A 56,692-nucleotide genomic window follows, 5' to 3' on the forward strand; every position below is an offset into this window, starting at 1 on the left:
CGCCCCGGACCCGCCCTCCGGCACCACGGCGCCCGCCGGCCGCTCGCCCTTCACGGGCCTCCCCGCCGCACCCGCCCCCGTCCTCGCCGTCAAGATCGACAACGTGGCGGCGGCCCGTCCCCACACCGGGCTCGGCGCGGCCGACCTCGTCTACGTCGAACAGGTCGAGGGTGGCGCCACCCGGCTCCTGGCCGTCTACTCCTCCCGCCTCCCCGAGCGCGTCGGACCCGTCCGCAGCGCCCGCGAGTCCGACATCGCCCTGCTCGCCGCCTTCGGCCGGCCCGCCCTCGCCTACTCCGGGGCGCAGTCCGCCCTGAACCCGCTGCTGCGGGCCGCGCCGCTGTACCCCGTCACCGAGAGCACCGCGCCCGCCGCCTTCCTGCGCTCCCCGGACCGGGCCGCCCCGCACAACCTCTACCTGCGCCCCGCCCGCGCCCTCGCCGCCGCCCCGGACGCCGGGGACGCCCGCGCCATCGGCTTCCGCTTCGGGGCCGCCCCGCCGGACGGCACCCCGACCACCACCTCGACCGTCCGCTACCCGGCGGCCCGCTACGCCTTCACCTGGTCCGCCGCCGACCGCGCCTGGCGGGTCGCCATGGACGGCCGCGAGGCCCGCGCCACCGACACCGGGCCGCTCACCCCGGAGACGGTCGTCGTCCAGCGCGTCACCGTCCGCCCCTCCGACTTCCACGACCGGACCGGCACGGTCTCCCCGTACACCGAGACCGTCGGCGAGGGCACCGCGCTCGTCCTGCGCGACGGACGCGCCCACGAGGCCCGCTGGTCCCGGCCCTCCACCGCGTCCGGCACGTCCTTCACCACCCCGGACGGCGCGCCCCTGGCCTTCGCCCCGGGGCAGGTCTGGATCGTCCTCGCGCCGCGCTGAGGGGGCGTACGAAAAGGGTCAGAGGCCCGTGGGACCCATCGGGCCCATGGGGCCGGGGCGCTCCGGCGGGCGCCGGCGCGGACCGGCGGCGGACGCCCCGCTCTCCGAGGCGGCGACCCCGATCGTCACCACGATCAGCACCATCAGACCGAACCAGAGCCAGCCGCTGCTGCCGAGCGCCACCGTGTACGCCGTCGTGAGCAGCAGCGCGGCGCAGGTGAGCACCGTCATCGTCTTCGTGGGACCGGACATCGGTCCGCCTCCTCCCGACCGGGGCGACCGGGGCCGCGGAAGCCGTCCCGACCATGGTGACCCGCCGGAGGGGGCGCGCGCCACTCCCCGGACGCTCCGGCGTGCGCCGGAAAACGCCTCGGGTCAATTCCCCCGCGCCCGGAGCGAGGCCAGGTACGCGTTGTACGCCTCCAGCTCCTTGTCCCCGTCCCGGTCGGCGGCCCGGTCCTTGCGGACCGCCTGCCGCTGCTCGGAGTGGTACCACTGGTAGACGAGCGCGATGAGGACCAGCACGGACGGGATCTCGCTGAACGCCCAGGCGATGCCGCCCGCCGCGTTCTGGTCGGTGAGCGCGTCGATCCCCAGCGAGGCCGGCGGGTTCTCGTACGCCTTGACCATCGGCTCCGAGGCCATCATCAGCGCGATGCCGAAGAAGGCGTGGAACGGCATGCCCGCGAACAGCTCCAGCATCCGCATCACGTACCCCGGCCGGTGCGGACCCGGGTCCACGCCCATGATCGGCCAGAAGAAGACCACGCCGACCATCAGGAAGTGGACCATCATCCCGATGTGCCCGGGCTTCGACCCCATCAGAAAGTCGAACAGGGGAGTGAAGTACAGCGCGTACAGGCTCGCGATGAACATCGGGATCGTGAAGCCGGGGTGCGTGATCACCTTCATGTACCGGCTGTGCAGCAGCTTCAGGAGCAGCTCGCGCGGCCCGGTCGAGCCCCGGCCCGCCACCGGCAGCGCCCGCAGCGCGAGCGTCACCGGCGCGCCGAGCAGCAGCAGGATCGGCGACAGCATGGAGATCACCATGTGCTGCACCATGTGCACGCTGAACATGACCATGCCGTAGTCGTTGAGCTTGGTGCACATCACGAGCGCGACCGTGAGGACGCCGACCGTGAAGAACACCGTCCGGCTCACCGGCCAGGCGTCCCCGCGCCGACGCAGCCGCGCCACGCCCCACCCGTACAGGCCGAGCGCCGCGAGGCAGCCGATCAGGAAGAACAGGTCGGGAGAGAACTCCAGGCCCCGCCCCAGCGTGAACGGCGGCAGATCCGTGGTCATGCCGTGCCCGCTGTGATCCATCCGTACACTCCTGGAGCCCGATTCGCGCTTGTTGTCCGCACCAGACTAGAACCGCCCCCGGCCGCGATCGCGACCGGGGGCGGGTGTCACGTACGCAAGGGCGTACGGTCACGCACGGGAGCCGTCAGAGCACGCACTCCGCCTCGGCGTAGCGGTCGGCCGGGACGGTCTTGAGGGTCTCCACGGCCCGCCCCAGCGGGACCATCGTGATGTCCGTGCCGCGCAGCGCGGTCAGCATGCCGAACTCGCCGCGGTGCGCCGCCTCCACCGCGTGCCAGCCGAAGCGGGTCGCGAGGACGCGGTCGTACGCGGTCGGGGTCCCGCCGCGCTGGACGTGGCCGAGGATGACCGGACGGGCCTCCTTGCCGAGCCGCCGCTCCAGCTCCACGGAGAGCTGGTTGGCGACGCCCGTGAAGCGCTCGTGCCCGTAGATGTCGGTGCCGGCGGTCTTGAACTCCATCGAGCCCTCGCGCGGCTTCGCGCCCTCCGCGACCACCACGATCGCGAAGCGCTTGCCGTCCGCGAAGCGGGCGCCGACCCGGGAGGTCAGCTCGTCCATGTCGAACGGGCGCTCGGGGACGACGATCGCGTGCGCGCCGGCCGCCATGCCGGAGTGCAGCGCTATCCAGCCGGTGTGGCGGCCCATGACCTCGACGACCAGGACCCGCTGGTGGGACTCGGCGGTGGTCTTCAGCCGGTCGAGGGCCTCGGTCGCCACGGTGACGGCCGTGTCGAAGCCGAAGGTGACGTCGGTGGAGGCGATGTCGTTGTCGATGGTCTTCGGGACGCCGACGATCGGGAGGCCCGCCTCGGAGAGCAGGTTCGCCGCCTTCAGGGTGCCCTCGCCGCCGATCGGGATGATGGCGTCGAGACCGAGGTCGGCGACGTGGCCCCGGGCGCGCTCGACGCCGTCGACCAGATGGGCGGGCTGGACCCGGGAGGAGCCGAGGATGGTGCCGCCGCGGGCGAGGATGCCGCCCACCGCGTCGAGGTCCAGCTTGCGGTAGTCGCACTCCAGGAGGCCCTTCCACCCGTCGTGGAAGCCGATGACCTCGTCGCCGTGGTCCACCACGGCGCGGTGCACGACGGACCGGATGACAGCGTTCAGACCGGGGCAGTCTCCGCCGGAGGTGAGCACGCCAATGCGCATAGCCCGAAAACCTTTGCAACGTGGGCCGACTCCCGGACCACGTCGTCCGGCTGGATCCCCGCCACCCTATCGCCGCGGGGTGGCGGGGCCGAACCGGATGTCCGCACCGTGGACAGCGCACGTGCGTACGAGAGGTGCGGACGGACCGTGCGGGACGGTCAGGCGGGCTGCGTGGCCGCCGCGATGCGCTCGGCGCGCAGCGCCTCGTACCAGCGGTCGTCCGTCGGCGGCAGCGCGTTCACGTCGAGGGCCAGCTTCAGGAGCAGGTCCGCGATCTGCGGGTTGCGGGCCATGACGGGGCCGTGCATGTACGTGCCGAAGACGGTGTCGTTGTACGCGCCCTCGGTGCCGTCGCCGGTGCCGTTGCCCTTGCCGAGGACGGTCCGGGCGAACGGCCGGGCCGTCGGGCCGAGGTGGGTGATGCCCTGGTGGTTCTCGAACCCGGTCAGCTGGGGCAGGCCCAGGCGCGGGTCGATGTCCGCGAGGACGTCGCCGACGCACCGCTCGCCCTCGCCGCGGGTCGAGATCACGTCGATGAGCCCGAGGCCGGCCTCGCGCTCGCCGAGGTCGTTGATGAACTCGTGGCCCAGGATCTGGTAGCCGGCGCAGACCGAGAAGATGATCGCGCCGTTGGAGGCGGCCCGGCTCAGGCCGCCGTCCCGCCGCAGCCGCTCGGCCGCGAGCCGCTGCGGGCGGTCCTCGCCGCCGCCGATCAGGTAGATGTCGCCCGAGGTCGGCACCGGCTGGTCGCTGCGGACGTCGACGCGCTCGACGCTGAGACCGCGCTGCAGGGCGCGGCGCTCGACGACGAGGGCGTTGCCCTGGTCGCCGTAGGTGCTGAGCAGGTCCGGGTAGACCCAGACCAGGCGCAGGCTGCTGTCACTCATGCTGCATGTCCTCTACGGGTCAGTTGCCGACGCGGCGGCGGACGTCCTGGAAGGCGGTGTAGTTGGCGATCAGCTCGATCTGCCCGGGCGGGGCCATCGCGACGGCCTCGTCGAGGGTGTCGCAGACGCGGAAGTCCACGCCCGCGACCTCCAGGCGGACCGCCAGGTCGAGCCGGCGGTCGCCGATCACCATGATCGGGTGGCCGGCGAGCCGGCCGTAGTCGACGTCCCACAGCCAGGAGGTGTCCGTGCCGTCGGCGCCGCGCGCGTTGACGGAGAGGATCACCGGGGCGGGCGGGCCGTCGATGAGCGAGAACGTCTCCAGCCAGCCGGCCGGGTTCTTCGCGAGGAGCAGACGCAGGTCGCGGTTCTGGAAGGAGACCACGTCGTAGCGGCCGGCGACGGCCTGCACCTGGTACATGCGCTCCAGGGCCACCTGCGGCGGCACCCCGAAGACGGCGGCGACGGCGGCCGAGGTGGTGGCGTTCGCCTTGTTGGCGCGGCCGGGGAGCTGGAGGCGGATCGGCCAGGCCGAGCCGTGCGGGTCGAGCACGTGGTCGCCGCTGAGCGCCCAGCTCGGCGCGGGACGCCGGAAGCCGCACTCGCCGCAGAACCAGTCGTCGCCGGGGCGCTGCATGACGCCGCCGCAGGCGGGGCACGACCAGGCGTCGTCCTTCCACTCCTGGCCCGCGGCGACCCACACCACGTTGGGGGAGGAGGAGGCGGCCCACACGATCAGCGGGTCGTCGGCGTTGGCGATGACCACGGCCTTGGTGCCGTTGAGGCCCTCGCGCCACTTCTCGGCGAGCATCCGGGTCTCGGCGGCGCGGTCGAGCTGGTCGCGGGAGAGGTTGAGCAGCGCGATCGCCTTGGGCGTGGTGTCCCGGGCGACGCCCGCGAGGTACTTCTCGTCGACCTCGATCACGCCGTACCTGGACTCCGAGCCGCCGGCGAGCGCCGAGGTGATGCCCGCGGGCATGTTCGCGCCCAGGGCGTTCGAGACGACGGGGCCCGCGGCGCGCAGCGCCTCCGCGATCAGCCGGGTCGTGGTCGTCTTGCCGTTGGTCGCCGACACCAGGACGACGTCCAGGTGCTGGGCGAGGCGCCCGAGGAGGTCGGGGTCGAGCTTCAGCGCCACCCGGCCGCCGATCACCGATCCGCTGCCGCGCCCTGCCGCCCGCGACACCGCGGCCGCGGCCCTGCCCGCCGTCACGGCCAGCTTGGCGCGCGGCGACAGCGGCTCTGGATTACCGGGGTGTCCTGACATCGTTCCTGTTCCTCCTCGCGTCGGTCCGGGCTCAGCCTATCGAGATCCGGCCAGGAGCCCGAACAGCGGCACCGCCGAGCGATCGTACGAAACAGGCAGGTCACGGCGGACCGTACCCTTACCGGCATGCGAAACCGCCCCATCCCCGGCAGTTCCGGCCTGGTCCGAGCGATGACCCTGCTCGGCGATCCCGTGCTGCACGCGCCCTGTGAGCCCGTCACCGACTTCGGCCCCCAACTGGCCCGGCTCGTCGAGGACATGTTCGCCACGATGTACGCGGCGAACGGGGTGGGGCTGGCGGCGAACCAGGTGGGCGTGGGCCTGCGGGTCTTCGTGTACGACTGCCCCGACGACGAGGAGGTCCGCCATCTGGGGCACGTGGTGAACCCGCGCCTGGTGGAGGCGGACGGAGACGTGGTCAGGGGGCCGGAAGGGTGTCTCTCCCTGCCGGGCCTGGAGGCCCCGACGCCCCGGTTCGACCGCGCGGTGGTGGAGGGCGTGGATCTGGACGGGGCGCCGGTGCGGGTCGAGGGCACGGGGTTCTTCGCCCGCTGCCTCCAGCACGAGGCCGACCACCTGACGGGCGGGGTCTACGCGGACCACGTCACGGGGTGGCGCAGATCACGTCTGCTGCGGGCGGTCCGCAAGCAGCCGTGGGGCGGTGGGGTCTCGGCGCTCCGGGGCTGAGACACCCCCTAGAAGCCCGGTCCGTCCGCGCGGTCGTCGGCCTCGGCCAGGCGGCCCCAGAGGAGGTCGGCCAGGCTGCGGACGAGCTCGGCGCGGGAGCAGGGGCGTTCGCCGAGCCACCAGTCGCCGGCCGCGTGCATCATGCCGACGATGCCGTGGCCCCAGATCCGGGCCTGTGCCTCGGCGGCGGGGCCCAGGTCGACGCGTTCGGCGATGACCTGGCCGAGCTCCTCGCCCATGCGGCGGAGGAGCGGGGCCGAGTGGCGGCCGACGTCGAAGCCCTGCTCGTTCTGGTGGGGCTCCTCGGCCGGGTGCATGAGGAAGCGGTAGACCTGCGGCATCGCCTCGATCGAGGCGAGGTAGGTGTCGAGGGTGGCCTCGACCCGGCGGCGGCGGTCGGCGGGGGCGTCGAGCGCGGCCCGCAGCGCGTCGAGGAGCGCGTCGGTGTGCCGGGTGGCGAGGGCGCGGTAGAGACCGCCCTTGTCGCCGAAGTGGCGGTAGAGGATCGGCTTGGTGATGCCGGCCTCGGCCGCGATCGCGTTCATGGAGGCCTTGGGGCCGTCCCGGAGCACCACCCGGTCCGCCGCCTCCAGCAGTTCGCGCCGCCGCTGCTCGGCGGGCGTCTGCTGGTCGGTGGTCCGGTGCGCGATGTCCATGTGCCTGTCTCCCCGGCCGTACGGTCTCGATCCCGCCGTTCCGCGCCCGGCGGTCCGGCGGTGCTGTGTGCTGTGCTTGTCGGGCCGTCGCAACGTAACACCCGGTCCGGTCCCGGTGCCGGTCGGGCCGGGCCGCCTCCGCGCAGGTTGACAGTCCTTACCCGGCGGTAACAGACTGCTGTTACCGCAAGTAACATAATGCTGGGAGGGAAAATGGGCGAGTTCACGTTCGAACTCAACGAGGACCAGAAGCAGGTGCGCGACTGGCTCCACGGCTTCGCGGCCGACGTCATGCGTCCCGCCGCCGCCGAGTGGGACGAGCGTGAGGAGACCCCCTGGCCGATCATCCAGGAGGCGGCCAAGCTCGGAATCTACTCCCTCGACTTCTACGCCCAGCAGTTCTTCGACCCGACCGGCCTCGGCATCCCCATGACGATGGAGGAGCTCTTCTGGGGCGACGCGGGCATCGCCCTCTCCATCGTCGGCACCGGCCTCGCCGCCGTCGGCGTCCTCGCCAACGGCACCGAGGAGCAGATCGGCACCTGGGTCCCGCAGATGTACGGCGACGCGAACGACGTCAAGGTCGCCGCCTTCTGCTCCTCCGAGCCCGACGCCGGCTCGGACGTCGCCTCCATGCGCACCCGGGCCGTCTACGACGGGGCCAAGGACGAGTGGGTCCTCAACGGCACCAAGACCTGGGCGACCAACGGCGGCATCGCCAACGTCCACGTCGTCGTCGCCGTCGTCGACCCGGAGCTCGGCTCCAAGGGCCACGCCTCCTTCATCGTGCCGCCGAACACCCCCGGCCTCTCCCAGGGCCAGAAGTTCCAGAAGCACGGCATCCGGGCCTCCCACACCGCCGAGGTCGTCCTGGAGGACGTCCGGATCCCCGGCCACTGCCTCCTGGGCGGCAAGGACAAGCTCGACGAGCGCCTCGCCCGCGCCCGGGAGAAGGCGAAGGCGGGCGGCGAGCGAGTGAAGAACGCCGCGATGGCCACCTTCGAGGCCTCCCGCCCCGCCGTCGGCGCCATGGCCGTGGGCACCGCCCGCGCCGCGTACGAGGTGGCCCTCGACTACGCGAAGACCCGCGTCCAGTTCGGCCGCCCGATCATCGAGAACCAGGGCGTCGCCTTCCAGCTCGCCGACATGGCCACCCGGATCGACGCGGCCCGCCTCCTGGTCTGGCGCGCCTCCTGGATGGCGACGGCCGGCAAGCCCTTCACCTCGGCCGAGGGCTCCATGTCCAAGCTGTACGCCAGCGAGGTCGCCAAGGAGGTCACCGCCCAGGCCATCCAGATCCTCGGCGGCAACGGCTACACCCGCGAGTACCCGGTGGAGCGCATGCACCGCGACGCCGCCATCTACACCATCTTCGAGGGCACCAGCGAGATCCAGCGCCTGGTCATCAGCCGGACGATCGCCAAGTAAGTCAGGTCGCCGGAGCGCGTGTCCGCCCCGCACCCCTCTCCGGGGCGCGGGGTGGGCGCGTCAGACCGGCCGGAGCACGTCCGCGACCGCGTCGAGGGCGGTCCGCCACGGGTAGGCCACCGGGTCCTCCGGGCCGGGCCCGTACGGCACGAACCCTCCCTCGCCGTACAGGACCCGCACCCCGGCGCCGCGCAGGATGTCCAGGGACAGGTCGAACCGGGGGTGCGCGGCGTACGCGGAGTTCACGCACGGCATCACCGCCGTGGGGATCCGCTTCCCCGTGCCCTCGGTCGCCACCGCGACGAGCCACGTGTCCGTGAGCCCGAGCGCCCACCGGTTGACCGTGTTGAAGGTGGCCGGCGCCACCACGATCGCGTCCGGCTCCGGCCATGCGTCCGGCTGGCCGGGGAACGGGTGGTCCCAGCGCACGGGGTGCCCGGTGAGGGCGGCGAGGCCGTCGAGGGAGCCGGCGAGCCAGCGGGCGGCCGTCGGCGTGAGGCCGAGGCACACGTCCCAGCCGTCGGCCTGCGCCTCCTCGACGACCCGGGCGACGTCGAAGACGGGTGGTGCGGCACTGCTGAACAGGTACAGGGTCCGATCGTTCATGACCTCCATCCGATCACATGGAGGTCGTACGAGAACGATCTCGGTCCGGACTCAGTCCTTCCGCTTTCCGTCGCGGAGGTGCAGCGAGCGCAGGACCGCTTCGAGGGCGAAGCGGTGGTCGGGATCGAGGAGCCGGTCGCCGAAGTGGTTGTCCAGGTTCCGCAGGCGGTAGCGGACCGTCTGGGCGTGCACGCCCAGCATCTCGCCGACCTGCTCGGCCGGGGCCCGGGTGGAGACGTGGACGCGCAGGGTCTCGATCAGCCGGTCGCGCCGGCTGCCGGACAGGCCGTCGAGCGGGGCCAGTTCGCGCGCGGCGAGGTGGTGGACGAGCGCCGGGTCGGAGAGCAGCCACAACGTTGTCAGGTGGTCCTCGCAGCGCACCAGGGGCGCGTCCGGCACGACGCCGTCGTCGATGAGCTGGAGGACGCGCCGCGCCCAGCGGATGGAGTGGGCGGCCTGCGGCGGCGGCACGGTCAGACCGACGACGGCGGGGGTGCCGGCCAGGGCGGCTTCGAGCATCGCGAGGCGCTCGGCGGTGAGCGGGCCGGGGATGAGCAGATGCGGCTGGGGGAGGCTGAGGTCGGCGAGGACGTCCCGGTCGAGGCCGGCCTGGACGAGTTCGGCGACCGGGGCCCGTAACGCGACCATGGTGCACTCGGAGGGCAGTTCCCAGGAGGACTCCCGGCACAGCTCGGCGATGGTCGTCCGGGGCAGCGGCGGACCGGCGAGGACGAGGTGGAGGAGCTGTCTGCGCAGCGCCGCCGTGTCCGACATCGCGCGCCCCTGGACCATGACGTACCCCTCGCGGGAGAGCGCCTCCAGCTCCTCGACGTAGGCGAAGAGGGCGTCCGCGAAGGCCAGGATGAGGGTGGGGGAGAGGTTGTACGTGCGCCCGATGCTCTTGGCCCGGCGCAGCGCGATGCGGGCGCCGAGGCGGTAGGCGCCCTGCAGGGTGTCCAGGTCGCGGCCCTCGTAGGCCTCCACCCGGCCGAACTTGCGCAGCAGTTCGTCGCGGACGGCCGAGTTCGTCCCCGGGTCGGCGACCCGGTCCACGAAGGCCGCCAGGGCCTGCTCCACGCCCTGGCGGATCGCGTCCGAGTGGGGCCCGTTGAAGAGGTGGGCGTACACGGGGTAGGTCCGCTGGACCTCCACCCCGATCTCCTTGATGAGACCGGGGATCTCCGGCCTCATCAGATCGGCGAACTCCCGGGGCAGCGGGTCGAGGGGCTCACCGACGCTCGGCGACTGTGCGATAGCGGGCATGGACCGATCCCTTGCTCTTCTGCGCGACCGGTGGGGGAACGGCGGTGCGGCGCCCCGCCCGGAGTACGGGGCGCCGCCACGGCCGTCAGGTGCGTACCTGCGGGGACTGCTGAAGCTAGGACACCTGCTCGTTGCTGTACACAACTTGCGCAGGAGTTGGCGTCCCCGGGAGGGCGCGCACCGCCGACTAGGCCGGTAATCGCCCCTGGGTGGCCGTTACTTGACGGCGGAGTGCCAGCTCTGGGAGAAGACCTTCCCGGCGTCGGGGGCGACGACCCCGGGCGCGTACAGGCCGGTCAGGTAGGTCTGGGTGTTGTTGAGGACGAGGCTGTTCTTCCCGGCGGGGGAGGGCAGGCCCGTCTTGAGGTTGACCGCGCCGTCGATCAGGCCGAGCAGCCCGAGGCCGCAGCCGCTGGCGCCGGGGACGGCGAAGGTGTTGTCGCCCTGGGTGGAGCCGAGGAGGTTGATGCGGCTGATGTCGCCCTCCTCGTTCGGGGTGCCGTCGGCGCTGAAGCGGTCCAGGCCGAACTCGGGCGCGGTGAAGTTGCGCGGGCGCAGGAGGATCGGCTTCTCCTTCGTCCCGATGTAGCAGTTGCTGCCGAGGAACGGGTTCTCCAGGTGGATCCGGACCGGGAGGGTGACGATCGGCTGGTCGGTGAGGACGCCCGCGATCTGGTCGAAGTCCGAGGGGGTGCCGACCGACTCCAGGGTGGCGGTGATCTTGTTGAGCTTCCCGTCGGTCAGCTGCTTGCAGATGCTGGTGATGAACGGGATGTCGCTCGGACACATCAGGCCGAGCAGGCCGCCGGGGACGGTGGCGGAGTCGGCGATGATCGCGCCGGACGGCGGGGCGACGACCGTGCTGGTGCCGTCGGCGTTCTGGATGGCGCCGATCTGGAGGTTGGTCTTCCCGGTGTTCACCGTCGTCTTACCCAGCTTGATGGAGCCGCTGAGCGAGAAGGAGGCGACGCACTGCGGCGTCCTGTCGAGGCCGTCGGTGGCGAGCATCGCCGGGGCGTCGACGGGGCAGCGGGTGGACGGGGCCCAACCGCCGTTCAGTTCGGGGACGGCGGCGGTCGCCGTGCCCATGGAGGCGAAGGCGCCGAGGGCGGTGAGGGCGGAGACGGTGGCCAGCTTCGTGCGGGTGGGGACGAGGGGCATGGCGGAGGCCTTTCTGGCGGAAGGGGAACGGGACGGGGCGGGGGCGGGTCAGCGCTCGGGCTTGGGGATCACGAGGGGCTGGGAGTCCTCGGTGCACTCGAGCGGGTTCCAGGCGTTGGGGTCGACGGCACAGGTCTGGCCCTGGATCTGCTTCACGTAGTTGCCGGGACCGGAGATGGAGGCGGTGAGGAGCCGGTCGAGGTCCTCTCCGCCGGCACCGCAGCCCTCGAAGGCCGGAATGGTCGTCTCGCCGGTGAGCGGGCCGCCACTGGAGACCAGGTAGCCGACGGCGTCGGTGCCGTTGACGAGTCGTCCCTTCCCCAGGAGCACCAGATGCTTCCCCGGGTGCCGGGCGGGGTCGGGATCGGTGGAGGTGAGCGGCTGCGCCGTACGGCAGGAGGGGCCCACGTCCAGTTCGACGCCGTTGACCTTGACGTCGAGGACGCGCAGGACGAGCGGTGCCCGGACCACGGTCTCCGTGAAGTTCGAGAAGTCCGACAGGAAGATGCGCAGGAGCGCTTCGACCGTGATGGGACCGGTCTGTTCCAGGACCATGGTCGCCGTGACCGGCTGGAAGTCGAAGGTCAGGAAGGTGGAGGTGAAGGGCGGGGTCTGTTTGCGCCCCTGGTAGGACAGGTTGGCCGTCGACGGGACGAAGAAGTTGATCTCGCCCGGTGGGGCGGGGTAGGGCGGCTCCCCCGAGAGGCCCTGTTCGATCAGCATGCAGGACAGCGGGAGGAGCGAGGCGCCTTTCAGTTTCCGCACGTTGGTGTAGCCGGTGACGTAGGCGGACAGCGACATGGGCGTCGGATTCTCGGTCAGGCAGGGGGGCGCGGCCGGCCGGGCCGCCGGTGCGGAGGACGCGGTCCCGTCGGCCGCCGTCGCGCTCTCGTCCGCCCGCCGTCCGACCTGCGGACCCTTCGGGGCCCCGCTCGTCCCGTTCGCGGCCTCCGGCTTCGCCGGGGCCGTCCGGTCCGCCGGGAGCGGCGGCGTGGGCGGACCGGACGAGGGGGCGGACGGCGAGGGGACGGCCGATGACGTGGGAGGGGAGGTCGGTTCCGCGGTGGGGGCGTCCGCGCCGACCGGGAGGGTGACGAGCCGCGTGCGCTCCCCGGCGTCCGGGCCGGGGGCGCAGGTGACGGAGAGGGACGCGGGGGTGGTGGCCGCGCCGTCGGCCGTGCTCGGGGCGAGGTCGACGGCGAACGCCCCGGCGACGAGGGCCAGATCGCCGGGGACGTCCGTCGTCAGGAAGGGGACGTCCCCGGTCGTGGTGAGCACGAGGGGCCCTTCGGCGGGCACGGCGACGGGCTGCGACGTACCGCTCCACACGGCTTCCGCGCGCTGCTCCCGCTGGGCCACGCCGACCGTGAGCCGCGTCTCCGCCCGTACGGTGGCGGCCTTGAGCGCGGTGAGGTCGGCCACGGCCCCGGCGGGGAGTTCCACCGTCGTGGTGACGTCGGTGGGATGTATCTCCTCGCCCACGGCCGCCCGTTCGGGGAAGGCCGCCGTGATCCGTACCGTCGCGGGCTGCTGTCCCGAAGGCAGGGTGCAGACGTAGGGCAGCGCGGTGTCGACCTCCAGCGTCCCCACGGCGACGGCCGAGGCCGGGAGCAGGGGGGCGAGCGCCACGAACGCGGCGATCGTCGCGCCGCGCGCGCGGGCGCGGGGGGATCGGGTGGTGGGCCCGGTGCCTCTCATCTGGGTGCTCCGCTCGGGTCGTTGGGTGCCGACGGGAGGAGGGGCCGGCGCGGGGCGCGGCCGGCCCGCGCAGGCGGGAAGCCGCATCCTTACGGGTGGGAGCCGACGATCGTCGGAACGGTGGCGGTGCCCGTCTTCTTGAGCAGGTAGTCGGCCTTGACGATCAGACTGGCGCCGACCGGGGCGGCTTCACCGCAGTTGGTCTGCGAGACGACGGTCAGACCGCCGGTCGTGCCGGCGAGGGCCAGCCTGCCCGTCGCGTTGGTGTAGGTGACGGGTATCGTCCCGCGGACGCGGAAGACGCAGGCGCCCCAGGTGACCCGGGTGTCGACGTCGCCGAGGTGGCCCCTGGTGACGCCGGTGGAGGCGTTGTGGTCCCGGGCGACGAGGGTCCAGGGGGTGGTGGGAGCGAAGCTCATGGTGCCGAGCACGCTGCTGCAGGGCACGCCGGGGGCCCCGAACACGAAGGAGTCGACGGTGCCGACGGTCGCGGGGTTGCCGGTGGCGCTCCGCAGGCCGCCCGAGAAGGACGACCGCGAGCACGTCACGGCGATGCCGTTGTCCTTGACGAGTTCGACGAGCATGACGACGTTCGCGCCGTTCGTCGCGGAGACGCCGACCGGTGACGGACCGACGGTCCAGACGGTCGAGGGGGCCGCCGAGGCCGGGGCCGCCGCGAGGACGAACGCGGCCGCGGCCGCTCCGGCGGCGACGCCGCACTTCCTGATCGGCTTCTTCACGGTACGGGACTCTCCTCGGTGGTCGTCGCCCCCCGCCCGCGGGAGCGGAGGGGAAGGGCGGCGGGGTGCGCGGACAGCCCGCGCCCGCCCGGCCGGGGTCGCCGGCCGGGCGGACGCGGAGGGAACGCCTTACGGGTTGGAGCCGACGATCGTCGGGATGACGGTGGTGCCCGTCTTCTTGACGAGGTAGTCGCCCTTGAAGGTCGGCTTGGCGCCGACCGGGACGGCGCTGCCGCAACCGGTCGACGAGACGACGGTCAGTTCGCCGGCGAGGCTGTTGACGGAGAGCTTGCCCGTCGAGTTGGTGTACGTGCCGGACGCCTTGCCCGTGACGCGGAAGACGCAGGCGCCCACGGTCACCTTGGCGTCGACGTTCCCGACGTAGCCCTTGGTGACCCCGGTCCCGGCGGTGTAGTCCTGCGCCACGATGGTCCAGGGGGTGGTCGCGACGGTGGTCACGTTGCCCAGGACGCTGGTGCAGGGGGCGCCGGAGGCGCCGAAGGCGATGGCGCTGATGGAGGCGACGGTCGCCGGGTTGCCCGTGGCGCTCGACATCGAGGCCGTGGCGGTCGACTTCGTACACGTCATGGCGATGCCGTTGACGCTCAGCACGATGTTCCCGCTGTTCGTCGCGGAGGCGGCGACGGGCGACGGCGCCGGGCTGACGGTCCAGACCGTCGACGGCACGGCCGAGGCCGGGGACACCGCGAGGGCGAACGCGGCGGAGGCGCCACCGGCGACGACGGCGAGCTTTCTGATGGGCTTCTTCATGGCTCTGGGACTCTCCTTGGGGATTGACCAGCAGAGGGTGGCCGCGGTGGAGGGGGACGAGCGGCCGGCGGCACGGGATTCCCGGGCTGCGAAACCTGACGTTACTTGCGGGAAACTTAGCTGAACAATGGCGAAGTCCATGATTCTTTGAAGTTGTCCCATTGCCTGTCAAGTGGGTGAGCGGTAGCGGGAATCGCCTTGGTTCCGGAGTGCGCAATGTCGACAATAATGATCGATCGCCCGAGGGGTGGGATCAAGCCGCTTCGCAGCAGCCCCGGAAGCCCCGGAGGGGCCTGTATTCGCTCTTCCCGGTGACAAGTCGGAGAGCGGCTCTGTTTCCCCGATGACAAATATCAGGCCGTTCTTCCCCGTCTTCCGAAAACTCGGGACCCGGTATTGCCCCGGGAGGTTACTCAGCCGTAACGTTCCCCGGGCGGCGCTCAGTCGCAGGTCGGCGCGGGCTCATGGGCCGGTCCGAGCACCGCACCGGGGTGCGACTCCGCCGACGGAGACCCGCTCGCCGGGCCCTGAGGAGAAGCGACGCCCGTTGTGTCTCGGCGGAGACAAAAACCGATCCGGTCTTTGTCTCCGCGGTGACAAGAACAGCAATGGATCAAGGATCGCGGCGACGCGCCTATTGTCCCGGTGATCCGCACCGACTTAACGTGCGCCCGCGGCGCGCGCCCCGACTCACGCCTGCTGGAGGTGGTATGGGAATCGAAGTAGTCGTTGAGGGTCTGACCATGTCCTTCGGCAAGCAGAACATCTGGCAGGACGTGACGCTGACATTGCCGGCCGGAGAGGTGAGCGTGATGCTCGGCCCTTCCGGAACCGGCAAGACGGTCTTCCTGAAATCGCTCATCGGACTGCTGAAACCCCAGCGGGGCCGTGTCCTCATCAACGGGGTCGACATGGTCAGCAGCCCCGAACGCGACATCTACGAGACCCGCAAGCTCTTCGGCCTCATGTTCCAGGACGGGGCCCTCTTCGGCTCCATGACCCTCTTCGACAACATCGCCTTCCCGCTGCGCGAACACACCCGCAAGCGGGAGTCGGAGATCCGGCGCATCGTCATGGAGCGCATCGAACTCGTCGGCCTCCTCGGCGCCGAGGGGAAACTGCCGGGCGAGATCAGCGGCGGCATGCGCAAGCGCGCCGGCCTCGCCCGCGCCCTCGTCCTCGACCCGCAGATCGTCCTGTGCGACGAACCGGACTCCGGACTCGACCCCGTCCGCACCGCCTACCTGTCCCAGCTCCTCATCGACCTCAACGCGCGGATCGACGCGACGATGCTCATCGTCACCCACAACCTGGACATCGCCGCCACCGTCCCCGACAACATGGGGATGTTCTTCCGGCGCAACCTCGTCACCTTCGGCCCCCGCGAAGTCCTCCTCACCAGCGACGAACCGGTCGTCACCCAGTTCCTCGCCGGCCGCCGCGAAGGCCCCATCGGCATGTCCGAGGAGAAGGACGCCGCCACCCTCGCCGCCGAGGCGGACAGCGCCGGAGGCGCACGGACCCACGCGCCCCGCGTCATCGTCCCGCAGCTGGAGCCCTCGCCCGGCCTGCCGCCCCGCGCCGCCGTCACACGGCGCAGGGAACGCGTCCTCGGCATGCTCGACCGGCTGCCGCCCGCCGCCCGCGCCGCCATCCAGGACACCTACGCGCGAAACGCCGGGGCGCCCACCCTGCGCATGCCGGCCGCCGGGAGCGGCTCGTGATCACCGGCGCGCTGCGGCAGACCGGCCGCCTCTTCGCCCTCGCCGCCGAGGTGAGCAGGGCCGTCTTCCGACGCCCCTTCCAGTTCCGGGAGTTCATCGAGCAGTTCTGGTTCGTCGCGAGCGTCACCATCCTGCCGGCCGCGCTCGTCTCGATCCCGTTCGGCGCCGTGATCGCCCTCCAGGTCGGCTCGCTCACCCAGCAGCTCGGCGCCCAGTCCTTCACCGGCGGCGCCAGCGTCCTCGCCGTCATCCAGCAGGCCAGCCCCCTCATCGTCGCCCTCCTGATCGCCGGCGCCGGCGGCTCCGCCATCTGCGCCGACCTCGGCTCCCGCACGATCCGCGAGGAGCTCGACGCCATGGAGGTCATGGGCGTCTCGCCCGTCCAGCGCCTGGTCGTCCCGCGCGTCCTCGCCACCATGGCGGTCGCCGTGCTCCTCAACGGCATGGTCTCCGTCGTCGGCACCCTGGGCGGCTACTTCTTCAACATCGTCCTCCAGGACGGCACCCCCGGCGCCTACCTCGCCAGCTTCTCCGCCCTCGCCCAGCTGCCCGACCTCTACATCAGCGAACTCAAGGCCCTGATCTTCGGGTTCATCGCGGGCATCGTCGCCGCCTACCGGGGACTCAACCCCCGCGGCGGCCCCAAGGGCGTCGGCGACGCCGTCAACCAGTCCGTCGTCATCACCTTCCTGCTGCTGTTCTTCGTGAACATGGTGCTGACGGGCATCTACCTGCAGATCGTCCCGCCGAAGGGAGGCTGAGGCCGATGGCCTCCCCGTTCGTCTGGCTCGACCGCTCCGGCGACCAACTCCTGTTCTACGTCCGGGCCCTGCTCTGGATCCCGCGGACCCTGCGTCGCTACCTCAAGGAGGTGCAGCGGCTGCTCGCCGAGGTCGCCTTCGGCTCCGGCGGCCTCGGCGTCATCGGAGGCACCATCGGCGTGATGGTCGCGATGACCCTCTTCACCGGCACCGTCGTCGGCCTCCAGGGCCACGCGGCCCTCGAACAGATCGGCACCGCCGCCTTCACCGGCTTCGTCTCCGCCTACTTCAACACCCGGGAGATCGCCCCGCTCGTCGCCGGACTCGCCCTCTCCGCGACCGTCGGCGCCGGGTTCACCGCCCAGCTCGGCGCCATGCGCATCAACGAGGAAGTCGACGCCCTCGAAGGCATGGGCATCCGCTCCATGCCGTACCTGGTCACCACCCGCATCATCGCCGGCGTCGTCGCCATCGTCCCGCTCTACGCGATCGGCCTGCTCTCCTCCTACCTGGCCTCCCGCTACATCACGGTCCTCTTCAACGGGCAGTCGGCGGGGACCTACGACCACTACTTCAACCTCTTCCTGTCACCGACGGACGTCCTCCTGTCGGTGCTCAAGGTGCTGATCTTCAGTGTGATGGTGATCATCGCCCACTGCTACTACGGCTTCCGCGCCTCCGGCGGCCCCGCCGGCGTCGGCATCGCCGTCGGCCGCTCCGTGCGCAACGCCATCGTGCTGATCAGCGTCACCGACTTCTTCCTGTCGCTGGCCCTCTGGGGCGCGACCACGACCGTGAAGGTGGCGGGGTGAGATGAGCGATCCACGAGGCCAGACCCTGCGCCGCCGGTCCGCCGGCGTCGTCTTCCTGCTGGTGCCCGCCCTGCTCGCCTGGCTGGCGGTCGCCGTCTACGAGAAGCGCTTCACCGACTCCGACCCGGTCGTCGTCGAGACCGGCAGCGTCGGCAACGAGATGCACCTCGGCGCCGAGGTGAAGCTGCGCGGCGTCGTCGTCGGCGAGGTCCGCGCCATCGACTCCACCGGCGCCGGGGCCCGGCTCACCCTCGCCATGCGGCCCGGCGCCCTGGACCACGTCCCCTCCGACGTACGCGCCCAGATGCTGCCCACCACGCTCTTCGGCGAGCGGTTCGTGGCCCTCGTACCGCCCGGCAACCCCTCGACGAAGCCGCTGGGCCCCGGTGCCGTCATCCCCGAGGACCGTTCCGGCAACGCCGTCGAACTCCAGCAGGTCCTCGACAACGTCCTGCCGCTGCTGACCGCCGTCCAGCCGCAGAAGCTCTCGGCGACCCTCTCCGCCGTCTCCAGGGCCCTGGAGGGCCGCGGCGACCGGCTCGGCGACACCCTCACCCAACTCGACGCCCACCTGCGCGAGTTCAACCCCCACCTGCCCGCCCTCAACCGCGACCTGAAAGAACTCGTGAAGGTCAGCCACCTCTACGCGGACGCCGCCCCGGACATCGTCACCGCGCTCACCGACTTCACCACCACCAGCGGCACCCTCGCCGAGAAGGAGGCCGAACTGTCCGGCACCCTCGGCGCCACCACCCGCACGGCCCAGGACCTGACCGCCTTCCTGCGCCAGAACAAGGACAACATCATCCGGCTCAGCGCCACGAGCAGGCCCACCCTGGAACTGCTCGCCGAGTACTCCCCGTCCTTCCCCTGCACCCTGCGCACCCTCGCCCAGTTCGTCCCCGCCATGGACAAGGCGCTCGGCAAGGGCACGAACCGGCCCGGACTCCACGTGAACGTCACCGCCGTGCCCGCGCGCGGCGCCTACGTCCCCGGCCGCGACACCCCCTCCTACGGCTCCGGCGGCGGCCCGCGCTGCCACCCCGTGCCCTACCTCGGCGCCCCCGTCGCCCCCGCGGCCCGGGCCGCCGCCTCCGCCGACCAGGACCTCGGGCCCGCCAACTCCCCGCAGGAGAACGACCTCGTCAACGAACTCCTCGCCCCCGCCGCGAAGAAACGGCCCGGCGACCTGCCGGACTGGAGCAGCCTCCTCGCCGGACCCGCCTTCCGCGGAGCGGAGGTGACCCTCCGATGACGACGCCACCCGCCCACACGCGACGGCGCGGCCTGACCGGAACGGTCCTGAAGTCCCTCGTGTTCGTCCTGGTCACGGCGCTCGCCACCACCGTCCTCGGCTTCAGCATCGCCAACACCGGGGTCGGCTCCGCCACCCTCTCGTACAAGGCGCTGTTCACCGACGTCACCGGACTCGTGGAAGGCGACTCCGTCCGCATCGCCGGGGTCGAGGTCGGCGAGGTGACCGACGTGCGCGTCGTCGAACGGCGCACCGCCCAGGTCACCTTCACCGTCCGCGAGGACCGCACCCTGCCCCGCTCCGCGACCGCCGCCGTGAAGTACCTCAACATGGTCGGCCAGCGGTACGTCTCCCTCGACCGGGGCAGCGGCGACCTGTCCGGCACCCTCCAGTCCGGGGAGACCATCCCGCTGGAGCGCACCACGCCCGCACTCGACCTCACCCTGCTGTTCAACGGCTTCAAACCGCTCTTCGAGGGCCTCTCGCCCGCCGACGTCAACGACCTCGCCGGCTCCCTCGTCCAGGTCCTCCAGGGCGAGAGCGGCACCGTCGACAGCCTCCTGCGGCACATCGGCTCCCTCACGAAGACCGTCGCCGCCAAGGACGAGGTCGTCGGCCAGGTCGTCACCCACCTCAACACCGTCCTGACCACCCTCAACAACCGCGAGGCCGGCTTCGAGGACCTCGTCGTCACCCTCCAGAAGCTCGTCACCGGCTTCAACGCCGACCGCGAACCCCTCGGCCAGGCCGTCCGGGCCATCGGCGACCTCACCACCACGACCGCCGGACTGTTCCAGGAAGCGCGCGCCCCCCTCAAGCAGGACATCCGCGAACTGGGCCGGCTCTCCGGGACCCTCGGCGACCACACCCCCCGCATCGAGTCCTTCCTCGCCAACACCCCCGCCAAGCTGACCGCCCTGGCCCGCCTCTCCTCGTACGGGTCGTGGTTCAACCTCTACCTCTGCGAGGCGCGCGTGAGCGGCGTGGGCACCTCCGACGGCTCCGAGCCGCCGACCGGCGTCACCGTGACCGAATCGAGGTGCCGCGGATGAGCCCCCGCCCCCTGCTCAAGCCGGTCAAGGAGCGCAGCCCCGTCGCCGTCGCCGTCGTCGGACTCCTTCTCCTGGCCCTCCTCGCCGCCCTCGCCTACAACGTGGAACGCCTTCCCCTCGTCGGCGGCGACACCGCCTACAGCGCCGACTTCACCGAGGCCGCCGGACTCGACGAGGGCGACGAGGTGCGCGTCGCCGGCGTCAAGGTCGGCGAGGTCACCGGCGTCGCCCTCGACGGACCCAAGGTCAAGGTCACGTTCGAGGTCGGCGACGCCTGGGTCGGCGACCGGTCGACCGCCGCCATCGCCATCAAGACCCTCCTGGGCGAGAAGTACCTGGCGCTCGACCCCCTGGGCTCCGCCCCCCAGGACCCCGCGGCCCGCATCCCGCAGTCCCGCACCACCTCCCCGTACGACGTGACGCAGGCCTTCCAGGACCTCAGCGGCACCGTCGACGCCCTCGACACGAAGAAGCTCGCGGACAGCTTCGCGACGATCTCCGACACCTTCAAGAACTCCCCGCCGCACGTCCGCAACGCCGCCACCGGCCTCTCCGAACTGTCGAGGACCGTCTCCAAGCGCGACGCCGAACTCGCCCGCCTCCTGGAGAACAGCAAGAAGTTCACCAAGACCCTGGAGGACAGGAAGTCCAGCTTCGAGACGCTCATCGAGGACGGCGGCTCGCTGCTCGGGGAGCTCAGGAAGCGCCGCGACGCCATCCGCGCCCTCCTCAAGGGCAGCAGGGAGCTGGGCACCCAGCTCGGCGGCCTCGTCGGCGACAACGACCGGCAGCTCGGCCCGACCCTCAAGTCCCTCGGCCGCGTCACCGAGGTCCTGGAGAAGAACAGCGGCAAGCTCGACCGGACCCTCGCGCTCGTCGGCCCGTACTACCGGCTCGTCGGCAACACCCTCGGCAGCGGCCGCTGGTTCGACAGCTACCTGTGCGGCGTGGTGCCCCGGACCTACCTGCCCGAAGCCTCGCAGCCCACGACCGGATGCCTGCCGCCGAAACAGACGGCGACGGCCAAGGGGAGCGGTGAACGATGACCAAGCCCAGAACGCCCCTCGCCGCCGGACTCGCCCTCGTGGTGCTCGCCGCCTGCGGATTCGTCGCCGTACGCGTCCTCGAACCCGACGGCACCCGCGTCACCGCCTACTTCGACCGGACGGTCGGCGTCTACGCCGGCTCCGACCTGCGCGTCCTCGGCGTCCGGGTCGGAGAGGTCGAGTCCGTCGAACCGCAGGGCACCCGCGTCCGCGTCCGGCTCCACCTCGACGAGGGCGTCCGCGTCCCCGCCGACGCCCGGGCCGTCGTCGTCGCCCCGAGCATCGTCGCCGACCGCTACGTCCAGCTCACCCCCGCCTACAGCACCGGCCCCGCCCTCGCCGAAGGCGCCGAACTGCCGGCCTCCCGCAACCGCGTCCCCGTCGAGATCGACCAGCTCTACGACTCGATCACCGACCTGAGCAAGGCCCTCGGCCCGGACGGCGCCAACTCCGCCGGAGCCCTGTCCGCACTCCTGGACACCGGCGCGAAGAACCTCAAGGGCAACGGCGCCTCCATCGGCACCTCCATCGAGGAGTTCGGCAAGGCCGCCAAGACCCTCGACGGCAGCAGCGAGCAGCTCTTCACCAGCCTGGGACAGCTCCAGACCTTCACCACCATGCTCAAGAAGAAGGACGGCGACGTCCGCACCGCGCAGGAACGCCTGGACGAGGTCGTCGGCTACTTCGCCGAGAACAAGGACGACCTCACCGGCGCCCTCAAGGAGCTCGGCAAGGCCCTCGCCCGGGTCAAGACCTTCATCAAGGACAACCGCGGCGAACTGAAGAAGAACGTCGAACGGCTCGTGCCCCTCACCCAGACCCTCGTCGACCAGCGGGCCTCCCTCGCCGAGGCCCTCGACGTCGCCCCGCTCGCCGCCGGCAACCTCGTCAACGCGTACAACCCGAAGACCCGCACCCTCGACGGCCGCGCCAACCTCAACGAGATCAGCATGGGCGGACCGCTGCTCCCGCTGCCGGTGACCGGCGGCTCCGCGGCGGGCACCGGGAAGGGGGAGCGATGAGCCGCTCCACCGCTTCCTCCGGGAAGCTCCTCGGCGCCGGAGCCGTCGGCACCGTCGCCCTCGGCCTGGGCATCGCCGTCGTCCTCGGCCTGGTCCCCACCCCTTCGCTCCGGTTCGACGGCATCGAGGACCTGCCGCTGCCCGGCGGCGCCGACCTCGGCCCCCACCCCTACACGGTCACCGCCGAACTCGACGACGTCCTGAGCCTCGTGCCGCAGTCCGCGGTCAAGGTCAACGACGTCGCCGTCGGACGCGTCACCGCCATCGAGCTGGTGCCCGGGAGCTGGACCGCCCGCGTCACCCTGAAGATCAACGGCGACGTCCGGCTGCCCGCCGACGCCGGCGCCCGCCTGGAGCAGTCCAGCCTCCTGGGCGAGAAGTACGTCCAGCTCGTCGCCCCGGGCGGGGACGGGAGCGGTACGGGCAAGGCCGGTGTCCAGCAGGCCGCCGCCCGCCGGAACGGCGGCGAACTCGCCGACGGCAGCACCATCCCGCTGGCGCGCACCAGCCGGAACACGGAGGTCGAGGAGGTCTTCGGCGCCCTGTCCCTGCTGCTCAACGGCGGCGGCGTCAACCAGCTCAAGACCATCACCCGGGAGCTCAACGCGGCGCTCGGCGGACGCGAACCCGAGGTCCGTTCGATGCTGAGGCGGGTGAACACCCTGGTCACCGATCTGGACGCGCACCGCGGCGACATCACCCGCGCCCTCGACGGGGTCAACCGGCTCTCCGCCACCCTCGCCGGCCGCAAGAAGGACGTCGACACCGTCCTCACCGGCCTCTCGCCCGGCCTGAAGACGCTGGAGAACCAGCGGGGCTCCCTGCTGACCATGCTGCGCGCCCTGGACACCCTGTCCGGTGTCGCCGTGACCACCGTCAACGCGAGCAAGAAGGACATGGTGGCCGATCTGAAGGCCCTCGCACCGACCCTGAGGGCGCTCGCGGACGCCGGTGCCGACCTGCCCGCGTCGCTCCAGGTCCTGCTGACGTACCCCTTCACCGACGAGGTGATGCGGGGCATCAAGGGCGACTACCTCAACACCTATCTGCACCTCGCCGCCGTCCCCGGCACCGAGGTGATCCCGCCCCTGATCCCGAAGCCCGAGTCCACCCCCGATCCCACCCCGTCGGCCCCGGCGACGACGGAACCGGAGCCCGAGCCGGAACCCGAGCCGGGCGCCCGTCAGGGTCGGGGACAGAGCACCGGGTCGGCCCTGCCGCTGCCCCCGGTCCACACCGGCGGCACCCCGACGGACGGAGGCGAGAACCGGTGATCACCCGCACCGTACGGCTGAAGAACCTCGCGTTCCTCGTCATCGCCGTCCTCGTCCTCGGCTTCGTCGGCATCCGCTACGCCGACCTGGGCCGCCACGTCGGCGTCGCCGACCACTACACCGTCAAGGTCCACCTCGCCCGTACGGGAGGCCTGTTCACCCACTCCGACGTCACCTACCGGGGCGTCTCCGTGGGACGCGTCGGCGACATCGGCCTCACCGCCGAAGGGGTCGTCGCCGAACTGCGCATCAAGAAGTCCGCCCCCCGGATCCCCGCCGACGCGAAGGCCGTGGTCGCCGGACTCTCCGCCGTCGGCGAGCAGTACATCGACCTGCGCCCCGAGAGCGACGGCGGCCCCTACCTCGCCGACGGCGCCCGCATCGAGCAGACCGACACCCAGGTGCCGGCCCCGGTCACCGACGTGCTCGCGAGCATGAACGACCTCACCGCCTCCGTACCGCTCGACTCCCTGCGCACGGTCGTCGACGAGTTCGGCAAGGCCTTCGAGGGGCACGGCGACGACCTCCAGGCCCTCCTCGACAACGGCAGCGCGTTCGTCCGGGCCGCCGACCGGGCCCTGCCCTCCACCACCCGGCTCATCGACGACGGCGAGGTCGTCCTGCGCACCCAGGCCGACGAGAGCCGCGCCATCCGGGGCTTCGCCACCGGAGCGCGCGACCTGGCGGCCGCCCTCAAGGGCTCCGACGCCGACCTGCGGCGCGTCCTGACCGTCACCCCCGACGCGGCCGGCCAGGTCAGCGGCCTCCTGCGCGACCTCGACCCCAGCCTGGGCGTCGTCCTCGCCAACCTCCTGACCACCTCGGAGGTCGCCGTCACCCGGCAGCGCGGCATCGAGGAACTGCTCGTGACGTACCCGGCGGCCGTCTCGGCCGGAGCCACCGCCGTCAACGGCGGAAAGGTGGACTTCGGCATGGCGGTCACCTTCTTCAAGCCCCTGCCCTGCACCTCCGGATACGGCGGTACGCGCTACCGCAACGGCCTCGACCTGGGCACCGCGCCCGCCCTCAACACCGGTGCGGCCTGTACGGGCTCCGCGGCGGCCGGGATCAACGTCCGCGGCTCGGCGCACGCCCCGAGGGGCGGCCCCGTGCCCGCCCCGGCCAAGCCCGGCTCCCTGCCGTCGGGCGGTACGGGCGGGACGACGGGCTCCCCGCGGCAGTCCCTGCCCGGCGCACTCGGGCTGCCCGGCCAGGACGGCGCCCCGACGGACATGGCCGGACTCCTCGGCCTGGGCGGCGGAGGCACGCGATGAGGCGAGGGAGGATCCTCGGCGCCGGTGCCCTCGTCGTCGCCCTCGGCTTCTGCGGCACCGGCGCGTGGACCTACGCGCAGGCCCGCTCCGACGAGGGCCTCTCCTTCGGCCGCGCACGGGACGCCGCGCTCGCCGAGGGCCGGCAGCGCCTCACCGTCCTGAACACGCTGGACGCCTCGACCCGCGAGCGCGCCGCAGCGGGCGTACGGGCCTGGCGCGACGCCTCCACCGGCCCGCTCCGCACCGAGCTGGGCCGCACCGAGCCCGCGGTGGGCGCCTCGGCGCGTGCCACGGTCACCGAGGCCGCCCTCACCGCGCTCGACACGCGCGCCGGTACGGCGAAGCTCATCGCGACCGTACGCGTCGACGTCACCCCGCGCGGGGGCGCCGCCGCGACCAGCGACCGCAAGCGCCTGGAAGCCGTCCTGACGCGCACCGGCGAGGACACGTGGAAGGTCGCGGCCCTGAGCGCGGTCCCCGTCGCCGGCGCGGAGGGAAGCGAGAAGAAGGAGGGCGGGGACGAGTGACACGACTGCTGCGCGGAACGGCCGGGGAGACGGACGAAAGGGCCCCGGAGCCGGAAGAGACGGCGACCGGGGCGGCCCCCGCCGAAGGCGGCTCCGGGGCAGACGCCCCGGACGCCCCGGACGACAACGACAACGACAACGACAACGACAACGACGGCGACGGCGACGGTGACAACGGCGACAGCCGGTTCACTCCCCGGTGGCGCACGGCCGTCCTCGTCGCGGCCGTCGCCGCCCTCCTCCTCGGCGGGAGCGGCTTCTTCTACGGTGCCCACCAGCTCCGGTCGACCCCGTCCGCCCGCAACCACGCGCTCACCGACACCGCCGCCACCACCCGCGTCGGCGGCGACGTCGGCGAGGGCCTCGCCCGGGTCTTCTCGTACGCGCCCGGCCAGGCGGACGCCGCCGAACGCTCCGCCGCGACCGTCCTCTCCGGACGCGCCGCCCGCCAGTACACCGACCTGTTCGCCCAGGTCCGCGCGAGCCTGGTCGAGCAGCGCCTCACCCTCACCACCCAGGCCGTCCGCACCGGGGTGATCGAACTCCACGGGAACACCGCACGCCTGCTCGTGTTCCTCGACCAGACATCGCGGCGCGACACGGCACCCACCACGTCCGCCGCCGCCCAGCTCACTGTCACCGCGGAGTTCCGGGACGACCGGTGGCTGATCGTCGACATCAAGGCCCGCTGACCATGGGCACGAACGTGCGCATGCGCACGAGCGGGAGACGGGAGCACTCCATGACACGCGCGGTCCGCACCCCGGCGGGCATCCGGCCGGCCCTGGCGGTGGCCCTCGTGCTCGCCCTCGTCGCGGGCGCCTTCGCGGCCTGGGCGGGCCGGGACTGGTACGCCGCGGCCCACGACGACTCCGCCGCGTACGCGGTGCAGCGCGACCGCGCGCTGGCGGCGGGGGAGCAGGCCGTGCAGAACCTCAACACGCTCGACCACCGGCGCGTGGACCAGGGTCTCGACCTCTGGGAGTCCTCCACGACCGGCGAACTGCACGAGCAACTCGTGGACGGCCGGACGGAGTTCGCCGGTCAGGTGAAGGCCGCGAAGACGGTGACCACGGCCCGGGTGCTGTCCGGCGCCGTCACGGAGCTCGACGACCGCGCGGGGCGGGCCCGGCTGCTCGTCGCCCTGCGCGTCACCGTCACGACGCCCGACAGCAAGAGCACGGACAAGGACAGCCGCATGCTGGGCGAACTCACCCGGACCGACGGGCAGTGGAAGCTCAGTGCCCTGGGGCAGGCCCCCGTGGGCGGCACGGCGGCCGGCTGACCGGCCCGCGCCCCGAGAGCCGCCCGCACCCGAAAGGACGACGCACGATGCCCACGCCCCGCCACCACCTCAACCGCCAGCGCCGCCGCCGGGCCCTCGCCACCGCCGCGCCCGAGGACACGGCCTCCCGCCCCCGCGCGTCCGTGGGCCTCCTGACCGGCCCCGCCCCCCGGACCGGGCGCCCGACGACGGCGAAGCCCGTACGGGAGAAGGACGGAGAGGCGGCCGAAGAAACAGCCGGAGGGACGGCCGGGAAGCCGGAGCGGAAGGCCGCCGGCAGGAGGACCCGGTCACGCGGGCTCGTCCCCCTCGTGGTCCTCTGCGTCCTCACCCTCCTCCTCGGCGGCTTCGCCGGCTGGGCGCACAGCAGGGCGGCCGGGCTCCGCGACGACCCCGCCCGCGGCAACACGGCCCTCACCGACCTCGCCCGTACCAGCGAGATCAAGGGGCAGACCGCCGCGGCCGTCGCCGCGCTCTTCTCCTACGACCACGCCGACCCGGCCGCCTTCGAGAAGGCCGGGAAGACCCTGCTCACCGGGAAGGCCGTCGCGCAGCACCGGACGCTGCTCGGCGGGGTGCTCGCCCGGGCGGCCGAGGAGAAGACGGTGATCACCACGGCGGTCACCGACAGCGCGGTCGAGCGGATCGACGGCGACCGCGCCCGGGTCCTGGTCTACGCCGACCAGAGCAGCGTGAGCACGGCCGGGACCGCCAAGGGCGGCAAGCAGCAGAAGGCACAGGACCAGGGGGTCTACGCGGGCGCCATGTTCGCCGTGGACGTCGTCCACCGGGGCGGCCGCTGGCTCGTCGAGAACATCGACACCTTCGGCCGCTGAGCCGCCGAGTCACCGAATTGCCGAGCCGCCGAACCACTGAGCTGCCGAACCACTGAATCACCGAACTACTGAACTACTGAACTACTGAACTACCGAACAGCCGAGCCGCCACGACCCTTCCGGGAAAGCCCGGTCACCCCGTCCGCGTGGCGACCAGCACCGTCGCGTACAGCTCCTCGCACGTGACGATCCGCGCCGCCAGGCCGTGCGCGGAGACCGCCTCCACCGCCCGGCCGGCCTGCCGCTCGCTCGTCTCCACCAGCAGGTGTCCGCCCGGTGCCAGCCACTCCGGCGCCCCGGCGGCGACCCGCCGCAGCACGTCGAGGCCGTCCGGGCCGCCGTCGAGCGTGACGAGCGGCTCGTGGTCGCGGGCCTCGGGCGGCAGCAGGCCGATGTCCCCGGTGGGCACGTACGGCACGTTGGCGACCAGGACGTCGACCCGGCCCCGCAGCCCCGGCGGCAGCGGCGCGAACAGGTCCCCCTCGTACACCCGGCCGCCGCGCGGCTCGACGTTCCGCCGGGCGCAGGCCACCGCCGCCGGCTCGACGTCCGAGGCGTGCACCTCCGCGCCCTCGACCCGGTCGAGCAGCACCGCGGCCGCCGCGCCCGAACCGCAGCACAGGTCGACGCAGAGCGCGCCGGGCGCGGCGAGGGACACGGCCCGCCCGACCAGGAACTCGGTCCGCCGCCGGGGCACGAACACCCCCGGGCCGACGGCGATCCGCAGCCCGGCGAACTCCGCCCACCCCACGACGTGCTCCAGGGGCAGGCCGGCGGCCCGCCGCCCGACCATCAGGTCGAGCTCGGCGGGCCCGGGCGCCGCCGCGAGCAGCATCGCGGCCTCCTCCTCGGCGAAGACGCACCCGGCGGCCCGCAGCCGCTCGACCACCCCCGCGCCGTACGCCACGTCAGGCAAGGCACGCCTCGACGGCCGCCACGACCTCGGGGGCGTCCGGCTCGGTGCGCGGACGGAAGCGGGTGACCTGCCCGTCCGGGCCGATCAGGAACTTCTCGAAGTTCCACTGCACGTCACCGGCCTCGCCCTCGGCGTCCGCGACCTCCACCAGCTCCGCGTAGAGCGGGTGGCGGTCCGCGCCGTTGACGTCGGTCTTCTCCAGGAGCGGGAAGGACACCCCGTACGTCGTCGAGCAGAACGTCCGGATCTCCTCCGCGCTGCCCGGCTCCTGGCCCGCGAACTGGTTGCAGGGCACGCCGAGCACGGTGAGGCCGCGCTCCCCGTACTCCTTCTGCAGCCGCTCCAGACCCGCGTACTGCGGGGTCAGACCGCACTTGGAGGCGACGTTCACCACCAGGACCGCGCGGTCGCGGTAGTCGGCCAGGGTGACCGGCTCGCCGGCCAGGGTCTTCAGCGGGATGTCGTACAGGCTCACGGCCGCTCCTCGTGCGCACGGGGGAATGGGGTTTGATCCGCCCCATGGGGTTTGATCTGACCATGGGCGACGAACCACTGGCAATCCCGATCGACTCCACCGCACGACCGGCGCCGCGCCGGATCCTCTGCCGGCTCTGCGGCCGCCCCCTGACGGGCGCGGACTCGCGCCGCACCGGCCTCGGCCCGTCCTGCGACGCCAAGCTCCACCCGGCGGGCCCGGACATCCGCACCCGCCGCCACGAGGTGGAGCAGGACGCGCTGCCGGGCCTGGACCCGCCGGAGGCCTGAGCCGCGCGACGCCACCAGCCGCGAAAACCGGTGGACCAGCGGTTTCCCGGCCCGGCAGGGTGGCCGGGATGAGAACACCACCCGAGCCACCGGAACCGGAGTCCTGAACCGTGTCGACCCTGCGCGTCACCGCCGAAGTCCTGACCGTCCACCCCCATCCCGACGCCGACGCCCTGGAGCTGGCCCAGGTCGGCCTCTACCGGGCCGTCGTCGCCAAGGGCGCCTACGTGACCGGCGACGCCGCCGTCTACATCCCCGAGCAGGCGGTGCTGCCCGCCGCGCTCATCGAGGAGCTGGGGCTGACCGGACGCCTCGCCGGAGGGAACGCGGACCGGGTCAAGGCGGTGCGGTTGCGCGGCGAGCTGTCCCAGGGCCTCGTCTGCCGGCCCGCCGCCCTCGCGGACACCGACCTCGTACGGGCCGCGGCCGAGGGCACCGACTTCGCGGAGCGGCTCGGCATCGTCAAGTGGGTGCCGCCGGTACCGACGCACATGAGCGGGGACGTGGAGGCCGCGCCCGACCTGCTGCCCTGGGTCGACGTCGAGAACCTCCAGCGCTTTCCGGACGTCTTCGAACCCGGCGAGCCCGTCGTCCTGACGGAGAAGCTCCACGGCACGGCCTGCCTGCTGACGTACGGGGCCGGGGACGGGCGCGTCCAGGTCTCCTCCAAGGGCTTCGGGGCCAAGGGCCTCGCGCTCAAGGAGGACCCGCGCAACCTGTACTGGCGCGCCGTCCACGGCCACGGCCTGGCCGCCGTCGCCGAGCGCCTGGCGAAGCGCCTCGGCGCCCGCCGCGTCGGCCTCTTCGGCGAGGTGTACGGCGCCGGGGTCCAGGACCTGGCGTACGGCGCCGACGCCCGGAGCGAGACCGTCGGGTACGCGCTGTTCGACGTGTCCGCCGAGATCGACGGACAGGTCCGCTGGCTGGACCCGGCCGAGGTCCTGGAGCCCGGCGAGGTCCCGCTGGTCCCGCGCCTGTACTCCGGCCCGTACGACCTGGACACCGTCCTCGCCCACGCGAGCGGCCGGGAGACGGTCTCCGGCCGGGAGGCGCACCTGCGGGAGGGCGTCGTCGTCCGGCCCGCGACCGAGCGGTACAGCCCGGTCCTGGGCGGCCGGGCCATCGCCAAGGCGGTCAGCCCGGCCTATCTCACCCGCAAGGGCGGCACCGAGTTCGAGTGAGCCCCAGGGGCTTCAGAGCTTCCGGAACAGGCCCTCCTGGACCACCGACACCAGGAGCCTGCCCTCGCGGTCGTAGATCCGGCCCCGCGCGAGTCCCCGGCCGCCCGTGGCGATCGGGGACTCCTGGTCGTACAGGAACCACTCGTCCGCCCGGAACGGCCGGTGGAACCACATCGCGTGGTCGAGCGACGCCATGTCGAAGCCGCGCGGCCCCCAGAGGGGCTCAACGGGGATCCGGACGGCGTCCAGCAAGGTCATGTCCGAGGCGTACGTCAGGGCGCAGGTGTGGACCAGCGGGTCGTCGCCCAGCGGCCCCACCGCCCGCATCCACACCGCGCTGCGCGGGTCCGCGCCCTCGACCTCCTCCTTCGTCCAGCGCAGCCGGTCCACGTACCGGATGTCGAAGGGCTGCCGGCGGGCCATCCGCTCCAGGGCCTCCGGCAGCGCCCCCAGGTGGTCGCGGATCTCGTCCACCAGCATCGGCAGGCTCTCCGGGTCCGTCATGTGCCGGGGCGGGAGCTGGTGCTCGAAGCCCGCCTCCTCCGGCCGGTGGAAGGAGGCCGTCAGATTGAAGACCGTCCGCCCCTCCTGCACCGCCGTCACCCGGCGGGTCGTGAACGAGCGCCCGTCGCGCACCCGCTCCACCTGGTACACGATCGGCACCCCGGGGCGGCCCGGCCGCAGGAAGTAGGCGTGCAGCGAGTGCACCGGCCGGTCCTCCTCCACGGTCCGGCCGGCCGCCACCAGGGCCTGCCCGGCGACCTGCCCGCCGAAGACCCGCTGGAGCGACTCCTGCGGGCTGCGGCCCCGGAAGATGTCGACCTCGATCCGTTCCAGGTCGAGCAGGTCGACCAGTCTCTCGGCGGGATTGGTCACCACGGAACTCCTCCTACAGCTGTCCGACGGACGTCACGCGGACGACCGCGCGGCCCTCCTCGTCGGAGGCCGCGAGATCCACCTCCGCGCCGATGCCCCAGTCATGGTCGCCGTTCGGGTCGGCGAAGGTCTGCCGGACGCGCCACAGGCCGTGCGCCGCGTCCTCCTCGATGGCCAGCAGCTTCGGGCCGCGCGCGTCCGGACCCGTACCGAGGTCGTCGTACTCGTCCCAGTACGCGTCCATCGCCTCGCCCCACGCGTCCGCGTCCCAGCCGGACTCCGCGTCCAGCTCGCCGAGCGCGTCCACGTTGTCCAGGGCGGCCAGCTCCACCCGGCGGAAGAGGGCGTTGCGCACCAGGACCCGGAAGGCGCGGGCGTTGGCCGTGACCGGCTTGACCTGGTCGGCCTTCTCCTGGGCCTCCTCGGCCGTCTGGACCTCCGGGTTCGCCAGCTGCTCCCACTCGTCGAGCAGCGAGGAGTCCACCTGGCGCACCATCTCGCCCAGCCAGGCGATCAGGTCCTCCAGGTCCTCGGTCTTCAGGTCGTCCGGGATGGTGTGGTCCAGCGCCTTGTACGCGCTCGCCAGGTACCGCAGGACGATGCCCTCGGTCCGCGCCAGCTCGTACCAGGAGGTGAACTCGGTGAAGGACAGGGCCCGTTCGTACATGTCACGGACGACCGACTTCGGCGACACCGGGTGGTCGCCCACCCACGGGTGCGACGTCCGGTAGACGTCGTACGCGTGCCAGAGCAGCTCCTCCAGCGGCTTCGGGTACGAGATCTCCTGGAGCCGCTCCATCCGCTCCTCGTACTCGACGCCGTCCGCCTTCATCCTGCCCACGGCCTCGCCGCGCGCCTTGTTCTGCATGGCGGCGAGGATCTGGCGCGGGTCGTCGAGCGTCGACTCCACGACGGACACCATGTCCAGGGCGTACGAGGGTGATTCGGGGTCGAGGAGGTCGAACGCGGCGAGCGCGAACGTCGACAGCGGCTGGTTGAGCGCGAAGTCCTGCTGGAGGTCGACCGTCAGACGGATCGTGCGCCCCTCGGCGTCCGGCTCGGCCAGCTGCTCCACCACGCCGCCGTCGAGCAGCGAGCGGTAGATCGCGATGGCCCGGCGGATGTGCCGGAGCTGCGCCTTGCGCGGCTCGTGGTTGTCCTCCAGCAGCTTGCGCATGGCCTCGAAGGCGTTGCCCGGCCGGGCGATCACCGAGAGCAGCATGATGTTGGTGACCTTGAAGCGCGAGGTCAGCGGCTCCGGTTCGGCCGCGATCAGCTTCTCGAAGGTGGTGTCGCTCCAGGCGACGAAGCCCTCGGGGGCCTTCTTGCGGACCACCTTGCGGCGCTTCTTCGGGTCGTCACCGGCCTTCGCGAGCGCCTTCTCGTTCTCGATGACGTGCTCGGGGGCCTGCGCCACGACCAGACCGGCCGTGTCGAAGCCGGCCCGGCCCGCCCGGCCCGCGATCTGGTGGAACTCCCGGGCGCGCAGCGTGCGCACCCGGTTGCCGTCGTACTTGGTGAGGGCCGTGAAGAGCACCGTGCGGATCGGCACGTTCACGCCCACGCCGAGCGTGTCCGTCCCGCAGATCACCTTCAGCAGACCGGCCTGCGCCAGCTTCTCCACCAGGCGCCGGTACTTGGGCAGCATGCCGGCGTGGTGCACGCCGATGCCGTGGCGCACGAACCGCGAGAGGTTCTGGCCGAACTTGGTGGTGAAGCGGAAGTTGCCGATCAACTCCGCGATCTTGTCCTTCTCCTCGCGCGTGCACATGTTGATGCTCATCAGCGACTGCGCGCGCTCGACGGCCTGCGCCTGCGTGAAGTGCACGATGTAGACGGGCGCCTGCCTGGTCTCCAGGAGCTCCGTCAGGGTGTCCGTGATGGGGGTGAGCCGGTACTCGTACGAGAGCGGTACCGGCCGGGTCGCGGAGCGGACCACCGAGGTCGGCCGGCCCGTGCGCCGGGTCAGGTCCTTCTCGAACATCGACACGTCGCCGAGCGTCGCCGACATCAGGACGAACTGCGCCTGGGGGAGTTCGAGCAGCGGGATCTGCCAGGCCCAGCCGCGGTCCTGCTCGGCGTAGAAGTGGAACTCGTCCATGACGACCTGGCCGATGTCGGCGTACCTGCCGTCCCGCAGCGCGATCGAGGCGAGGACCTCCGCCGTGCAGCAGATCACCGGCGCGTCCGCGTTCACGGAGGCGTCGCCGGTCAGCATGCCGACGTTCTCGGTGCCGAAGAGCTTGCACAGGTCGAAGAACTTCTCCGACACCAGCGCCTTGATCGGCGCGGTGTAGAAGGTCACCTGGTCGTTCGCGAGCGCGGTGAAGTGCGCGCCCGCCGCCACCAGCGACTTCCCCGATCCGGTGGGGGTGGACAGGATGACGTTCGCCCCGGAGACGACCTCGATCAGCGCCTCTTCCTGGGCCGGGTAGAGCGTGATGCCCCGCTCCTCGGCCCAGGAGGAGAAGGCCTCGAAGAGGGCGTCGGGGTCGGCGGTCGGCGGGAGCTGGTCGATAAGGGTCACGTCCCCATCTTGCCTGGATTCCGCCCGGAGGAGGGAACCGGTCACCGGCGGTGTTGATCACGGGCGGTAGGCTCGTCCGTCGACCGGGCGTCAACCGAGCGCCGGCAGGGGAGAAACGGGGCGGGCCAACCATGATGGGACCGGCGCACTCGCTGTCCGGAGCGGCGGCCTGGCTGGGGGTCGGGGCCCTCGCGGCGGCCTACGACCGCCCGATGCCCTGGCCGGTCCTGGTCGTCGGCGCGCTCATCTGCGCGGGCGCCGCCCTCGCCCCCGACCTCGACCACAAGTCCGCGACCATCTCGCGCTCCTTCGGGCCCCTCTCCAAGATCCTCTGCGGGATCATCGACAAGCTGTCGTACGCCGTCTACAAGGCCACCCGCTCCAAGGCCGACCCCCGCAGGACCGGCGGCCACCGGACCCTCACCCACACCTGGCTCTGGGCGGCCCTGATGGGCGTCGGGGCCTCCGCGGCGGCGGTCGGCGGCGGCCGGTGGGCGGTCCTCGCCCTCCTCTTCGTCCACCTCGTCCTGGCCGTGGAGGGCCTCCTGTGGAAGGCCGCCCGCGCGTCCAGCGACGTCCTGGTCTGGCTGCTCGGCGCGGCCGGCGCCTGGATCATGGCGGACATCCTGGAGGACCCCGGCAACGGCGCGGACTGGTTCTTCACCGGCCCCGGCCAGGAGTACCTGTGGCTCGGCCTGCCGATCGTCCTCGGCGCCCTCGTCCACGACATCGGCGACGCCCTGACGGTCTCGGGCTGCCCGGTCCTCTGGCCCATACCCGTCGGCCGCAAGTTCTGGTACCCGGTCGGCCCGCCCAAGTTCATGCGGTTCCGGGCCGGCAGCTGGGTCGAGCTCAAGGTCCTCACCCCCGCCTTCATGCTCCTGGGCGGCCTCGGCGGAGCCTTCGCGCTCGGCTACGTGTAGCCCCGCACGCGAGAGGGCCCGCACCGGAGATCCGGTGCGGGCCCTCTCGCGTGCGGCCCGGTCACCCGTGCCAGGACCGCCACAGCGCCGCGTACGCCCCGTCCGCCGCGACCAGGTCGTCGTGGCTGCCCAGCTCGCTGATCCGCCCGGACTCGACGACCGCGATCAGGTCGGCGTCGTGCGCGGTGTGCAGCCGGTGCGCGATCGCCACGACCGTGCGCCCGTCGAGGACCCGGCCCAGGGACCGCTCCAGGTGGCGGGCCGCCCGGGGGTCGAGCAGGGAGGTCGCCTCGTCCAGGACCAGGGTGTGCGGGTCCGCCAGGACGAGCCGGGCCAGGGCGATCTGCTGGGCCTGCGCCGGGGTCAGCGCCCGGCCGCCCGAGCCGACCTCCGTGTCCAGGCCCCCGTCGAGGCCCCGGGCCCAGCCCTCCGCGTCCACGGCCGCGAGCGCCGCCCACAGCTCGGCGTCGTCGGCCCCGGCCCGGGCGAGGAGCAGGTTGTCCCGGAGGGAGCCCACGAAGACGTGGTGCTCCTGGTTGACCAGGGCCACGTGCTCGCGGACCCGCTCGGCGGGCATCCGCGCCAGCTCGGCCGCGCCGAGGGTGACCGAGCCGGCCCGCGGGGCGTACACGCCCGCGAGCAGCCGCCCGAGGGTGGACTTGCCCGCGCCGGACGGGCCGACCAGGGCGAGCCGGGTGCCCGGCGCCACCTTCAGGGACACCTCGTGCAGCACGTCGACGCCCTCCCGGTAGCCGAACCGCACCCCGTCCGCCCGCACCGTCCGGCCCTCGGGCCGCACCGTCCCGTCGCCCGCCTCCGGCTCGACGTCCCGGACGCCGACGAGCCGGGCGAGCGACACCTGCGCGACCTGGAGCTCGTCGTACCAGCGCAGCACGATCCCGATCGGGTCCACCAGCATCTGCGCGAGCAGCGCGCCCGTGGTGAGCTGCCCCACGTCGATCCAGCCCCGGAGCGCGAACACCCCGCCGATCAGCAGCACGGCGCACAGCACCGTCGTGTGGGTGAGGTTGACGACGGGGAAGAGCACCGAGCGCAGGAACAACGTGTACCTCTCCCACGCGACCCACTCCTCGATCCGACGGTCCGACAGGGCGATCCGGCGCCCGCCGAGGCGGTGCGCCTCGACCGTGCGGCCCGCGTCGACGGTCTCGGCGAGCGCGGCGGCCACCGCCGCGTACCCGGCGGACTCCGAGCGGTACGCCGAGGGCGCCCGCCGGAAGTACCACCGGCAGCCCACGACCAGGAGCGGGACGGCGAGCAGCGAGGCGAGGGCGAGCGGCGGCGCGGTCACCGCGAGGCCGCCGAGCAGCAGCCCCGCCCACACGACGCCGATGGCGAGCTGGGGCACGGCCTCGCGCATCGCGTTGGCGAGCCGGTCGACGTCCGTGGTGATCCGGGAGAGCAGGTCGCCGGTCCCGGCCCGTTCGAGCACGCCCGGCGGCAGCCCGACCGCGCGCACCAGGAAGTCCTCGCGCAGGTCCGCGAGCATCTCCTCGCCGAGCATCGCCCCGCGCAGCCGGACGAGCCGCACGAAGACGGTCTGGACGAGGAGCGCGCCCGCGAACAGCGCGACCGTGCGCTCCAGGTGCAGGTCCCGGGCCCCGGCCGCCAGGTCGTCCACCACCGAGCCGAGCAGGTAGGGGGCGACCATCGAGGCGATCACGGCGACCGCGTTCACCCCCACGAGCAGGGCGAAGGCCCGGCGGTGGCGGCGGAGCAGGTCGCGGACGTAGGCGCGGACGGTCGCGGTCGCGGCGACCGGCAGCGTCGTCGCCGTCGTCGGAGCCCCCGGGTCGTACTCCGGCGGAGCCAGGCCGATCATGCCGATTCCCCTTCCAGTGCTTCGAGCGCGTTCCCGGGAGCGGGGACGGTGGCGAGCTCCTCGTCCGTCTCGCGGGTGACGACCGCGCGGTAGCGCGGCTCGCGGGCGAGCAGTTCGCGGTGGGTGCCGACGGCGACCGCCTCGCCGTCGTGGACCAGGACCACCCGGTCGGCGCGGTCCAGGAGCAGCGGCGAGGAGGCCAGGACGACGGTGGTCGCGCCCGCGCGCAGCCCGGCGATCCCGGCGGCCACCCGGGCCTCGGTGTGCGCGTCGACCGCCGAGGTCGGCTCGTCCAGGACGAGCACCTCCGGGTCGGCCACCAGGGACCGGGCGAGCGCGAGGCGCTGGCGCTGCCCGCCGGAGAGCGACCGGCCCCGCTCGGTGATCCGGGTCCGCATCGGGTCGCCGCCGGTGTCCACGGAGGCCTGGGCCAGCGCGTCGAGGACGTCCTCGCAGCGGGCGGCGGTCAGCGCGTCCTCGGCCCGCACCGCGCCCGAGGCGGGCACGTCGAGCAGGTCGCGCAGGGTGCCGGAGAGCAGCACCGGGTCCTTGTCCTGGACGAGGACGGCGGTACGGGCGGTCTCCAGGGGCAGTTCGTCGAGCGGGACCCCGCCCAGGAGCACCGAGGTGTGGTCCGCCTCCGGCTCGGCCGGGTGGCCGCCGAGCCGGTCCGCGAGCCGCCCGGCCGCGTCCGGGTCGCCGCAGACGACGGCGGTGAACAGACCGGCCGGGGCGCGCAGCCCGGTCAGCGGGTCGTACAGGTCGCCGCCCGCCTCCGGCTCCCCGTCCCCGGCGGCCGTGGTCACGGTCGTCGTGGTGCGGGTCAGCGCGAGGACCCGCGCGGCCCGCTTCGCGGACGGCCGGGAGAAGGAGAACGCCATCGCGATCTCCTCGAAGTTGCGCAGGGGGTGGTGGGTGAGGGCCACGGCGCTGTAGACGGTGACCAGTTCGCCGACCGAGATCCGCCCGTCGAGCGCGAGCCGCGCCCCGTACGCCACCACCACGATGAGCAGGACGCCGGGCAGCACGACCTGGACCGCGGCGATCAGCGCCCACATGCGCGCGCTGTGCACGGCCGCCCGGCGGACCTCCTGGGAGGCGGCGCGGTAGCGGCCGAGGAACAACTCCTCGCCGCCGATGCCGCGCAGCACGCGCAGCCCCGCGACGGTGTCGGAGGCCAGCTCCGTGGCCCGGCCCGCCTTCTCGCGCTGGACGTCGGCCCGGCGGGTCGCGCGGGGGAGGAGCGGCAGCACGGCGAGGGCGAGGACCGGGATGCCGACGGCCACCACGACGCCCAGGGCCGGCGCGTAGACGACGAGCCCCACGCAGACGGCCACGAGGACGACGGCGCCCGCCGCGAACCGGGACAGGGCCTCGACGAACCAGCCGATCTTCTCGACGTCGCCGGTGGAGACGGCGACGACCTCGCCCGCGGCGACCCGCCGGGTCAGGACGGAGCCGAGTGCGGCGGTCTTGCGGGCCAGGAGCTGCTGCACCCGGGCGGCCGCGGTGATCCAGTTGGTGACGGCGGTCCGGTGCAGCATCACGTCGCCGGTCGCGATCGCCGCGCCGAGGAGCACGAGCAGCACCCCGGCGAGCGCGAGCCGGTCGCCGTCGCGGTCCACCACCGCCTGGACGGCGAGACCGACGCCGAACGGCAGTCCGGCGATGCCCAGATGGTGCAGCAGTCCCCAGAGCAGGGACTTCACCTGCCCGCCGAGCTGTCGGCGGCCGAGCCAGACGAGGAACCGGGTGCCCGAGCGGACATCGGGGACCCCGGGATCGGCGTGGGGAAGATCTCGAATCTGCATGGCGTCCCAGGGTCTCCGGGTCTGACGGGGAAAGACGCGCGCCGGGGATGTGCGGCGGCGCCGGAAACCGTGCAAGGTTCGCGTTTCCCTCGGGGGCCGGGCAATCGATTTTCCCCACGAGGGAACAGATCGCGCCACGTCCGATCATCGTCCTCTGGACCGGCCCGGGCCACCGCGCTTCACTTCCGCCCCATGAGACCACCCAGGACCACGAGTGCGATCGGCGCGCTGCTCCTGACCGCCGCCGCACTGTTCACCACCCAGCCGGCCGCCGCCGCGGGCCCGAACGGCCCCACGCCCCCGGCCGAGTTCACCACCGACTGGCACGACCCGGTCACCGCCGCCCCGCCCGTCGACACCCCCGGGACCCCCCGCTGCGAAGTCGTCCTCGCCGCCGCGCGGTTCCGCGACTTCACCCCGTACCAGGGGAGTTACACCCCGCCGAAGGAATGCGGCACCGGCTGGAACAAGGTCGTCCTCCGCCTGGAGGGCAAGGTGAAGGGCCGCCAGTACGACCGGCTCGGACACGTCGCCGTCGGCGGCGTCGAGATCCTCCGCACCTCCACGCCCCAGCCCTCGCCCGACGGCATCACCTGGTCCGTCGAGAAGGACGTCACCCGCTACCGCGACGTCCTCGCCCGGCCGCAGCCCGTCGAGATGCTCATCGGCAATGTCGTGAACGAGACGTACACCGGCGTCCTCGACGTCCGCGTCACCCTCACCTTCCACACCGCCCGGGGCCGCGTGAAGCCCGCCGCCGGCACCCCCGACCGGGTCCTCCCGCTCACCGGCGCCACCCTCACCACCCCGCGCAACACCGAACGCCTCCTCGCCGAGGTGTACGCCACCGGCTCGGGCGGCGGCTGCGAGGAGTACTGGTACCTCTCCGTCCCCGACGCCGCGCCCTACTCCTGCCGGGCGTCCGGCGGACCGCACCGCGAGGTCCGCGTCTCCGTCGACGGACGCCTCGCCGGCATCGCCGCCCCCTTCCCCACGGTCTGGACCGGCGGCTGGTCCAACCCCTTCCTCTGGTACGTCACCCCCGGCCCCCGCGCCTTCGACGTGCGGCCGGTCGTCTACGACCTGACCCCCTTCGCCGGGATCCTCAACGACGGGCGCCCCCACCGCGTGGAGGTCACCGTCGCCGGCGTCCCGGCCGGCCGGGCGGGCTGGTCCGTGCCCACCAACATCCTCCTCTGGCAGGACGAGGGCAGCCGGGTCGTCACCGGGGGCCTCGACCGGCACGAGGAGAGCGCGCCCCGTAACTCCTCGGCGTACACGCCCGGTTCGGCGGACGCCCCGCACCGGCTCGACACCGACGCTGAGCACCGGCTCACCGTCGCCGGCCACCTGAACACCTCGCACGGCCGGATCGCCACCACCGTCACCCGGACCGTCGGCCACACCTCCGTCCACCGCTGGGGCGAGGGGGAGAACCCGGACGCGCTCACCGCCCGCTGGACCGACCGGGAGACCGTGACCGGCGGCCGCACCACCACCCGCACCGACCGCGCGTACACCGTGGACGGCGAGACCACGATCGGCGCGGGCGACCGGCTGCGGACCGTCCTCACGCTCGGGGACCGCGCCGACACCACCGTCCTGCGCGACGGACGGCGCCCGTCCCGGACGCGCCTCGACGACACGTACACCGGCGACGCGACGTACACCACCGGCGTGCCGCGCGAGGAGCGGCACGCCGTCGGCACCACGACCGAGCGCTACCGCCTGTACGGCTCCGAGGGCTGCTACGACCGGACCCTGACGGCCGTCCAGGGCACCGTGACCCGGGACCTGCGCCGCTGCTGAGAGAGGACCGTGCCCGGCCCCGCGCAGGCAGGGGGCCGGGCACGGTCCCTTCTCAGGCCGGTTTCGCCGAGTCCACGCCCGGGCGGGCCCGCTGCCACTCCCCGCGCGTGAAGTCCGGGATCTCCTGCGGCGCCCCGCCCGCCCTGATCGAGGCGTGGCTCAGCGGCAGCGGAGCCGTCCAGACGGCGGCGTCGTACACGTCGAAGTCCGGCACGAGCCCCTTCTGGAGGCACTGCACCAGGCGGTAGACCATGAGGTAGTCCATGCCGCCGTGCGCGCCCGGCGGGTTGGCGTGCTCCTTCCACAGCCAGTGGTCGAACGCGGCGGCGTAGGCCGAGAAGTCGCCCCACTCGTCGTCCTTGTGGTCCGGCTCCAGGTAGATCCGGGGCGGATAGTCCTCGAAGACGCCCCGCGTGCCGCCCAGGCTGTTGACCCTGCTGTACGGGTGCGGGGTGGAGACGTCGTGCTCCAGCCGGATCACCCGCCCCTTCGCCGTCCGGACCAGGCTGACCGTCCGGTCGCTCCCGACGTAGGTCTCCTTCCCGCTCGGGTCGCCGGACGGCACGTGCTCCTTCCGGTACTCGGCCAGTCCGAGCGCCGGGGTGCCGAGGCTGCTGATGCTCACCGCCCGGTCGCCCCGGTTGAGGTCCATGTAGTTCGCGACCGGGCCGAAGCCGTGGTTGGGGTAGAGGTCGCCGCGCAGCCGGGTGTGCCACAGCCGGCGCCAGGGCCCCTCGTAGTACGTCGGCGAGAACAGCAGGGCGCGCAGGTCGTGGAGGTACGCCCCCGCCCCGTGCAGGAGTTCGCCGAACTTCCCCGCGTGCGCCATCCGCAGCACCCGCATCTCGTTCCGGCCGTAGCAGCAGTTCTCCAGCTGCATGCAGTGCCGGCGGGTCCGCTCCGAGAGGTCGACCAGCTCCCACAGCTCGTCGATCGTCATGGCGGCCGGGCACTCCACGCCGACGTGCTTGCCGTTCATCATCGCGGCCCGGGCGATGGCGAAGTGGGTCTCCCAGGGGGTGGCCACGTAGACGAGGTCGAGGTCGGTGCGGGCGCAGAGGTTCGCGTAGTCCTCCTCGCCGTTGGCGTACAGGGCGGGGGCCGGCTGCCCGGCGGCGGTGACCTGCGCGGCGGCCCGCTCGGCCTTCGCGCGCACCGGGTCGCAGACGGCGACGACCCGCACCCAGGAGTGGGCGAGGAAGTGGCCGATCATGGCGGCGCCCCGGTTGCCGAAGCCGACGATCCCCACCCGGACCGTGGAACGGGCCTCGAAGGGGACCCCGGCCATGGTGGCGCCCCGGCGCGCCGGCACGGCCGCGGGGGCCGCTCCGGGAGCCGCGTGGGCGGCCCCGGCGCCGACGGCGGTGAGTCCGAGGCCGGCTCCGGCCGCCCCCGCACTGGTCCTGAGGACCTCGCGGCGGCTCGGGGCGTGCGGCGTCTGCTCGTCCAAGGGACCTCCCGGGGCTGTGGGCACGGCTGCCCGATGCGTCCCGCACGGGCCCCGGCTCCGGTGACCGACGGTGCGCGAGGGCGCCGACAGGCCCCCGTGCCGGACAGTCGGACCCTACTGTTCCGGATCCCGCCCGGAGCCGCACCGGCCGCGGACCGTCACCCGAACGAACGAAGGCACCACCGCGCGGAGGAGGTCAGGGGCGCGTGGCGCGTTCCAGGGCGATCAGCGCCGACCGGTAGGTCCGGCCCGTCGCCCGGTCCATCCCGATCTCGCACGTCCGGTTGGCCGAGAGGTGCGCGTCGAACGGCCGGGCCGTGACCTCGGCCGCCTCCCGGGCCGTCGCCGACGCCGTCAGCTCCGGGTGCAGCATGCCCCGGTCGCCCGCGAAGGCGCAGCAGCCCGCGTCGGCGGGGACGACGACCTCCTCCGCGCAGGCCCCGGCCAGCTCGGTCAGCCGGTCCTCGTCGCCCAGGTGCCGCATCGAGCACGTCGGGTGGACCACGGCGGAGCCGACCCGGCGGCGCACGTCGAGCCGGGGGAGCAGCTCGTCCGCCGCCCACACCAGCGAGTCCACCACCGTGAGCCCGGCGTGCAGCTCCCGGTTCTCCTCCGTCAGGTACGGCACCACCTCGCGCGCGATGCCGAGCGTGCACGAGGAGGCGTCCACCACGAGCGGCAGCGTCCCGCCCGCCGTCCATCCCCAGGCCGCCTCGACGATCCGGTTGGCCATCACCTCGTTGCCCCGCTCGTACCCCTTGGAGTGCCAGATCGTCGCGCAGCAGGTGCCGGTCACGTCGTCCGGGATCCACACCGGTCGCCCGGCCCGCGCCGACACCGCGACGACGGCCTCGGGGAGCGAGGGCCCGGCCTCGCCGTCCGGTTCGCCGAAGATCCGGTTCACACAGGCCGGGTAGTAGACGGCGACCGCCGCCGGGCGGTGCGTGCGGGGCAGCCGCCGCGGGGCGGCGCCGGGGATCTGCGGCAGCCACTCCGGTACGAGGTCGGGGCGGACCGCCCTGCGGGCGAGACCGGTCACCGACCCCACGGCCCGGTCGCCGATCCGGTCGGCGGCGGCGACCGCGAGCCGCGCGGAGGCCTCCACGGCCCGGAAGTTCTTCGCGGTCAGGGCGGCGATCCGCTCCTCGCGCGGCGAGTGCCGCTCGTGCCGGAACTCCTTCATCAGGGCGCCCGTGTCGATGCCGACCGGGCAGGCGAGCGCGCACGTGGAGTCCCCGGCGCAGGTGTCGACGGCGTCGTAGCCGTACTCCTCCAGGAGCCGGGTCTCGACCGGCGAGCCGTCGTTCTGCCGGAGCATCTCCCGGCGCAGCACGATCCGCTGGCGCGGAGTGGTCGTCAGGTCGTGGCTGGGGCAGGTCGGTTCGCAGAAGCCGCACTCGATGCAGGGGTCGGCGATCCGCTCCACGGCCGGGATCGTCTTCAGGCCGCGCAGGTGGGCCTGCGGGTCGCGGTCCAGGACGACCCGCGGGGCCAGCACCCCGGCCGGGTCGAACGCCTCCTTGATCCGCCACATCAGCTCGGTCGCCCGCGTCCCCCACTCCAGCTCCAGGAAGGGCGCGATGTTGCGGCCGGTGGCGTGCTCGGCCTTCAGGGAGCCGTCGAAGCGCTCCACGGTCAGCTTGCAGAACTCGTCCATGAAGGCCGCGTACCGCTCGACGTCGGAGGGGTCGGCCGCGTCGAAGGCGAGCAGGAAGTGCAGGTTGCCGTGGGCCGCGTGGCCGGCCACGGCCGCGTCGAAGCCGTGCCGCTCCTGGAGGTCGAGCAGCGCGGCGCAGGCCTCCGCGAGCCGGGCCGGCGGCACCGCGAAGTCCTCGGTGATCAGGGTCGTGCCGGAGGGGCGCGCGCCGCCGACCGCCGTCACGAACGCCTTGCGGGCCTTCCAGTAGCCGCCGATCCGCTTCGGGTCGCGGGTGAACGCGTTCTCCACGGACGCCACCGGGGCGACCGGGTCGAGACCGGCGAGGACCTCGTCCGCCGCCCGCTCGTACGCCTCCAGGGCGGCCGGGTCCGGGGCCCGGAACTCGACCAGGAGCGCCGTGGTGTCCTTCGGCAGCTCCGCCCAGTCGGCGGGCACGCCCGCCACGCTGACCGAGGCCCGCAGCGTGTTGCCGTCCATCAGCTCGACGGCGACCGCCCCGGCCTCGTTGAACAGCGGCACGGCCGCGGCGGCGGCCGGCAGTGAGGGGAAGAAGAGCAGCGCCGTGGAGACCTCGCGGTCCAGCGGCAGGGTGTCGAAGACGACCTCGGAGAGGAAGCCGAGGGTGCCCTGGGAGCCCACCATGAGGCCCCGCAGGATCTGGACGGGCGTGTCCCCGTCGAGGAGGGCGTCGAGCCGGTAGCCGTTGGTGTTCTTGAGGGTGTACTTGGCCCGGATGCGGGCGGTCAGCTCGGCGTCCGCCTCGATCTCGGCCTTCAGCGCGAGCAGCTCCGCGCAGAGCGCCGGTTCGGCGCGCGCCAGCTCCTCGTCGGCGTCAGGATCGGCGGTGTCGACCACGGTGCCGCTCGGCAGGACGGCGGTGAGCGAGGCGACGGTCCGGTAGGAGTTGCGGGTCGTGCCGGCCGTCATGCCCGAGGCGTTGTTGGCGACGACCCCGCCGATCGTGCAGGCGATCGCGCTGGCGGGGTCGGGGCCGAGGACCCGCCCGTGGGGAACGAGCGCCGCGTTGGCCCGCACGACGGTGGTGCCGGGGCGGATCCGGGCGCGGGCGCCGCCGTCCAGGACCTCGACGCCGGCCCAGTGGCGCCGCACGTCCACGAGGACGTCCTCGCCCTGCGCCTGCCCGTTGAGGCTGGTCCCGGCGGCCCGGAAGACCACCTCGCGGCCCTTGCCGTGGGCGTACGACAGGACGGCGGAGACGTCGTCGATGTCCTCGGCGACCACGACGACCTGCGGCACGAAGCGGTAGGGGCTCGCGTCCGAGGCGTAGCGGACGAGGTCGGAGATCCTCCCGAGCACCTTCCCGGGGCCGAGGATCCCGGTCAGCTCCTCGCGCAGCCGGCGCGACGTCCCCTTGGCGTGCAGATCCGGGACCCGGTCCGGGGCCGGGGTCCGCTCCCGGCCGGGACGGAGGGCCTGCGGGTCCGGTTCCAGCAGCGGCATGTCACGGCTCCCCTTCGGCGCGATCCCGTCCCCTAGGGGTCAGCAGCCGCCCTCCGGGCCGGGGTCGACCAGGGCGGTCAGCAGGCCTCCGAGCACCTCGCGCTGTTCGGCGGTCAATGGGGCAAGGATGTCCTCTGCGGCCGCCCGGCGCGCGCTGCGCAGCTCCCGCAGCGTGGCGCGGCCCGCGTCGGTGAGCTCGATCCGGATCACGCGGCGGTTGTCCGGATCGGGCGCTCTGCGCACCCGGCCGGCCGTCTCCAGGCCGTCGACGAGGCTGGTCACCGCCCTGGGGACGACCTCCAGGCGGGCCGCGAGATCGGCCATCCGGGGCGGCTCCCCGAAGGCCGCGACCGTGCGCAGGAGCCGGGACTGCGCGGGGGTGATGCCGACCGGCTCCAGGTGGCGCTTCTGGATGCGGTGCAGCCGGCGGGTGAGCCGGAGCAGCTGCTCGGCGAGGAGTCCGTCGGCGTCGGAGGCGCCCGGCCCGCCCGCACGGCCGGAGGTGCCCTCCCCGCCCGTACAGCCGGAAGTACCCTCCCCGCCCGTACTGCCGGGGGCGTCCGGATCGCTCGTGCGGTCGGTAGTGCTCATGACGGGAACAATATCAGGACCCCGTTCATTGTGAGTATAGGTAACAGTGACCTATGCTCTGATCGACACCGAGACCTCCGAAGGAGCCCATGCGCCCCCAGGAACAGTCCGAATGGACGCCCCCGCCCCGTGACCCCGGAGAACCGAGGGAGCCCGCCCAGGTGCGGCGCATCCTGCGGCTCTTCCGCCCCTACCGCGCGCGCCTGGCGCTCGTCGGCCTCCTGGTCGGCGCCGCCTCGCTCGTCTCGGTCGCCTCGCCGTTCCTGCTCAGGGAGATCCTGGACGTCGCGATCCCCCAGGGCCGCACCGGGCTGCTCAGCCTGCTCGCCCTCGGCATGATCGTCACCGCCGTCCTGACCAGCGTCTTCGGCGTGCTCCAGACCCTCATCTCGACCACCGTCGGCCAGCGCGTCATGCACGACCTGCGCACCGCGGTCTACGAGCAGCTCCAGCGGATGCCGCTCGCCTTCTTCACGCGCACGCGCACCGGCGAGGTCCAGTCCCGCATCGCCAACGACATCGGCGGCATGCAGGCGACCGTCACCTCCACGGCCACCTCCCTCGTCTCCAACCTCACCGCCGTCGTCGCCACCGTCGTCGCCATGCTCGCCCTCGACTGGCGGCTCACCCTCGTCTCGCTGCTCCTGCTGCCGGTCTTCGTCTGGATCAGCCGCCGCGTCGGCCGCGAGCGCAAGCGGATCACCACCCAGCGCCAGAAGCAGATGGCTGCCATGGCCGCGACCGTCACCGAGTCCCTCTCGGTCAGCGGCATCCTGCTCGGCCGCACCATGGGCCGCGCCGACTCGCTGACCCGGTCCTTCGCCGAGGAGTCCGAGCGCCTGGTCGACCTGGAGGTGCGCTCCTCCATGGCCGGCCGCTGGCGGATGTCCACCATCGGCATCGTCATGGCCGCCATGCCCGCCCTGATCTACTGGGCCGCCGGCCTGGCCGTCGGATCCGGCGGCACCGCGATCTCCCTCGGCACGCTCGTCGCCTTCGTCTCGCTCCAGCAGGGCCTCTTCCGGCCCGCCGTCAGCCTGCTCTCCACCGGCGTGCAGATGCAGACCTCCCTCGCCCTCTTCCAGCGCATCTTCGAGTACCTCGACCTGCCCGTCGACATCACCGAGCCCGCCGAGCCGGTCCGGCTGCCGGTGGTCCGCGGCGAGGTCGCCTTCGAGGAGGTCGGGTTCCGGTACGACCCCGGGGCCCCCGGCCGCCCGACCCTGGACGCCGTCGACCTGACCGTCCCCGCCGGCGGCAGCCTGGCCGTCGTCGGCCCGACCGGCTCCGGCAAGTCCACCCTCAGCTACCTGGTGCCCCGGCTGTACGACGTCACCGAGGGGCGCGTCACCCTCGACGGGGTCGACGTGCGCGACCTGGACTTCGACACCCTCGCCCGCGCGGTCGGCGTCGTCTCGCAGGAGACGTACCTCTTCCACGCCTCCGTCGCCGACAACCTCCGCTTCGCCAAGCCGGACGCCACCGACGAGGAGATCGAGGCCGCCGCCCGCGCCGCCCAGATCCACGACCACATCGCCTCGCTCCCCGACGGCTACGACACCCTGGTCGGCGAACGCGGCTACCGCTTCTCGGGCGGCGAGAAGCAGCGCCTCGCCATCGCGCGCACCATCCTGCGCGACCCGCCCGTGCTGATCCTCGACGAGGCGACCAGCGCCCTGGACACCCGCACCGAGCACGCCGTGCAGCGGGCCATCGACGCCCTGTCGGCCGGCCGCACCACCATCACCATCGCCCACCGGCTCTCCACCGTCCGCGACGCCGACCAGATCGTCGTCCTGGAGGAGGGGCGGATCGCCGAGCGCGGGACCCACGAGGAGCTGCTCGCCCGGGACGGGCGGTACGCCGCCCTGGTCCGCAGGGACGGCACCACGGCCCCGGAGGACGAATCGGTGGGGGCGGCCGTCTCCCGGACCGCGTGAGCGTTCCGGGACCCGCCGCCCGGCCGCCGTACGGGGGCCGTCGCGTGCGGGGTTCCCCGGATTCCCGCGCGGGCCGGGTTAGCGTGCGCCTATGACGTACCGGCCGACACCGTACGCACCCCCGCACCGTTCCCGCCTCCCCCGGCCGCCCCGCCGCCCCCGCCTCACCCGCCGCGGGTGGCTGGTGCTCCTCCTCGGAGGCGTCCTCGCCGTGGCCGCCGCGGTCGCCGTCGCCCTGCTGCTCGCCCGCGACGAGCGACCGGCCGCCGAGCGGCCCCGCCCCCTGCTCGTCCCGGAGGGCTGGCGCTCGGCCCAGGTCTACACGGCCGTCGACCGGGCGCTCGGGCTCCCGGCGGGAGCCGCCCGGAAGGCCGCGACCGCCCCCACCGCCGCCCTCCCGCTGCCCGCCGAGGCCCGCGGCAACCCCGAGGGCTACCTCTTCCCCGCCACCTACCCGGTCCTCTCCACCACCGCGCCGGAGGGCCTGCTGCGCTTCATGGTGGACACGGCCGGGAAGCGGTTCGGCACCCCGGAGATCGCCGAGGGCGCCCGGTCCCACGGAATGAGCGTGTACGAGACGGTGATCGCGGCCAGCATCGTCCAGGCCGAGGCCGACAACCCGGACGACATGGCCAGGGTCGCCCGGGTCGTCCACAACCGGCTCGCCCGGGGCATGGCCCTCCAGATGGACTCGACCCTCAACTACGCCCTGGGCCGCAGCACCGTGGACACCACCCACGAGGACACCCGCTCCACCAGCCCGTACAACACCTACGCGCGCAAGGGCCTGCCGCCGACCCCCATCGGCAACCCGGGGGACCAGGCCCTGGAGGCGGTGGTCCGCCCGGCGGACGGGGACTGGCTCTACTTCGTCACGGTGGCCCCGGGCGACACCCGCTTCACCGCCGACTACGCCTCCCACCGGGCGAACGTGGCCGAGTTCAACGCCCGCCGGAGGGCCGAGAAGCCCTGAGGCGGCGGGGACGGGTCAGCCCGCGGGAACGGAGGCCCGCTCCCGGTCCCGCTCCCGGTCCTCCTCGCGGCGCAGGAGCCGGCGGACACCGGAGACCGCCGCGCGTCCGGCCCGGTTGGCGCCGATCGTCGAGGCCGAGGGGCCGTAGCCCACGAGGTGGACGCGCCCGTCCCGTACCGCGCGCGTGCCCTCCACCCGGATGCCGCCGCCCGGCTCCCGCAGCCGCAGCGGGGCCAGGTGGTCGATCGCCGCCCGGAAGCCGGTCGCCCACAGGATCACGTCCACGTCGACGCTCCGGCCGTCGTCCCAGGCCACCCCGGTCGGGGTGATCCGGTCGAACATCGGGAGCCGGTCCAGGACCCCGGTCGCGCGTGCCTCCCGGATCGCGTCGTTGAGCGGGAGGCCGGTGACCGAGACGACGCTCTGCGGGGGCAGCCCCCGCCGCACCCGCTCCTCGACGAGCGCGACGGCCGCGCGGCCCTCCGCCTCGCCGAAGGGGCCCTCGCGGAAGACGGGCTCGCGCCGGGTCACCCAGAACGTGTCGGCGGCGACCTCGGCGATCTCCATCAGGTGCTGGGTGCCGGAGGCCCCGCCGCCCACCACGAGCACCCGCCGCCCGGCGAACTCCTCCGGGCCCGGGTATCCGGCGGTGTGCAGCTGACGGCCCCGGAAGGTCTCCTGGCCCGGGTGGCGCGGCCAGAAGGGGCGGTCCCAGGTGCCGGTGGCGTTGATCAGGGCCCGGGTCGCGTAAGAGCCCTCCGAGGTCTCGACCCGGAGCCGGCCGCCCTCGCCCTCCCGGACGGCGGTCACGTCCACGGGCCGGTGGACCCGCAGGTCGAAGGTCCGCTCGTACGCGTCGAAGTAGCCGCCGATCACCTCGGAGGAGGGACGCGCGGGGTCCGCGCCGGTCAGCTCCATCCCGGGCAGCGCGTGCATGCCGTGGACCTTGCCGTACGTGAGGGAGGGCCACCGGAACTGCCAGGCGCCGCCCGGGCGCGGGGCGTGGTCGAGGACGACGAAGTCCCGGTCCGGCTCCAGGCCGGCGCGCCGCAGGTGGAAGGCGGCGGAGAGCCCCGCCTGCCCGGCGCCGATCACGACGACGTCCACCGCGCGCGCTTCCCCGGCCGCCTCTTCCCTCACGAAATCGTTCACGCTTCTACCAACCGGGGCGGGGGTGCGGATCTTCCCGCACCCCCGTCCCGCCGGCGGCTCCTGCCGGCCGCCACCGGTTTCTACCGGCCGCCCGGCACGAGCAGCGGGGCGCCGCCCGGGGCCGAGGCCGGGCGCCCGTTCGCCGCCGGGACGCCGAGGAGCGGGGAGGGCGGGGGAGAGGGCAGCAGCCCGCGCGCCGCCAGCTCCGGCGTCACGCCCTCGCCGAACCAGTACGCCTCCTCCAGGTGCGGGTAACCCGACAGCACGAAGTGCTCGACCCCGAGGTCGTGGTACTCCTCGATCCGGTCCGCGACGTCGGCGTGGCTGCCGACGAGCGCGGTCCCGGCCCCGCCGCGCACCAGACCCACGCCCGCCCACAGGTTCGGCGAGATCTCCAGGCGCTCGCGGTCCAGCGAACCGCCCCGGTGCAGCGCCAGCATCCGCTGCTGGCCGACCGACTCGCTGCGGCCGAGGAGCTCCTGCGCGGCGGCGACCGTCTCGGCGTCGAGGTCGGAGAGCAGCCGGTCGGCGGTCGCCCACGCCTCGCGGGCCGAGTCCCGGGAGATGGTGTGCAGCCGGATGCCGAACCGGACCGTCCGGCCGCGCTCCTCCGCGAGCCGCCGGATCCAGTCGATCTTCTCCTTCACCTGCCACGGCGGCTCGCCCCACGTCAGGTACACGTCGGCGTGCTCCGCCGCCACCGGCCCGGCCGCCCCGGACGAGCCGCCGAAGAAGATCTCGGGCAGCGGGTCCGGCGGCAGCGCCGTGAGCCCGCCCTCGACGTGGAAGTGCTCGCCCTCGAAGTCGTACGGCCGCCCGCCCCACACGCCCCGCACCACCGAGAGGAACTCGGCCGTGCGCGCGTACCGCCGGTCGTGGTCCAGGTGGTCGCCGAAGCGGCGCTGCTCGGCCGAGTCGCCGCCGGTCACCACGTTGAGGAGGAGCCGGCCCCGGGTGATCCGCTGGTACGTGGACGCCATCTGGGCCGCGAGCACCGGCGAGATCACCCCCGGCCGGAACGCCACCAGGAACTTCAGGCGCTCGGTGTGCTGGGCGAGGGCGACCGTGGTCAGCCAGGCGTCCTCGCACCACGTGCCGGTCGGGGTCAGCACCGCCTCGAAGCCCAACTGCTCGGCCGCCTTGGCGATCTGGACCAGATAGTCGATGTCGGGCGCGCGCACCCCGGACACGGTCCGGTTCCGGGTGATCCCGCCGTCCGTGTAGGCGTGCCGGTCGACGAGGGTCCGGCCGTCGCCGCCGGTCGGCAGGAACCAGTGCAGATGGACGCTCATCAGGAGGCCTTTCCGTAGCTGCGCGCCGCGGTGGTCGACGGCGGCAGGTCCTTGTTGAAACGGGTGTCCACGTAGTCCGCGAAGCGGAACTTCTTCGGGATCAGCTTGAGTTCGGCGAAGGTGTCGGCGATCTTCTGCTCGGAGGCGATGGCCGCCCCGTCGAGGGCGACCGGGATGCGGGTGCCGTTGCTGCGCTTCACGGCGGCGAGCGCCACCTCGTACGGCAGGCCGGTCTCCTTCGCCCAGGCCTTCGCCCAGTCCTCCGGGTGCTCGAACACCCAGTCCTGGGCGCGGCGCAGCCGCTCGACGAAGTCGCCGATCGCCTTCGCCTTCTCCTTGTCGGCGAGCGCGGAGGGGGAGGCGACCTGGAAGCCGAGGCCGTTGACGACCCCGCGCCCGTCGGTGAGGACCCGGCCCTTCCCGCCGAGCAGGACCTGCGAGGTGTACGGGTCCCAGACGGCCCACGCGTCCACCTTGCCGGTGGTGAACGCGGCCAGCGCGTCGGCCGGCTGGAGCAGGGTGACCTGCACGTCGGACGGCTTCAGACCGGCCTTGGCGAGGGAGGCGACGAGCTGGAAGTGGGCGGAGCTGCCCTGGGCGACGGCGACCTTCTTCCCCTTCAGGTCGCGCGCGGTGCGCAGCGGCGAGCCCTCGGGGACGAGGATCGCCTCGCCCGCCGAGTCGCCGTGGGTCGCGGCGACCACGGTGATCTTCGAGTCGGCGCCGGCGGCGAAGACGGGCGGGGTGTTGCCGACGGAGCCGATGTCGACGGCTTTCGCGTTCACCGCCTCCAGGAGGGGTGGGCCGGAGGTGAACGTCGACCAGGTGACGCGGTACGGCAGGTCGTCGAGTTCACCGGCGGCGCGCAAGAGGGCCTCGGCGCCGCCCTTCTGGTCGCCGACGTTCAGGACGAGGGCGCCCTTGCCGTCGGTGTTCGAGGCCTCGCCGGCCGCGGAGGCGCCGGAGCAGGCGGAGGCGAGGAGCGCCAGCGGCAGGAGCAGGGCGGCGGCGGACGGGCGGAAGGACTTCACGGGGCTCTCTCCTCGGAGGTGCGAAGGGGACACATGCGGAAGTGGGGGAAGCGGACGGGATTCAGGCCGCCTTCTCGGCGGCCCTCCCCTCCTCGACGCCGAGTTCGGCGAGCAGGCGGGTGCGGAGGGCGGCGAGCGCGGGGTCGCCGGGGGAGCGGGGCCGGTCGAGGTCGACGGCGGTGTCGTACGCGATGACCCCGTCCCGCATCACCAGCGCCCGGTCCGCGAGCAGCAGCGCCTCGTCCACGTCGTGCGTGACGAGCAGGACCGTGCAGCCGCGCCGCTGCCACAGCTCGGCCACCAGGCGCTGCGCCTTGATCCGGGTGAGCGCGTCGAGCGCGCCGAACGGCTCGTCGAGCAGCAGCAGGTCCGGATCCCGTACCAACGCCCTGGCGAGGGAGGCGCGCTGGGCCTCGCCGCCGGAGAGGGTCTTCGGCCAGGCGCCCGAGCGCTCGCCGAGACCCACCTCGGCCAGGGCCCTCTCCGCGACCTCCCGGTCCGGCTTGCCCGGCAGGCCGAGCAGCACGTTGCGCCAGACCCTCTTCCAGGGCATGAGGCGCGGCGCCTGGAAGGCGACGGCGCGGCGGCGCGGGACGAGGACGGTGCCGGACACCTCCCGGTCGAGCCCGGCCAGGACGCGCAGCAGCGTGGACTTGCCGCAGCCGCTGTGTCCGAGCAGCGCGGTGAACTGCCCGGCGTGCAGGGTCAGGTCGAGCCCGTCGACCACGGGCCGCCCGTCGAAGGAGCGGGTGAGATCCCGGACGGTCACTGCCCGGTGAAGGTCGGTCGCCATTGCAGCAGCAGCCTTTCGAGAGTGCGGACGAGGGCGTCGGCGAGCAGGCCGAGGAAGGCGTAGACGACCAGGCAGACGACGATCACGTCCGTGCGGAAGAACTCCCGGGCCTGGTTCATGAGGAAGCCGATCCCGGCGTCGGCGTTGATCGACTCGCCGAAGACGAGCGCCAGCCAGGCCGTGGCGAGGGAGTACCGCAGACCGGTCATGGCGCCGGGCAGCGCGCCCGGCAGGACGACGTGCCGGACCAGGCCCCACCGGCCGAGCCCCAGGGACTCGCCGGCCTCGACGAGTTGGGCGTCGACGCCCCGGATCCCGGCGTACACGTTCAGGTAGAGGTGGAAGGCGACGCCCAGGGCGATGAGGGCCACCTTCGGGGCCTCCCCGATCCCCAGCCAGATGATGAACAGCGGGATGAGGCCGACCCAGGGCACCGTCCGCAGCATCTGCACGGGGGCGTCGACGAGGTCCTCCCCGAGCCGCGAGAGCCCGGACACCAGGGCGAGGGCGATCCCCACCGCCCCGCCGAGCAGCAGCCCCACGGCGACGCGCCGCAGCGAGACCCCCATGGCGTGCGGCAGCGTGCCGTCCCCGATCAGTTCGCCGCCCGCCCGGGCGATGGTCCCCGGCGAGGCCAGCACGTCCGCCGGCAGCACCCCCGCCGAGCTCGACAGTTGCCAGAGGAGGAGCAGCAGCACCGGTCCGACGGCCCGGCGCAGCCAGCGGGGGACGGAGAAGCCGCGTCCGGGGCCCCGTGCGGGGGTGAGGGACTCGATGCCCGAACCGGGCAGAACCGATATGTCGGGCGCGGAAGGGGCCGAGAGGGGCGGGGCGTGGTCGACCGTCATGACGGACTCCGGGAGGGAGGGGGCGGCGAGGGTACGCCTCAGCGCCCGTGGGCGCGGAACGGGCGCGCGCACACGGCGATCAGGGCGTCAGGGGAGGAACGGAGAGCGGTGAAAGGGCGTCAGCGGCCGCGGCGACACGCGGCGGAGGCCACCCGCAGCAGGTCGATGTGACCGCGCGTGGTGAGCAGGGCTGTACGCAACATGGCGCGAACGTAGCGGCCGTCACGGGGCGGGTCAACGGTGTCTCGGAACGTGGACGCGCCGTCCCGGGGTCCGAAACGAGGCGGGCCCGTGCCCCGCGCGTGATCCCCGCCCTCTAGTCTCCCTGGGACCGGCGACCGCGCGGGACACCGACAGTCGCGCGGGACACCGACAGTCGCACGGGACAACGACAGTCACACGGGACGGAGTCAGCCGTACGGGACGGAGACGGCCGCACGGAACGCCGACGGCCGCACGGGACACCGGCGACTCCACGAGACGCACCACCGACGGGGGACCACACATGACGTACCGGCGCGCGGCGATACCGGCGCTGATCGGCGGGCTGATCCTCACCGCGCTCCTCTGGTGGGCGGGCGCGAGCACCCAGGCGCTGCACCTGCCCGGCACCGGAGGCACGCTCGGCGGCGGGACGGCCGCCGAACTCGAACGCTGGCTGGCCCCCTGGGCGTACGACCCGCCGTCCGGGGTCCGCCCCGGCGCGGAGACGTCCGGCGGCACCGGAGACACCGCCACGAGCGACAGCGACCGCTACCGCACGCTGTACGAGACCGGGCTCCAGATCCGCTTCGGCGCCCTCTTCGTCCTCTTCGCGCTCGGGGCGCTCCTCCTCGTCCGCAGGCTGCCGCCCGTCCGGGGCCGCACGACGGCCGCGTTCCTCGCGGTGTGGGCCTGGGGCGCGGTGGCCGGGGCCCTGGCGGTCACCGTGTCGGCGCCGTGGCTGATCGCCGCGGCGGGACACGGCAGTTACCGCTTCCTGCCCCAGCTGGCGGGCGCGGCCTCCTCCGGACGGCAGATCGTGCTGATCACCTCGCTGGTCGCGGCGGCGGCGACCGTGTGCACGGCCCGGATCGCCGTCAAGGACACCGAACCGCCGGCCCGCGCGGTCGTCCCGGCCCGCGCCGCGCGCCCGGCCGCCACCGCGGGGACGGCCCTGATCGCCCTGTCCCTGGTCGTCCTCTCGTACGACCGGGTCGCCGCCCTCCTCCAGACGGGCTTCGCGGGCAGCGGCCTCCTCGCCGAACCGGGCGACCTCCTGCGCCAGTGGCTGCTGCTCGGCGGCTGGACCGGCCCGACGGGCACGCCGGTCGGGGAGTGGCTGCTGTACCGCGCGCCCGACGCCCTGGTGCTCGTCGTGGTCTGGTGCGCCCTGCGCTGGCTGCCCGGCCTGCTCACCCGGGCCACCGTCCCCGCGACGGCGGCGGTCACGGTCTGCGCGACCGTCCTCGGCCTGCTGCTCTCCCAGGCGGTACGGATCGCGATGAGCCCGGAGAGCCCGTACGGGGGCTTCGTGTACCGGATCGCCGGACTCGGCCACGGCATCCCCGCCGCCCTCACCTGGGGCCTCCTCGCGGGCACGACCGCCGCCGTCGTCCTGCGGGTGACGGCACGGGGCGGGGAGCGGACCTCCGCCCGACGGCGGCGCGCCGGGACTCCGACATGATCACGGAAGGTGATCACCACTGATCACGCCCGGTCCGCGAACTCGTTTACCGTGTCTCCGCACGCTTCACGGACCGAAAACGGATGGGACGGGACCCTCGCCGTCGTCGTCGCCCCCCCCGGCGCCGACGACGGCAAGGGAACCAGGAGCCCGCGGCCGCCCCCTCGAACGGCCGCCGGCTCCCGGCGCCAACAGCTCCTCACGCGGTGAGCTGTGGAGGATCCCCCCCCGTCCACCCCGCGCAAGGACAGGCATGACGCTAGACCGACTCCCACCCCCGCCCAAGGGCCCCACGCGCCACGGACGAGGCCTGACGTGCCACGACGGCCCGGTGCGCGCCCGTGAGCCGGTGGAGCCGGCCCCCGCGGAGGCCCCGCCGCTTCCCGGCACGACTCCGGCGGCCTTCACCCGCCTGAACGCGGCGGCCGCCACGCGGATCGGAGTCGACCCGGCCGCGTACGCCCATCTGCTCGGCATGGCCCCCGAACACCTGCGGGAGGACCGCTACCGGCCACCGGCGTCCACCAACATCCGCATCTGGGAGCTCATGACCCTCCAAGCCCCGTGGCACGAGGTCTCCCTGAACATGTCCCGCGCGAGCACCCTGGGAACCCTCGGCCTCTGGGACTACCTCCTCACCCAGGCGGCGACACCGCTCGAAAGCCTCCGCGACGCCGCCGACTTCATCGCCACGGTGGCGGACGCCGGCACCGAGGCCCTGCGGATCGACGTGGACGACCGGCACGTCACCATCAGCCACGTCAACGCGGCCGACCTCACCGACGAGGTCGCCTCCGCGATACGGGCCTACTCCCTCGCCCTGTTCCGGCAGAGGTTCGGCGAGAGCACCCGCCGCGACATCACCCCCGTCAAGGTCTCCCTCGCGGCACGCGCCCCCCGGACGCACCGCAGCCTCGCGGAGATGTACGGCACCCGGGCGGTCGAGTTCGCCAGTCCCGTCAACTCCATCACCTTCGAGACCGCCGACCTCACGGCACCCCAGCCCCACGCCCCCGGCCTCTCCGCCCACCTGCGCAGACACGCCCGGCAGTCGCTGGACGAGGCCGTCCCCCTGCGCGACTGGCTCGACGTCTTCCGCGCCACCCTCCGGACCGCCCTGGACGAGGAGACCCCCACCCTGCGGGACGCGGCCCGGCGCATGGCGCTCAGCACCCGCACGCTCCAGCGCCGCCTCGACGAACACCGGACGAGCTGGTCGGAAGAGCTCCAGACCGTACGGCGCGAACACGCCCTCCACCTGCTCGCGACCACCGGCATGACCCTCGACGCCATCGCCCGGCGCACCGGCTACGCCGACCCCCGCGGCCTGCGCCGCGCCGTCCACCGCTGGACCGGACAGCCCGTCGCCGCGCTCCGCGCCCCCGACGGGGACGGACACGCCGCGGAGCCACCGGCCGCGGCGCCCCGCCCCGACCGGGGAGAATCCTGAGTCCCCGCACGACCCCGCCGAAGAGAACGACGTCCGGGCCGCGCACCGCGCGGCCCACGCCCCAGGAGCACGCCCCATGAGCGACCGCGACCGGCAGTACCCCTACCCCGACGCCCTCCGGCCGGACGCGCAGCCCGCGCCCCACGCCCTGCTCGCGCCCGTCCTCGGGCTCCTGGGGACCTGGACCGGTCGGGGGCGCGGCGGATACCCGTCGCTCGACGAGGACTTCGCGTACGAGCAGGAGGTCACGTTCGGCCACGACGGGCGGCCCTTCCTCCACTACGAGGCGCGCGCCTGGCTGATCGACGCGGACGGCACCCCGCTGCGGCCCTCGGCGCGG

The 56,692-nt window shown here is 73.3% G+C and carries 50 protein-coding genes and 1 pseudogene (2 of these 51 only partly in view); 25 read left to right on the top strand and 26 right to left on the bottom strand.

The genetic code is table 11. The features are described from left to right. On the top strand, positions 1 to 886 hold the 3' portion of the coding sequence (locus tag ACIP5O_RS11735; protein ID WP_401291588.1) for a DUF3048 domain-containing protein. Its footprint begins 107 nt before the window's first position; only the last 886 of its 993 coding nucleotides appear in the window; its start codon lies off the left edge, out of view; the stop codon is at positions 884 to 886. Positions 887 to 904: 18 nt separating this feature from the next. Here ACIP5O_RS11735 and ACIP5O_RS11740 read toward each other — a convergent pair whose 3' ends face one another. From ACIP5O_RS11740 to ACIP5O_RS11760, 5 genes are all read right to left on the bottom strand, one after another. Further along, the gene (locus ACIP5O_RS11740) at positions 905 to 1,138 is read right to left on the bottom strand and encodes a hypothetical protein (RefSeq protein WP_401291591.1); all 234 of its coding nucleotides are present in this window, start codon (positions 1,136 to 1,138) and stop codon (positions 905 to 907) included. Positions 1,139 to 1,261: 123 nt separating this feature from the next. After that, a complete protein-coding gene (locus tag ACIP5O_RS11745) occupies positions 1,262 to 2,212 on the bottom strand; it encodes a cytochrome c oxidase assembly protein (protein ID WP_401291594.1) in 951 nt (316 codons plus the stop codon). Between the two features lie 124 nt (positions 2,213 to 2,336). Further along, positions 2,337 to 3,362 carry a 6-phosphofructokinase gene (locus tag ACIP5O_RS11750; RefSeq protein ID WP_401291597.1) on the bottom strand — a complete coding sequence of 342 codons (1,026 nt, stop codon included), beginning with the start codon at positions 3,360 to 3,362 and terminating at the stop codon, positions 2,337 to 2,339. Positions 3,363 to 3,520: 158 nt separating this feature from the next. Continuing rightward, positions 3,521 to 4,249 (bottom strand): type 1 glutamine amidotransferase, encoded by a 729-nt coding sequence (locus ACIP5O_RS11755; RefSeq protein WP_125667136.1) that lies wholly within the window; start codon positions 4,247 to 4,249, stop codon positions 3,521 to 3,523. A 19-nt stretch (positions 4,250 to 4,268) separates the two neighbouring features. Beyond that, positions 4,269 to 5,516: a MurT ligase domain-containing protein gene (locus ACIP5O_RS11760; RefSeq protein ID WP_356545085.1), complete on the bottom strand. Its 1,248-nt coding sequence runs from the start codon at positions 5,514 to 5,516 to the stop codon at positions 4,269 to 4,271. Positions 5,517 to 5,642: 126 nt separating this feature from the next. Between ACIP5O_RS11760 and def the strand changes: the two genes are divergently transcribed. Beyond that, positions 5,643 to 6,203 (top strand): peptide deformylase, encoded by a 561-nt coding sequence (gene def / locus ACIP5O_RS11765; protein ID WP_356545086.1) that lies wholly within the window; start codon positions 5,643 to 5,645, stop codon positions 6,201 to 6,203. 8 nt (positions 6,204 to 6,211) lie between these two features. Here def and ACIP5O_RS11770 read toward each other — a convergent pair whose 3' ends face one another. Further along, complete coding sequence (locus tag ACIP5O_RS11770) at positions 6,212 to 6,859, bottom strand: TetR family transcriptional regulator (RefSeq protein ID WP_401291602.1); 648 nt, start codon at positions 6,857 to 6,859, stop codon at positions 6,212 to 6,214. 213 nt (positions 6,860 to 7,072) lie between these two features. Between ACIP5O_RS11770 and ACIP5O_RS11775 the strand changes: the two genes are divergently transcribed. Beyond that, on the top strand, positions 7,073 to 8,287 hold the full coding sequence (locus ACIP5O_RS11775; RefSeq protein WP_365548287.1) for an acyl-CoA dehydrogenase family protein: 1,215 nt from the start codon (positions 7,073 to 7,075) through the stop codon (positions 8,285 to 8,287). Positions 8,288 to 8,347: 60 nt separating this feature from the next. Here ACIP5O_RS11775 and ACIP5O_RS11780 read toward each other — a convergent pair whose 3' ends face one another. From ACIP5O_RS11780 to ACIP5O_RS11805, 6 genes are all read right to left on the bottom strand, one after another. After that, positions 8,348 to 8,893 carry a flavoprotein gene (locus tag ACIP5O_RS11780; RefSeq protein ID WP_401291606.1) on the bottom strand — a complete coding sequence of 182 codons (546 nt, stop codon included), beginning with the start codon at positions 8,891 to 8,893 and terminating at the stop codon, positions 8,348 to 8,350. A gap of 51 nt (positions 8,894 to 8,944) precedes the next feature. Beyond that, positions 8,945 to 10,156, bottom strand: coding sequence for a helix-turn-helix domain-containing protein (locus tag ACIP5O_RS11785; protein WP_401291609.1), 1,212 nt, complete (start codon positions 10,154 to 10,156; stop codon positions 8,945 to 8,947). Between the two features lie 216 nt (positions 10,157 to 10,372). Next, complete coding sequence (locus ACIP5O_RS11790) at positions 10,373 to 11,317, bottom strand: hypothetical protein (protein ID WP_401291612.1); 945 nt, start codon at positions 11,315 to 11,317, stop codon at positions 10,373 to 10,375. A 48-nt stretch (positions 11,318 to 11,365) separates the two neighbouring features. Further along, the gene (locus ACIP5O_RS11795; protein ID WP_401291615.1) at positions 11,366 to 13,015 is read right to left on the bottom strand and encodes a DUF6801 domain-containing protein; all 1,650 of its coding nucleotides are present in this window, start codon (positions 13,013 to 13,015) and stop codon (positions 11,366 to 11,368) included. Positions 13,016 to 13,104: 89 nt separating this feature from the next. Then, positions 13,105 to 13,755, bottom strand: a complete 651-nt coding sequence (locus ACIP5O_RS11800) for a hypothetical protein (RefSeq protein WP_401291618.1) — start codon at positions 13,753 to 13,755, stop codon at positions 13,105 to 13,107. A gap of 129 nt (positions 13,756 to 13,884) precedes the next feature. After that, positions 13,885 to 14,526 carry a hypothetical protein gene (locus ACIP5O_RS11805; protein ID WP_365548269.1) on the bottom strand — a complete coding sequence of 214 codons (642 nt, stop codon included), beginning with the start codon at positions 14,524 to 14,526 and terminating at the stop codon, positions 13,885 to 13,887. Positions 14,527 to 15,236: 710 nt separating this feature from the next. On the opposite strand from ACIP5O_RS11805, the gene ACIP5O_RS11810 reads away from it, so the two are divergent. The 13 genes and pseudogenes from ACIP5O_RS11810 to ACIP5O_RS11870 all read left to right on the top strand — a co-directional run bounded on the left by ACIP5O_RS11810 (position 15,237) and on the right by ACIP5O_RS11870 (position 27,394). Further along, entirely contained in the window at positions 15,237 to 16,250 is a 1,014-nt protein-coding gene (locus tag ACIP5O_RS11810) for an ATP-binding cassette domain-containing protein (protein ID WP_356545103.1), read from the top strand. An 11-nt stretch (positions 16,251 to 16,261) separates the two neighbouring features. Further along, positions 16,262 to 17,011: pseudogene (locus ACIP5O_RS11815) on the top strand (MlaE family ABC transporter permease); the annotation flags it as partial. A gap of 5 nt (positions 17,012 to 17,016) precedes the next feature. Further along, positions 17,017 to 17,823: an ABC transporter permease gene (locus ACIP5O_RS11820; RefSeq protein WP_366372521.1), complete on the top strand. Its 807-nt coding sequence runs from the start codon at positions 17,017 to 17,019 to the stop codon at positions 17,821 to 17,823. A gap of 1 nt (position 17,824) precedes the next feature. Next, on the top strand, positions 17,825 to 19,078 hold the full coding sequence (locus ACIP5O_RS11825; protein ID WP_401291623.1) for an MCE family protein: 1,254 nt from the start codon (positions 17,825 to 17,827) through the stop codon (positions 19,076 to 19,078). Beyond that, positions 19,075 to 20,130 carry an MCE family protein gene (locus ACIP5O_RS11830; RefSeq protein WP_401291626.1) on the top strand — a complete coding sequence of 352 codons (1,056 nt, stop codon included), beginning with the start codon at positions 19,075 to 19,077 and terminating at the stop codon, positions 20,128 to 20,130. The genes ACIP5O_RS11825 and ACIP5O_RS11830 overlap by 4 nt, the downstream gene beginning before the upstream one ends. Next, complete coding sequence (locus ACIP5O_RS11835) at positions 20,127 to 21,176, top strand: MCE family protein (protein WP_401291629.1); 1,050 nt, start codon at positions 20,127 to 20,129, stop codon at positions 21,174 to 21,176. The genes ACIP5O_RS11830 and ACIP5O_RS11835 overlap by 4 nt, the downstream gene beginning before the upstream one ends. Continuing rightward, complete coding sequence (locus ACIP5O_RS11840; RefSeq protein ID WP_401291631.1) at positions 21,173 to 22,198, top strand: MCE family protein; 1,026 nt, start codon at positions 21,173 to 21,175, stop codon at positions 22,196 to 22,198. Before ACIP5O_RS11835 ends, ACIP5O_RS11840 begins: the two co-directional genes overlap by 4 nt. Then, positions 22,195 to 23,472 carry an MCE family protein gene (locus ACIP5O_RS11845; RefSeq protein WP_401291633.1) on the top strand — a complete coding sequence of 426 codons (1,278 nt, stop codon included), beginning with the start codon at positions 22,195 to 22,197 and terminating at the stop codon, positions 23,470 to 23,472. The genes ACIP5O_RS11840 and ACIP5O_RS11845 overlap by 4 nt, the downstream gene beginning before the upstream one ends. Beyond that, positions 23,469 to 24,746, top strand: coding sequence for an MCE family protein (locus tag ACIP5O_RS11850; protein ID WP_401291636.1), 1,278 nt, complete (start codon positions 23,469 to 23,471; stop codon positions 24,744 to 24,746). The genes ACIP5O_RS11845 and ACIP5O_RS11850 overlap by 4 nt, the downstream gene beginning before the upstream one ends. After that, a complete protein-coding gene (locus ACIP5O_RS11855) occupies positions 24,743 to 25,273 on the top strand; it encodes a hypothetical protein (protein ID WP_401291639.1) in 531 nt (176 codons plus the stop codon). Before ACIP5O_RS11850 ends, ACIP5O_RS11855 begins: the two co-directional genes overlap by 4 nt. Beyond that, positions 25,270 to 25,965: a hypothetical protein gene (locus ACIP5O_RS11860; RefSeq protein WP_401291642.1), complete on the top strand. Its 696-nt coding sequence runs from the start codon at positions 25,270 to 25,272 to the stop codon at positions 25,963 to 25,965. Before ACIP5O_RS11855 ends, ACIP5O_RS11860 begins: the two co-directional genes overlap by 4 nt. Positions 25,966 to 26,015: 50 nt before the next feature. Continuing rightward, positions 26,016 to 26,558, top strand: a complete 543-nt coding sequence (locus tag ACIP5O_RS11865) for a nuclear transport factor 2 family protein (RefSeq protein WP_401291645.1) — start codon at positions 26,016 to 26,018, stop codon at positions 26,556 to 26,558. A 47-nt stretch (positions 26,559 to 26,605) separates the two neighbouring features. Then, the gene (locus ACIP5O_RS11870) at positions 26,606 to 27,394 is read left to right on the top strand and encodes a hypothetical protein (protein ID WP_401291648.1); all 789 of its coding nucleotides are present in this window, start codon (positions 26,606 to 26,608) and stop codon (positions 27,392 to 27,394) included. A gap of 133 nt (positions 27,395 to 27,527) precedes the next feature. Here ACIP5O_RS11870 and ACIP5O_RS11875 read toward each other — a convergent pair whose 3' ends face one another. Further along, entirely contained in the window at positions 27,528 to 28,310 is a 783-nt protein-coding gene (locus ACIP5O_RS11875) for a putative protein N(5)-glutamine methyltransferase (protein ID WP_401291650.1), read from the bottom strand. Beyond that, positions 28,303 to 28,785 carry a glutathione peroxidase gene (locus ACIP5O_RS11880; protein WP_401291653.1) on the bottom strand — a complete coding sequence of 161 codons (483 nt, stop codon included), beginning with the start codon at positions 28,783 to 28,785 and terminating at the stop codon, positions 28,303 to 28,305. The genes ACIP5O_RS11875 and ACIP5O_RS11880 overlap by 8 nt, the downstream gene beginning before the upstream one ends. Positions 28,786 to 28,847: 62 nt before the next feature. On the opposite strand from ACIP5O_RS11880, the gene ACIP5O_RS11885 reads away from it, so the two are divergent. After that, positions 28,848 to 29,075 carry a DUF6011 domain-containing protein gene (locus ACIP5O_RS11885; RefSeq protein ID WP_401291958.1) on the top strand — a complete coding sequence of 76 codons (228 nt, stop codon included), beginning with the start codon at positions 28,848 to 28,850 and terminating at the stop codon, positions 29,073 to 29,075. A 110-nt stretch (positions 29,076 to 29,185) separates the two neighbouring features. Then, the gene (locus tag ACIP5O_RS11890; protein ID WP_401291656.1) at positions 29,186 to 30,256 is read left to right on the top strand and encodes an RNA ligase (ATP); all 1,071 of its coding nucleotides are present in this window, start codon (positions 29,186 to 29,188) and stop codon (positions 30,254 to 30,256) included. Positions 30,257 to 30,268: 12 nt separating this feature from the next. On the opposite strand, the gene ACIP5O_RS11895 is transcribed toward ACIP5O_RS11890, so the two are convergent. Beyond that, on the bottom strand, positions 30,269 to 31,132 hold the full coding sequence (locus ACIP5O_RS11895; RefSeq protein WP_401291659.1) for an acyl-CoA thioesterase: 864 nt from the start codon (positions 31,130 to 31,132) through the stop codon (positions 30,269 to 30,271). A 13-nt stretch (positions 31,133 to 31,145) separates the two neighbouring features. After that, positions 31,146 to 33,659, bottom strand: a complete 2,514-nt coding sequence (locus tag ACIP5O_RS11900; RefSeq protein ID WP_401291661.1) for a DEAD/DEAH box helicase — start codon at positions 33,657 to 33,659, stop codon at positions 31,146 to 31,148. Between the two features lie 131 nt (positions 33,660 to 33,790). On the opposite strand from ACIP5O_RS11900, the gene ACIP5O_RS11905 reads away from it, so the two are divergent. Continuing rightward, positions 33,791 to 34,582, top strand: a complete 792-nt coding sequence (locus ACIP5O_RS11905) for a metal-dependent hydrolase (protein ID WP_401291664.1) — start codon at positions 33,791 to 33,793, stop codon at positions 34,580 to 34,582. Positions 34,583 to 34,643: 61 nt separating this feature from the next. On the opposite strand, the gene ACIP5O_RS11910 is transcribed toward ACIP5O_RS11905, so the two are convergent. Then, complete coding sequence (locus ACIP5O_RS11910; protein ID WP_401291667.1) at positions 34,644 to 36,425, bottom strand: ABC transporter ATP-binding protein; 1,782 nt, start codon at positions 36,423 to 36,425, stop codon at positions 34,644 to 34,646. Continuing rightward, on the bottom strand, positions 36,422 to 38,236 hold the full coding sequence (locus ACIP5O_RS11915) for an ABC transporter transmembrane domain-containing protein (RefSeq protein ID WP_401291670.1): 1,815 nt from the start codon (positions 38,234 to 38,236) through the stop codon (positions 36,422 to 36,424). Before ACIP5O_RS11915 ends, ACIP5O_RS11910 begins: the two co-directional genes overlap by 4 nt. 192 nt (positions 38,237 to 38,428) lie before the next feature. Here ACIP5O_RS11915 and ACIP5O_RS11920 point away from each other — a divergent pair, with 192 nt between their 5' ends. After that, positions 38,429 to 40,045, top strand: a complete 1,617-nt coding sequence (locus tag ACIP5O_RS11920; protein ID WP_401291673.1) for a peptide-N4-asparagine amidase — start codon at positions 38,429 to 38,431, stop codon at positions 40,043 to 40,045. Positions 40,046 to 40,097: 52 nt separating this feature from the next. On the opposite strand, the gene ACIP5O_RS11925 is transcribed toward ACIP5O_RS11920, so the two are convergent. The 3 genes from ACIP5O_RS11925 to ACIP5O_RS11935 form a co-directional block, all read right to left on the bottom strand. Then, positions 40,098 to 41,495, bottom strand: a complete 1,398-nt coding sequence (locus ACIP5O_RS11925; RefSeq protein WP_401291676.1) for a Gfo/Idh/MocA family protein — start codon at positions 41,493 to 41,495, stop codon at positions 40,098 to 40,100. 196 nt (positions 41,496 to 41,691) lie between these two features. Then, entirely contained in the window at positions 41,692 to 44,616 is a 2,925-nt protein-coding gene (locus ACIP5O_RS11930; RefSeq protein ID WP_401291679.1) for an FAD-binding and (Fe-S)-binding domain-containing protein, read from the bottom strand. 39 nt (positions 44,617 to 44,655) lie between these two features. Beyond that, entirely contained in the window at positions 44,656 to 45,207 is a 552-nt protein-coding gene (locus tag ACIP5O_RS11935) for a MarR family winged helix-turn-helix transcriptional regulator (RefSeq protein WP_401291682.1), read from the bottom strand. 89 nt (positions 45,208 to 45,296) lie between these two features. Here ACIP5O_RS11935 and ACIP5O_RS11940 point away from each other — a divergent pair, with 89 nt between their 5' ends. Then, positions 45,297 to 47,147, top strand: coding sequence for an ABC transporter ATP-binding protein (locus ACIP5O_RS11940; protein ID WP_401291684.1), 1,851 nt, complete (start codon positions 45,297 to 45,299; stop codon positions 47,145 to 47,147). A 91-nt stretch (positions 47,148 to 47,238) separates the two neighbouring features. After that, positions 47,239 to 48,120: an endolytic transglycosylase MltG gene (gene mltG / locus ACIP5O_RS11945; RefSeq protein ID WP_401291687.1), complete on the top strand. Its 882-nt coding sequence runs from the start codon at positions 47,239 to 47,241 to the stop codon at positions 48,118 to 48,120. A gap of 15 nt (positions 48,121 to 48,135) precedes the next feature. Here mltG and ACIP5O_RS11950 read toward each other — a convergent pair whose 3' ends face one another. From ACIP5O_RS11950 to ACIP5O_RS11970, 5 genes are all read right to left on the bottom strand, one after another. Further along, on the bottom strand, positions 48,136 to 49,272 hold the full coding sequence (locus ACIP5O_RS11950) for an NAD(P)-binding domain-containing protein (protein WP_401291690.1): 1,137 nt from the start codon (positions 49,270 to 49,272) through the stop codon (positions 48,136 to 48,138). Positions 49,273 to 49,352: 80 nt separating this feature from the next. Continuing rightward, the gene (locus tag ACIP5O_RS11955) at positions 49,353 to 50,564 is read right to left on the bottom strand and encodes an LLM class flavin-dependent oxidoreductase (protein ID WP_401291692.1); all 1,212 of its coding nucleotides are present in this window, start codon (positions 50,562 to 50,564) and stop codon (positions 49,353 to 49,355) included. After that, the gene (locus ACIP5O_RS11960) at positions 50,564 to 51,595 is read right to left on the bottom strand and encodes an ABC transporter substrate-binding protein (protein WP_401291695.1); all 1,032 of its coding nucleotides are present in this window, start codon (positions 51,593 to 51,595) and stop codon (positions 50,564 to 50,566) included. The genes ACIP5O_RS11955 and ACIP5O_RS11960 overlap by 1 nt, the downstream gene beginning before the upstream one ends. Positions 51,596 to 51,656: 61 nt before the next feature. Further along, entirely contained in the window at positions 51,657 to 52,388 is a 732-nt protein-coding gene (locus ACIP5O_RS11965; protein WP_401291698.1) for an ABC transporter ATP-binding protein, read from the bottom strand. After that, positions 52,361 to 53,236 (bottom strand): ABC transporter permease, encoded by an 876-nt coding sequence (locus ACIP5O_RS11970; protein ID WP_401291701.1) that lies wholly within the window; start codon positions 53,234 to 53,236, stop codon positions 52,361 to 52,363. Before ACIP5O_RS11970 ends, ACIP5O_RS11965 begins: the two co-directional genes overlap by 28 nt. Positions 53,237 to 53,741: 505 nt before the next feature. Here ACIP5O_RS11970 and ACIP5O_RS11975 point away from each other — a divergent pair. The 3 genes from ACIP5O_RS11975 to ACIP5O_RS11985 form a co-directional block, all read left to right on the top strand. Further along, on the top strand, positions 53,742 to 54,902 hold the full coding sequence (locus tag ACIP5O_RS11975) for a hypothetical protein (RefSeq protein WP_401291704.1): 1,161 nt from the start codon (positions 53,742 to 53,744) through the stop codon (positions 54,900 to 54,902). A 331-nt stretch (positions 54,903 to 55,233) separates the two neighbouring features. After that, positions 55,234 to 56,352 carry a helix-turn-helix domain-containing protein gene (locus tag ACIP5O_RS11980; protein WP_401291706.1) on the top strand — a complete coding sequence of 373 codons (1,119 nt, stop codon included), beginning with the start codon at positions 55,234 to 55,236 and terminating at the stop codon, positions 56,350 to 56,352. A gap of 76 nt (positions 56,353 to 56,428) precedes the next feature. Then, on the top strand, positions 56,429 to 56,692 hold the beginning of the coding sequence (locus ACIP5O_RS11985) for an FABP family protein (protein WP_401291709.1). Its footprint extends 279 nt past the window's final position; the window shows 264 of its 543 coding nt (coding positions 1–264); its start codon is at positions 56,429 to 56,431; its stop codon lies beyond the right edge, outside the window.

Origin of the sequence: Streptomyces sp. NPDC088915, assembly GCF_044749825.1 — a bacterium.
Taxonomy (GTDB): Bacteria; Actinomycetota; Actinomycetes; order Streptomycetales; family Streptomycetaceae; genus Streptomyces.

Coding starts and splice junctions, on each gene's coding strand:
- ACIP5O_RS11740 (WP_401291591.1), bottom strand. CDS start 1,138: ATGTCCGGTCCCACGAAGACGATGACGGTGCTCACCTGCGCCGCGCTG.
- ACIP5O_RS11745 (WP_401291594.1), bottom strand. CDS start 2,212: ATGGATCACAGCGGGCACGGCATGACCACGGATCTGCCGCCGTTCACG.
- ACIP5O_RS11750 (WP_401291597.1), bottom strand. CDS start 3,362: ATGCGCATTGGCGTGCTCACCTCCGGCGGAGACTGCCCCGGTCTGAAC.
- ACIP5O_RS11755 (WP_125667136.1), bottom strand. CDS start 4,249: ATGAGTGACAGCAGCCTGCGCCTGGTCTGGGTCTACCCGGACCTGCTC.
- ACIP5O_RS11760 (WP_356545085.1), bottom strand. CDS start 5,516: ATGTCAGGACACCCCGGTAATCCAGAGCCGCTGTCGCCGCGCGCCAAG.
- def (WP_356545086.1), top strand. CDS start 5,643: ATGCGAAACCGCCCCATCCCCGGCAGTTCCGGCCTGGTCCGAGCGATG.
- ACIP5O_RS11770 (WP_401291602.1), bottom strand. CDS start 6,859: ATGGACATCGCGCACCGGACCACCGACCAGCAGACGCCCGCCGAGCAG.
- ACIP5O_RS11775 (WP_365548287.1), top strand. CDS start 7,073: ATGGGCGAGTTCACGTTCGAACTCAACGAGGACCAGAAGCAGGTGCGC.
- ACIP5O_RS11780 (WP_401291606.1), bottom strand. CDS start 8,893: ATGAACGATCGGACCCTGTACCTGTTCAGCAGTGCCGCACCACCCGTC.
- ACIP5O_RS11785 (WP_401291609.1), bottom strand. CDS start 10,156: ATGCCCGCTATCGCACAGTCGCCGAGCGTCGGTGAGCCCCTCGACCCG.
- ACIP5O_RS11790 (WP_401291612.1), bottom strand. CDS start 11,317: ATGCCCCTCGTCCCCACCCGCACGAAGCTGGCCACCGTCTCCGCCCTC.
- ACIP5O_RS11795 (WP_401291615.1), bottom strand. CDS start 13,015: ATGAGAGGCACCGGGCCCACCACCCGATCCCCCCGCGCCCGCGCGCGC.
- ACIP5O_RS11805 (WP_365548269.1), bottom strand. CDS start 14,526: ATGAAGAAGCCCATCAGAAAGCTCGCCGTCGTCGCCGGTGGCGCCTCC.
- ACIP5O_RS11810 (WP_356545103.1), top strand. CDS start 15,237: ATGGGAATCGAAGTAGTCGTTGAGGGTCTGACCATGTCCTTCGGCAAG.
- ACIP5O_RS11820 (WP_366372521.1), top strand. CDS start 17,017: ATGGCCTCCCCGTTCGTCTGGCTCGACCGCTCCGGCGACCAACTCCTG.
- ACIP5O_RS11825 (WP_401291623.1), top strand. CDS start 17,825: ATGAGCGATCCACGAGGCCAGACCCTGCGCCGCCGGTCCGCCGGCGTC.
- ACIP5O_RS11830 (WP_401291626.1), top strand. CDS start 19,075: ATGACGACGCCACCCGCCCACACGCGACGGCGCGGCCTGACCGGAACG.
- ACIP5O_RS11835 (WP_401291629.1), top strand. CDS start 20,127: ATGAGCCCCCGCCCCCTGCTCAAGCCGGTCAAGGAGCGCAGCCCCGTC.
- ACIP5O_RS11840 (WP_401291631.1), top strand. CDS start 21,173: ATGACCAAGCCCAGAACGCCCCTCGCCGCCGGACTCGCCCTCGTGGTG.
- ACIP5O_RS11845 (WP_401291633.1), top strand. CDS start 22,195: ATGAGCCGCTCCACCGCTTCCTCCGGGAAGCTCCTCGGCGCCGGAGCC.
- ACIP5O_RS11855 (WP_401291639.1), top strand. CDS start 24,743: ATGAGGCGAGGGAGGATCCTCGGCGCCGGTGCCCTCGTCGTCGCCCTC.
- ACIP5O_RS11865 (WP_401291645.1), top strand. CDS start 26,016: ATGACACGCGCGGTCCGCACCCCGGCGGGCATCCGGCCGGCCCTGGCG.
- ACIP5O_RS11870 (WP_401291648.1), top strand. CDS start 26,606: ATGCCCACGCCCCGCCACCACCTCAACCGCCAGCGCCGCCGCCGGGCC.
- ACIP5O_RS11885 (WP_401291958.1), top strand. CDS start 28,848: ATGGGCGACGAACCACTGGCAATCCCGATCGACTCCACCGCACGACCG.
- ACIP5O_RS11905 (WP_401291664.1), top strand. CDS start 33,791: ATGATGGGACCGGCGCACTCGCTGTCCGGAGCGGCGGCCTGGCTGGGG.
- ACIP5O_RS11910 (WP_401291667.1), bottom strand. CDS start 36,425: ATGATCGGCCTGGCTCCGCCGGAGTACGACCCGGGGGCTCCGACGACG.
- ACIP5O_RS11915 (WP_401291670.1), bottom strand. CDS start 38,236: ATGCAGATTCGAGATCTTCCCCACGCCGATCCCGGGGTCCCCGATGTC.
- ACIP5O_RS11920 (WP_401291673.1), top strand. CDS start 38,429: ATGAGACCACCCAGGACCACGAGTGCGATCGGCGCGCTGCTCCTGACC.
- ACIP5O_RS11930 (WP_401291679.1), bottom strand. CDS start 44,616: ATGCCGCTGCTGGAACCGGACCCGCAGGCCCTCCGTCCCGGCCGGGAG.
- ACIP5O_RS11935 (WP_401291682.1), bottom strand. CDS start 45,207: ATGAGCACTACCGACCGCACGAGCGATCCGGACGCCCCCGGCAGTACG.
- ACIP5O_RS11940 (WP_401291684.1), top strand. CDS start 45,297: ATGCGCCCCCAGGAACAGTCCGAATGGACGCCCCCGCCCCGTGACCCC.
- mltG (WP_401291687.1), top strand. CDS start 47,239: ATGACGTACCGGCCGACACCGTACGCACCCCCGCACCGTTCCCGCCTC.
- ACIP5O_RS11955 (WP_401291692.1), bottom strand. CDS start 50,564: ATGAGCGTCCATCTGCACTGGTTCCTGCCGACCGGCGGCGACGGCCGG.
- ACIP5O_RS11965 (WP_401291698.1), bottom strand. CDS start 52,388: ATGGCGACCGACCTTCACCGGGCAGTGACCGTCCGGGATCTCACCCGC.
- ACIP5O_RS11970 (WP_401291701.1), bottom strand. CDS start 53,236: ATGACGGTCGACCACGCCCCGCCCCTCTCGGCCCCTTCCGCGCCCGAC.
- ACIP5O_RS11975 (WP_401291704.1), top strand. CDS start 53,742: ATGACGTACCGGCGCGCGGCGATACCGGCGCTGATCGGCGGGCTGATC.